Below are 57671 nucleotides of genomic sequence, written 5' to 3'. Positions count from 1 at the left end.
AAAGGCCGGGGCCGTTTTACGAATGACCGAAGTCGTATTGAGGATTATCGGTCCTAAACCTTAATACAAGGGGTAGTCACGATTATCACGACGATGATATTATGGGTCATTCTTGTGTAATATTAATATTGGGAAAATGGAGAGGCGTGAAAAGCTTCTCTTTTTTATGCGTTAAATAAAATATATTTTCATTTTCATATTGGTGTAAGAACTAAAATAGTGTATGATGCATAGTATAAGGTATGGTGTATGTCACATAGTATAGAGAAGAGGTGATTGGATGAGCACTTTACTGAATTCATTAACCACTGAGCTGCGCAGAGGCACTCTGACGTTAGCTGTTCTAAGTCAGCTCAAAACCCCTCAGTATGGGTACTCGCTTGTCCAGCGTTTAGAGAAGTCGGGAATTACCATTGATCAAAGTACTTTATATCCTTTGCTTCGCCGCCTGGAAAAACAAGAATTGGTCACAAGCAGCTGGGATACTTCTGAAAGTAGACCGCGCAAGTACTATTCTTTAAGCGATTATGGGGGAGAAATATTCATTCAGTTAAAGGAAGAATGGGAAAAAACTTCTCAAGAGCTTTATATATTATTAAAAGGAGAGGGAGAAGATGGAGCTGATTGAACTTTATATTCAGGAAGTGACTCGCAGGCTGCCAGAAAAAAACCGGGGGGATATTGCGCTTGAGCTTCAATCTACAATCGAAGATATGCTTCCGGTGGATCATACGGAGCAAGACGTGAAAGCCGCCCTTTTAAAATTAGGAGATCCGGTTATACTGGCAAGTCGTTATCGCGATCGGCCGATGCATTTGATTGGACCGCGTTATTTTGATGTTTATATCTGTCTGTTGAAGATGATTTTACCAATAGCTGCAGTCATTTCACTGATCGGATTAGTGGGGGATAATCCTTTTCGGGATATGGGGAATACGGTTGTGGACGCAATTTTAATAATAATCGGGAAAGGGATTACCGGTATCATCAGTACAGGTATCCAAGTGTTTTTCTGGTTAACGCTTTCATTTGCCATTTTAGAACGCATGGATACTTCAAAAGACCAGTCGCCTTTAACAAAAGACTGGAAACCATGGACACCGGAAAACCTAAAAGTTATGCCGAACATTTCAAAGAAAAAAGCGGTTCCTATGATCGAGATTTTTGCGAGTTTGTTAGGTCTTTCTGTCTTCGCGGCCCTTTATTTCAATGCAGCAAACCTCTTAGGAGTCTATGAAAAAAGAAATGGCAGTCTCATTTTCGTGACACCTTCTTTCAATCAAGATGTATTGAATTCCTATTGGCTGCTGGTATCATGCGTCATTATCATTGGGGTGCTCTTAGCTATATATAAATTATTTTTAGGTCGATGGACCCTGAAATTAGCTTTATTTCATGCCATTTACCAGCTGTTGTACACTCTGGCTTTCATCATCATCATCAGTAATCCTGATTTATTGAACCCGGAATTCCTTGCATACCAAAGAACACTATTCTCAATCGATGAATGGAAAAGCTCGATATACTGGGGTCTCATACTCATCTTCATCATTTTTGCCGCCTACGATACCTATCAAGGCTTCCGTAAGGCAAAAATCCGTTAATGCACAGCATCTAGCTGTGTTTTTTGTTTGAAAGTTCCCTTAAGTGAAAAGTGAGCTGTTACAAGTCTGAAATATTATTTCTCAACCGATACAAGGGACAACAAAAAAACACCTCATATGACATATAGTTTTTAACTAACTATACAGCATATGAGGCGTTACATTTAAACCAATGTTTTATTGAACTGCATCGAACTGATTGACTTTCCAAGCGGAACCGGACTTATAAAAGGTAACCGTTCTTTTTACTGACTCACCGTCGACTGTAGGTACAGTTAAATTGTATGACCTAACGTTTTGTTTTTGATAGACCAATTTAATTTTGGCTTTTTTCCACTCTAACATGCTAAAGCCATCTCCGATTGGACGTGCTAATTTCCCTTTATAGGTAATGTAATTATATTTAGTCAGTCCTTTTTCAACTGCATTATTAGTAAATGTCTCTGCCAGGTAGGCAGTCAATTTATCTTTTGTATTAAACTCTTGGCAAATGTATGAATACTCTGTCCCTTTATAATTGAAAGTTTTTTGTGAACATGATTGGGTTTTGTACCCATGTAAAGCATTCCAAAAATGTTTGCTGGCATTATCGGCTATCTTTAATGCATTTGCATCAGATAAATTCTGTGATGACGTTTTGGCGGTAACCTGACCACTTAATGTGAAAAATAAAATGATAATGGATAATAGCACACCTGAAAATTTTTTCATATTTTATCTCCCCAATCCCTAATAGGATACTTATGTAACGAAAGTTTAATTAATATTACAATTGTTACATTTATATTACAACATGATCGGCGAAAGTAAAAGAGAAATCTTGTTAATTTTTAAATATCATTATAGATTTTATTAAATATACATAGTTTGTTCACTTTATTCTTTTTGAAAGGAGCGTTCACCGAGTTGTAAATAGAAGGACACTAGCTGTTACATACTTCATATTCCACCAACTGGCCTATTTAAAACCTAGCAGTTAATTCTTTTGCAATTACAGGACAAGTTAATTCATTATATTTTTATTATTACCAATATATGTACAAAGAATTCGAATTACCCAGGCAGAACCCGAAAAAAATAAAATATAAAGGTTTGACAAACTTTCTAATCTTAACGTATGATAAATAATATACTTGAATACTTTCTCCTAAGGGGAGTAGCTTTTACAACAATGTCGTCATTACGGAGCTCTTTGCTCTCGGTGTTGTTGGCAGCATATTGTTGTTAGCCAGACCTTACCTATTGGTAAAGGTCTATTTTCTAATATAAACCTTTACCAAAATGGTAAAGGTTTTTTTGTAGTCCGGATGATGCAGCCCTAAAGGAAATGTATAAATATGTGGTTTAATAGAAAAACAAATAAATATAAATGGAGTGTATTCTTTGATACTTAGAAAATCTTTGTTACTTTTAGGGATAGGTTCTGCACAAATAGATTTAATCCTTCCAAAAAATACGTATAAATCAGGTGAATTAATAAACGGCTATTTCTTGATTAAGGGTGGTACCCAGGAGCAAAGAATAAGGAGGATCGAATGTGATTTAATTATGGATACTCATTCTACGGGAATGGAAAATACCCTTAAGACGAGCACCATTTTAGCTTCAAGTGAGATTGAGTCAGGGGAAAGCAATGAAATTCCTTTTAACTTTAGTCTTCCTATATTGAAGGAGCCTTATAAGCGAGGGGTTTCCTATCGCCTTAAAACAAGACTTATATTGGATGAAGGGATAATAGGAAAGGATGATGATTGGATCTTAATCGATTCTGAATAAAGTTGAAATAGAGGTGTGAACATGGAAATCTTGAATTTTACTGAGCGTGCTTTGGATTATTTGAAGGAATTCTTATTAATGAGGCTGTTTATATTAACTTTACTGTTATTGGCGGTATATTATATTTTGAATAAAATGGTCGAATGGTTCTTTAAAAGATCTGATTTTTTTGAGGAAGAAGTGGAAAAAACGATACAGGGGGTAACTCGTTCCAGTCTCAGGTACGGCATAGTTTTGATTTTCCTCATTTATCTGATTGGGCAGTTCATTGATATAAAAGGAATTTTAGCAGGAGCGGGGATCGTGGGAATCGTTATCGGGTTTGCCGCTCAGCAAATGCTTAAGGATATTTTATTGGGATTTGTAAGGCTTTCAGATAATGAATTTCGTGTAGGGAATTTTGTGACATTCAATGGGACAAGTTCCGGAACCGTAGAGGAAATCGGTATCAGGTTCATGCAGATCAGAGAATGGTCAGGAAAATTGCTGACCATCCCACACAGTGAAATCAGGACGATTCAAAATTTCAATAAAGGTAGAATGCGAATCATTGAACGCATTACAGTAAGTTACCAAGAAAATCCTGAAAAGGTAAAACGGCTGTTGGAGGATATATGTATTATCTGTAATGATAAGTATGGTGAAAATCTTCTAAGGCTAGAGGATGGTACACCCGAAGAGGATTTTAGATACATAGGCATTACGGATTTAAATCCGAATCTTAAATATGTGGGATATGAACTATGCATAGTGGGGCTTGTAAAACCTGAACATTACTTTGAAACAGCAAGAAATGTCAGGTTTGAGATGATGGCTGCTTTACATGAGCATCAAATTCTTATGCCATCTTCCCATTTACTTGTACAGGCGAATCCGAATCATGAACGTATGCTAGAGAACTGATAAGAAGCATACACTTGCATGAGCTATTCCGGGAAAAGGTCATGAAAAAAATTGTGGCAAAGTGGAACAAAGTGCAGAAGCACCAATCAGCAATAACCCTGAAAACTTACGATATAAAAGGGTGTTCTTTTAAAGGAAGTTCTTTTTGAATAAGAAAATGAACAAGTCTGATCCAAAAAAGGATTATCATTGAATTTTTATCTTGATTTTTCAGATTAAATGGATTATTATGATTTTAGCATAAAATGGAAGGGGAACGGTTAAACAATGATCATTTAATCCTATTCTTTAAGAAAAAATGCGTTTTAAATACGATCTTTTTTTCTGGATAGGATTAGTCTGTACATTAAAATACAAACAAAGATCATTGTGTTCCTTCAATTAGGGATATTATGCCTTTTTAAATTTGTATTGTACTGCCTCCTGTCCAGATATTTCACAGGAGGTTTTTATATTGGGAAAAAACTCATCTGTAACATTGAGTAATAAGGAACCTAACTTATTTACAAATCGTGTATTTCGGGCCATCATCTTTTCAGGCTTGTTTTTACAAATAGGGATATGGGTGCGGAATTTTGCAGTTTTGTTATTCGTCATGGAAAAGACAAATGGGGATGCCTTTGCCATTTCAATGATTTCAGTAGCGGAATTCGCACCCATTTTTATTTTTTCATTTATTGGAGGGACGTTCGCTGACCGCTGGAGTCCGAAAAGAACGATGGTTTGGTGTGATATTTTAAGTGCAATATCCGTATTTGCTGTGCTTATCACGCTTATCTTCGGAAGTTGGAAAATGGTGTTTTTTGCAACTTTGATTTCGGCGATACTTTCTCAATTTTCTCAGCCATCAGGCATGAAGCTATTTAAAATGCATTTGCCAGAAAGTCAAATTCAGACAGGGATGTCAGTTTATCAGACAGTTTTCGCAGTATTTATGGTTTTAGGTCCGATTCTCGGTACATTTGCCTTCCAATCATTCGGGATCAATATCTCGATTGCTATAACTGGCCTCGCGTTTTTATTTTCAGCTGGTGCACTAGCTTTCCTTCCAAAAGATCGCAAACTTGATGAACAAAAGGCCAAAACAACATTGTGGCAGGAAATGAAAAGCGGAGTGAGCTACGTGTTGCGAAAAAAAGAACTGAGTCTGCTTGGTTTATGTTTTCTGGCAGCCGGGCTCGGACTGGGTTTCATTCAGCCGCTCTCGATATTCCTTGTTACCGAACAACTGGGTCTGCCTAAGGAAAATCTTCAATGGTTATTTATGTTGAATGGGATTGGTATGATTTTAGGCGGAGCAGGAGTGATGATTTTTGCCAAAAAGGTGGCACCTCAGAGATTATTAGCATTTGGAATGCTTGTGAATGCCATTGGAATAGCGGTAATGGGGCTGTCAACAAACCTTTGGATTACACTTACTGCCGAGTTCTTTAATGGACTGATGCTGCCTTGTATTCAAATTGGGATTAATACATTGATATTACAGAGGACCGAAGGCGATTTCATCGGAAGAGTCAATGGAATCTTAAGCCCATTGTTCACTGGCTCCATGGTTTTGACCATGAGTGCTGCCGGCGTTTTGAAAGAGCAATTTTCACTCGTTCCCATATTTGAAACCGCGGCTTTCTTTTTTATACTAGGGATGTTTTTCATTTTGCCATTGTACAATCAAAAGGACGAAACAAAACCCTTGGAAATTCAATCGTAAGTATAGGTAATGGGAAAAGAATAGTAAATTTAGTGATTGACTTGGGTGGGGAAAACGAGGAGAAAATCTCAATTTAACATGAAGATATACCAGTTATATCCATATTGATTTTAAAGAAAAGCAGCCAATTCATGCTGCTTTTTTTTATTCATAATGTACGGGCTTTTAGTAATGGCTTTAATCTATTTTGGCGGACTCAACCTGAAAAAAATTTTTACCAACAAACAAATTATATATTAACAATTATTTTTAGGGTACTTGTTAATACTAATAATGGCATGTTGTTAATTATGATTTATACAAAATATAGGGTGAATAGCTTATTGAAAAAGGAGAAAAGTTAATGATCCTTAAAGACGTAATATATGAAGCAATAAACTGGGGTTTGCCGAAGGACGTTGAAGATATATCCATTACAGGTGTCGCCGATAACTCAAAAGAAATAAAAAATGGATACCTTTTTGTTGCCGTTAACGGATATAAGGAGGATGACCATAATTACATTAAAGATGCAATTCGTCAGGGCGCTTCGGTTGTGATTGGCGATCGCGACATAAAGGGATTGGATGTTCCTTATCTACGAGTGGAGAACAGCAGAAAGGCATTAGAGGTAATCGCGAAAAGGTTTTATGGAGATCCCGGCAATCAAAAAATACAAAATAAAGACCAAGTGGATATTATCAGTTATTTTGATCAATAGTTTGATCCTAACGAATGCTTTAATGGAATAAAGGGATAATAGGGCGTCCATTCCAAGATAAAGCCAATTTGATTGGTTATTCGTATGGATATCATTACCATTGTAAGATATAAGGAATTCAGGTAATATAACAATACAAGCTGTACTGTTCGTTATGATATTTAAGTTTTAACCTTTAAGCTGTAATAGGGAGTTTTATATTGAAACAGGAATGTTATGCCTCGTCACTGACTTGGACAACAGGATTTTTTCTGCAAACACCCACTTTGAGGAGTGGTGGTTTAAAACTTTCTTACTGAATACGGCAATGACGGCTTCTATCTTTAAACGTTAAAACCGGTCTCGTCTGAGGCCGGTTTTTTTGCGTTATTCAGAGCAACGTACGAGAGGAATATATGTACAACTTTTAGCTTGAAAAAAAGAACAGGAAATTTCCAACCTATATTGTTCTAATATAATTTATTATCATCCATCTTACCTACTTTGCAAAAAGCTCCATTGCTCACAGTTTAGGCTTCTTGCATGTTTTGGAGGCATTTACTCTTGCTTTGTATACCGGTTGGCATAGCTTGAAGCAACGAAAGCATTGGGTTTAATTTTAGGTTCCACTCCCATGGATTCCATCCTGGCTACCATTTCTTTAACAAACTCACTGGTTTTGTTCCGCTTTCCAATCCCGATATCAATATGCCCTTCCATGATGAACGTTGCCCCTTGATATACAGCAGGCAGGACAATATCGATTAACTGATTTTTTCTTTCTTCCGTAAACATGGATACGATCTCCTCAGTTAACGACAATTCATGGGAAATACGTTCATGTAATTGCATCATCCTTCTAGGAATCATCACTTTTCTAATACAACCCCATACACCATTCCCGACCTGACGTATCACGATGCCTGTAATGAACACTGTATGTTTCTTATGTACTTGCGAATCTGTACCGACCATTAATCGATAGTCACCGGAAGGATTTAATTTCATGAATTCTACAATATGAACGAATACCTCTTCAAAAGACATGTCTTTTTCCTGAAGATTTTGAAATGGATTATTATGAATTGGATATTGCCTCATATTATTGCACCCAACCTTTCCCCGGCTATAATCTGATTATTAAATTACTACATGCCGCTCATAACACATCTTATGAAGGAGGTCCTTGTTTCGTGCTATGTTAAGAACCTGCCCTATAATGAAGATGAAGCCATCATTAATAAAAGAAATATTTTCGGTGCCCAGCTTATTGATTCCTAGTATACATGTTATTTAAGCTATAAATTTAAAAATGTAGAGTTTGTAGCGAAGAGAAGCCTAAGTATTACGCTTCTCTTTCAGTTTGTAGATAAAAAGGTTTCGAAATGCTCTCATACCGAAACCTTGTTTTTTATTGGGTTTGAAGCAGTTATAGACAATAATAACTGGATCTATACTTGGGCGTCCTACCTCTGAATACAAATCTTCACCAAGTCATACACGAAAGAGAAACCAATGGTTCGATGGCACCAGTTGATCTAGAGTAATCATTTCAAGTCACTCAATTTATATAAGAAAAACGAAATGAAATTATTAAATTTTGACCAATAGCTCCTTTAAAGTATTCACATTTAATAACTTACAAAAAAAGTGTGTGATGTTTTCTTACATAAACAAAGAAATCTTGCTTTTACAAGAGTAAAATAAACGAATATTCAATTAATAAAGTATTGGAGAGATGAAAAATGAAAATATCTGAATTGAAAAAAAGCGGTCATGCTCCGTCATTATTAGCTTCATTCCTTTATTTTGATATCAGTTTTATGATTTGGGTATTATTAGGTGCACTCGGTGTCTATATTACAAAGGATTTCGGACTTTCTCCAGCCGAAAAAGGCTTGATTGTAGCTATTCCGATTTTGGGAGGCTCGGTTTTTCGAATCGTCCTTGGTTATTTGACCGATCGCATCGGCCCGCGGAAAACAGCGATCGGCGGGATGCTTGTTACGATGATTCCGCTCTTTTGGGGATGGTTATTTGGAGAAAGTTTAGCCGAGCTTTATTTAATTGGGATTTTGCTCGGAGTGGCAGGTGCAAGTTTTGCTGCAGCACTTCCTATGGCTAGTCGCTGGTATCCCCCGCATTTGCAGGGTCTTGCTATGGGAATTGCGGGAGCGGGTAACAGCGGAACTCTTTTTGCGACATTGTTTGGGCCGCGTATTGCAGAGTCTATTGGCTGGCATAATGTTATGGGACTAGCTTTGATTCCTTTAACCATCGTGTTTGTCATTTATATTTTAATCGCAAAAGACGCACCATCTCAACCGCCTGCTAAACCGCTCAAGGAATATTTCAATGTATTTAAAATAACGGACACTTGGTATTTCTGTATTCTTTACAGTGTGACTTTTGGGGGCTTTGTCGGGTTTACTAGCTTTTTAAGCATCTTTTTTGTTGATGAGTATGGGTTAACACGAATAAGGGCAGGGGAATTTGTTACATTATGTGTCATTGCCGGAAGTTTCTTTCGTCCCGTCGGAGGATTTATTGCCGATAAAATAGGTGGAGTTAAACTGCTTATGTTTTTATTTATTGGACTCACAATATGTATGTTTGGGATTAGTTTTCTTTTTTCTCTTACTTTCGTTACGATCCTCCTATTCATCGGAATGCTATTTCTCGGTATGGGCAACGGGGCTGTCTTTCAGTTAGTTCCACAGCGATTTTCTATAGAAATTGGTTTTATCACAGGGATTGTAGGAGCTGCCGGAGGTGTTGGCGGATTCTTGGTTCCAAACATACTAGGCACGTTGAAACAGATTACTGGCACATATGCTACTGGATTTTTAGTATTTTCCGCAGTTGGAATCGTAGCGTTGCTTATCCTGGGCCTAGCTCAGCTTTCATGGAAAAAAACGTGGGTACTCGGAAAGAATTCAGTTAAAATTTAGAACTTTGTTTACTAGTTATATTGGCTTGTTACAGTACTTGTTTGGGGGGAGAAAATGTATAAACAAAAACTGGTTTTAGTAGGGAACGGAATGGCGGGATTACGCTGCGTTGAGTCAATTATAAGTAAGGATCCGACTGCATTTGAAATTACTATTTTCGGTAGTGAACCACACGTTAACTATAACAGAATCTTATTGTCGACTGTGCTTCAAGGCAACACTTCGTTTGAAGATATTACGATAAATGATAGGGACTGGTATACAAAGAATAATATCCAATTGTTTACAGGGGAAACGGTTGTGAAAATCGATAAAGAGACTCGGAAGATAAAAACAGACAAAGAACGGGAAGTTTACTACGATAAGCTGATAATTGCCACAGGTTCTATCCCATTTATTCTTCCTGTTACCGGTGTTGATAAGGAAGGAGTCATTGCATTTCGGACGATTGAAGATTGCCAAAAGATGATTGAAACTTCGCGCAAGCATAAAAAAGCAGTCGTCATCGGAGGCGGTTTATTAGGTTTAGAAGCAGCGAGAGGGTTGTTAAACCTTGGTATGGAAGTGAATGTCGTTCATATTGCTGACCATTTAATGGAAAGGCAGCTTGATTCAACGGCATCACTTTTGCTGCAAAAAGAGTTGGAAAACCAGGGAATGAACTTTCTTTTAAAAAAGGAAACTCAGGAGATAATCGGTAACGAGCGTGTAGAGCGTGTCCGTTTTAAAGATAGAACGGAGGTGGAAGCAGATTTAGTCGTTATGGCTGCGGGAGTTAGACCGAATATTCAGTTGGCCAAAGAAAGCGGAATTGATACAAATCGTGCCATTATTGTAAACGACTATTTAGAAACCAGCATCCCAAATATTTATGCGGTTGGTGAATGTGTTGAACATCACGGAATTGTTTATGGACTGGTGAAACCCCTATATGAACAGGGTGAAGTGCTGGCAAAGCATATTTGTGAGATGAAATGCACCGGATACCAAGGTTCGGTCCTTTCCACCCAGTTGAAAATATCAGGAGTTGAGTTATTCTCTGTTGGAGATTTCCTTGGTGATGAAACAACGAAATCAATCACAACTTTTGATGAATTAGATGGTGTCTATAAAAAGGTGGTTATTCAAGGAAGAAAAATCATAGGTGCTGTGCTGTATGGAGATACAAAGGTCAGTTCACGAATACTCGATATGATTTTAAAGCGGCAAGAAGTATCGTCAGTGGAAAAGCATGCTCTGTTCCAATCACCTAGTATGGCTGAGGGATTAATCGCTTCTATGGCAAATCATGAAATCATTTGTAATTGTAATGCTGTTTCAAAGGGGGCAATCATTGGAGCGGTTCAAAATAAGGGATTAACAACAGTGGAACAAGTTAAACAATGCACAAAGGCTTCAGATTCATGCGGAGGATGTAAGCCTGCAGTGACCGAGCTTTTGGCATATATTCAAGGTGATCTTTTTGATCAGGCTAATGAACAAACTGCATTGTGTTCATGCACGACATTAACGGAAGATGAAGTCGTGTACAAAATGCAGCTCCAAGATTTAACATCCGTCCGAGAGGCGATGGATGTTCTTGGATGGGAAAATACAGGAGGTTGTTCAACATGCCGGCCAGCCCTGAGTTATTATTTAGGGATGATTCATCCAGAGTACGAGATCAGACAGCAAACTCTTTTCATAAACGAACAAAAGAATGCAACAGTTCAAAGTGATAGCCGATACTCTGTTATCCCGCAAATGTACGGCGGGATGACGAATGCGAAAGACTTGCGAAAAATTGCAAATGTTGCAGTTAAATATGATATATCCCAGGTGGTGGTAACAAGTGAACAAAGGATTCATTTAATGGGTGTGAAAAAAGAAGATCTCCCAGGTGTGTGGGCTGATTTAGACATGCCGTTAAGTTCGAAATATGGTAACACCGTTCAAAACGTCAAAACATGTATCGGTGAACATGTTTGTTCTTGTGATAAAAAGCAATCCCTTTTACTTGCAGTAGATTTGGAAAAAAGATTGGAGCATGTATCAACACCTTACCGGATAAAGATGGGCATATCTGCTTGTATGCATAACGGTGCAGGATCAACAACGAAAGATATAGGTGTTATGGGCATTGAAAGGGGCTGGGAAATATATGTGGGCGGAAGCAGCGGGCGGAATGTTCGTGCCGGTGAACTGTTATGTGTAGTTGGGACAAATGAAGAAGCAATTGAAATCATCATCGGCTTTATTCAATATTATCGGGAAACAGCCAATTATTTAGAACGGACTTGGCAATGGATTGAACGGGTGGGTTTAATTCATGTTAGAGAAGTATTGTTTGATAATGAACTTAGTCAGCAACTATCTCAACGATTGGAAATGGCTTAAATCAGAGAAGGAACAAAGTGGAAAGTACCTTTTGAGGCACGTCTAAAACTAACGGGTTGTTATCTAAAGAAATCCATGAGTAAAGGGTGAGGAGCCTTGACCGAATTATTGTTAAAGTATTTCCGCACGAAGCAACAAGAGGTCCAATCAGAGAAACGCTATGATACACAATGTCCATATTGCAGCATGCAATGTAAGATGCAGCTGTTGGAACAAAAAATAGTGACAAGAAAAAAGTATATGACGATTGGAAAAGACAATCCAACCTCAGAGGGGCGCTTATGCATTAAAGGAATGAATGCACACCAACATGCTCTGCATAAAGATCGAATTAAATACCCATTATTTAAAAAAAATGGTGAATTTATTCGCATATCTTGGGAGGAAGCATTAAATCACATTAAGGAGAATTTCACTAAGATCCAAGCAGAAGATGGTGTAAATGCATTATCTGTTTATGGGAGTGCATCCATTTCAAATGAAGAAGCATATTTGCTTGGGAAATTTGCTAGAGTAGCATTAAAAACAAAGTATATAGATTATAATGGCCGATTGTGCATGTCCGCAGCTGCTTCGGCAGCAAGCCAAACGTTTGGTATGGACAGAGGCCTAACCAACAGCTTATCAGAGATTCCGAACACAAAGTGCATTATCTTGGCAGGCACGAATATTGCGGAATGTCAGCCGACAATCATGCCGTACTTTGAGAAAGCGAAACAAAATGGTGCATATATTATTGCTGTAGATCCACGAGAAACAACAACAACGAAAATGGCTGACTTACATCTAAAAGTAAAACCAGGGATGGATGCCGCCTTGGCAAACGGATTATTGAAAGTGATCATAGAAGAGGATTTGATTGATGAAGCATTTATCCGGGAACGTGCAAATGGCTACAACGAAGTTAAAGAGTATGTTACATCTTTAAAGTTGGAGGAAATTGGAGAAATGACAGGGGTTCCTAGCGACCAAATTCAAAAAGCGGCTGCAATGTTCGGGAAAGAAGAATCAGGAATGATTTTTACAGCAAGGGGCGTTGAGCAGCAAACAGATGGTTCAGCTACCGTTCGTAATTTTCTTAATATTCTTATTGTTACAGGGAAAATTGGAAAAGTGAATTCGGGATATGGAGCTATTACTGGACAGGGGAATGGGCAGGGAGCAAGAGAGCATGGCCAAAAGGCAGACCAGCTTCCGGGGTATCGTATGATTGAAAATGAGGAGCACAGATTACATATTGCAAGAATATGGGGAATCGATGAGGCTGATTTGCCTCGTAAAGGTGTCTCAGCATACGAAATGATAGAGAAGATTAATGAAGGGGAAATTACCGGCATGTTTTTAATGTGTTCCAACCCAATTGTTTCAAATCCCAATGCTAACTTTGTCAAAAAGGCTTTGAAAAAATTAAAGTTTCTTGTCGCAGTGGATATGTTCGTTTCTGAAACTGCTAGATTGGCTGATTTAATTTTACCTACTTCGTCTTATTTAGAGGATGAGGGAACGATGACAAATTTAGAAGGACGGGTAACGTTGCGGGAAGCAAGTTTTTCATCACCTGGGGAAGTGAAGCATGATTGGCAAATCATTTGTGATATAGCAAAAGTTCTAGGAGAAGAGGAGCATTTTCCCTTTCAATCAGCAAATGAGATTTTCGAAGAGTTAAGAGTGGCAAGCAGCGGGGGAAACGCTGATTATTATGGTATAACGTATGATCGATTAAGAAAAGAAGGAGGCATTTTGTGGCCATGCACATCCATTGACCATAAAGGGACAAAAAGGTTATTCGAAATGTCTTTTGCCCACCCAGATGGAAAGGCGGCCATGGTTGTGGTTAATAATGTGCCTCTTGTTCCAAAAGAACAGCCATGTACGGATTTTCCACTTTATTTAACGACAGGAAGAATCATGTCACATTATTTAACAGGAGTACAAACGGGAAAAAGCTCATCATTAGCAGCAAGAAATTTTGAATCATATATGGAAATCCATCCGGAAACAGCCAAGAAATATCATATTCCAGACAATATTTTGGTGAAAATCGAATCAAGGCGGGGAAGTATTGTTGTAAGAAGCAAATGGTCAGCAACCATTCGCCATGATACCATATTCGTTCCTTTTCATTGGGCAGACTCACAAAATGTCAATCGACTCGTTTCACAGGCTTTAGACCCGACATGCAAAATGCCTGGCTTTAAAGTAAGTGCTGTAAAAGTACATCCTATATTAGAGTTAACGTCTCATTAAGGGGAGGCTTTCTTCCCATTCATGACAATTTTTTTGGTTCGATCATAATCGAATAGTTGAGCCTAATCACATAGGCTTACATGACTAAACAACAAAAGGGGATAAAGGATGGAAAAAGGTAAGGTCTATATAGTTGGTGCCGGACCTGGTGATCCGGACTTAATTACTGTCAAGGCAATCAAATGCATCGCGGAAGCGGATGTCATCTTGTATGATCGATTGGTAAATCGTGAATTGCTTTTATACGGTAAACCTGGAGCTGAATACATTTATTGCGGTAAAGCGCCTGGGATACATTGTGTCCCTCAGGAGGGCATTCATCAATTGTTAATAAGTAAATCAATGGAGAGAAAAACGATTGTTCGTCTAAAAGGGGGGGATCCTTTCATTTTTGGTCGAGGCGGTGAGGAAGCAGAAGTGCTAGCAAAGCATGGAATTCAATTTGAAATAGTCCCTGGAATCACATCTGGAATCGCTGCGCCAGCTTATGCTGGAATTCCCCTGACTCACAGGGAATGGGGGAGTTCCTTCGCAATTGTCACAGGACACTGCGTGACCGGCAAACCTGATAACATCAACTGGCATCACTTGACACATGGTGTTGACACCATTGTTATTTATATGGGTATGAAAAACCTTCCATATATCTGTAAACAATTACGCTCCTGCGGAATGAAGCCTGAAACTGCCATTGCAGTCATCGAACAAGGAACGACAGGTTTTCAACGAACTATTACAGGAACAATCGATTCAATAGTGGCGATCGTTACAAGAGAGCAGGTTGCCAATCCCGCTATGATTGTAATAGGAGAAGTGGTGAATTTATCCGAGAAATTATCATGGTTTTCCGAGAAAACAAAAGATAGGGAGTTCGCTTAGAAAAGGAATGATTACCTAGAAAACTTTTACTGTAATGAAAATGGAAAACTGGACATGAAGGTCATCATGTCCAGTTTAACAATGTTAACTGCTATTTTTTAAAAAAGCCAAGGGTTTATGGACAGTTAAAGTACTTATTGAATCGGTTAATTATAACGGTTGCTTAGAAAATCAATTACGCATGCCAAAGTGTGCATTTATTTGGCCCTGCAGCATTTTTTTTCGCATTTTTTCCTGTTCAATTTTTCTTTTCTCTTTTAATTTTTCCTGTCTAATTTCATGGGTTTGCACTCCATCCTCTATTTTATCGGCGATTTCCACTAATGCCTTGACGTCGGAAAAAGAGTATTTACGGTTACCACCCTTAGACCTTTCGGGGAAAACGAGTTTTCTTTCTTCATAATACCGGATTTGTCTATCGGATAGTCCGGTTAATTCTCTGACCACTCCTATGGAAATTACCTTTCTATCTATATAAGATTCTTTTTGCTGAACGATGAAAATCACCTCATTTTTGATTTATGCTAGATCAATAAGGATATTATATCCTAATTTTCTGAATATTTGTAATAAAAACTAACATTAATTATTATTTTTTTAAAAACCATGTAAGAATTTATAACACACTGGTGGATATAAAAAGTGACGTCACCTATAATCAATCATATCATCCTTTCAAAAAAACCTTATTGGAGGACAAAACATGGCTAAGCAGAAATTGGCACTCATTGGGAATGGTATGGCTGGAGTAAGATGTATAGAAGAAATTTTGAAAATTCAACCGGAAAGGTTTGAGGTGACTGTCTTCGGAAGTGAGCCGCATCCGAATTATGATCGAATCCAACTATCGAATGTATTGCAAGGGGCTACGACGATAGATGATATTACAATAAATGATTGGAACTGGTACAAAGAGAATAATATTACACTTTTTTCAGGTGAAACAGTCACGAACATCGACACCACTAAGCAAATCATATATTCAGATGCTAATCGCGAAGTCACATATGATCGATTAATTTTAGCTACCGGATCAATCCCATTCATTCTGCCGATAAAGGGGGCTGATAAAAAAGGAGTGACAGCCTTTAGAAATATTGAAGACTGCGAAAAGATGATTGAATATTCAAAAAATAACAAAAAGGCTGCTGTCATTGGTGGAGGATTGCTGGGTCTTGAAGCAGCAAGGGGGCTTTTGAATCTAGGTATGCAGGTAGATGTTATTCACCTTTCGGAATATTTGATGGATAGGCAGTTAGATCCAGCAGCAGGAAAAATGCTGCAAAGGGAACTTGAAAGCCAGGGAATGGATTTTTATCTTGGGAAACAGACTCAGGAGGTTTTAGGTGAAATTGATGTCAAAGGATTACGCTTTAGTGATGGCGAGGAAATTAGCGCCGACTTAGTGGTCATGGCAGTTGGGATTAAACCAAATGTTGCAATGGCCAAAAATTCCGGCATCCCTGTCAATCGGGGAATTATCGTGAATGATTATATGGAGACAAAGATTCCGAATATTTTTGCGGTTGGTGAATGTGCGGAACACCGTGAGATGGTGTATGGTTTGGTCGCTCCCCTATATGAACAGGGCAAAGTATTAGCCAAAAGGATTTGCGGACTGGAAAGCAAAGCTTACGAGGGGTCCGTGCTTTCTACTAAGTTAAAAATATCTGGTGTTGATGTATTTTCGGCTGGAGAAATTTTTGAGGATGAACAAGCCAAATCAATCAAGGAATTTAATGAATGGAATGGTACTTACAAAAAAGTAATGATTCGAAATGGGAAAATTTCTGGTGCGGTATTATTCGGGGATACAAAGGAAAGCAATACCCTATTGAGCATGATCAATAAAAATGCCGACGTTTCTGAGTATTTAAATGTTGGAACAAGTGAACCAAGTGTCAGACTTGTCACTTCGATGTCAAATGAAGAAATCATCTGTGGTTGTAATGGTGTAACGAAAGGTGATATTGTGACGGCTATCGAATCTAACGGTTTAACAAGCATTGAGGAAGTAAAAGGCTGCACAAGTGCTTCGAGATCATGCGGTGGCTGTAAGCCGTTAGTCGGTGATATTCTCGAGCTGACATTAGGCACTGATTTCAGTAAGTCAAACCAGAAGGAATCCATATGTACGTGCACCACTTTATCAAGAGATGAGGTTTGTGCCGAAATACGCGAAAAAAATCTGACACATACTCGTGAAGTCATGAATGTTCTCGGCTGGAATACAAGTGATGGATGCTCTAAATGTAAACCGGCACTGAACTATTACTTAGGCATGATCCATCCTGTTGACTATGAAGATGAAAAAGAATCCCGCTATGTCAATGAAAGGCTACATGCAAATATTCAAAAGGATGGTACATTTTCCGTTGTGCCAAGAATGTATGGCGGCGTCACAAATCCCGATCAATTACGGAAAATAGCAAATGTTGCCGATAAGTATAATGTTAAGTTACTTAAGGTAACAGGCGGTCAAAGAATAGATTTGTTCGGCGTTGAAAAAGAAGACCTTCCAAGCGTATGGGCCGACCTGGATATGCCTTCTGGATATGCGTATGGAAAAACGCTTCGAACTGTGAAAACATGTGTCGGTGAAAACTTTTGCCGTTTTGGCACCCAAGATTCAATCGGTATGGGCATTGCCATGGAGAAGAAATTTGAACGTGTAGGCACACCGCATAAGGTTAAGATGGCTGTGTCGGCATGTCCTCGTAATTGTGCTGAATCCGGTATCAAAGATCTTGGTGTTGTTGGTGTTGACGGTGCATGGGAAATTTATATTGGCGGCAATGGCGGTACCCATTTACGAGCTGCTGAATTATTATGTAAAGTGAAAACAAGTGATGAGGTAATTGAAATTACGGGTGCGTACATCCAACATTATCGAGAGACTGCCAATTATTTAGAAAGAACGTCGGTTTGGGTTGAGCGTGTTGGGTTCGATACCATTAAGGAGATTATTGGTGATAAGCAAAATAGGATGGAGCTTAACCAACGCTTGGGTGAGGCCTTATCCGTATTGCAAGAACCGTGGAAAGAAATCATTGAGAGCAATGCGATCCAAACCGGTTTATTTCAAAAAGTGAAAATTCCGGCTATATTAAATAAATGAATATGGGGGCAGCCTAAATGAGGAAAACACTTCAAAAGATAAAGGTCTCAACCGTAAATGAAATGCCAAAAAACCTGGGGAAAACAGTAACGATAGGATCTCATGAAATTGCTCTTTTTCATTTAGCAAATGGTGAATTCCGGGCTATTGAAAATCGTTGCCCACACAAAGGTGGGGTTCTGGTGGAAGGCATTGTGAGTGGTGATCATGTATTTTGCCCGATGCATGACTGGAAAATCAGTGTCAAGAATGGAGAAGTCCAAAAACCTGATAATGGTTGTGTAAAGACATTCCATGTTGAAATAGAAGATGGTAATGTTTATATAGTTTTATAACCAGCTGCTCTGGATAGTCTCTTAGACTATCCATTTTTTCTTTGTCGATTTTTGAACTAAATTCCTCCGATGAAATAATTGATAAATTTTTCCATAACAAATATAATTCTAGTAAAGGAATGACTAAAAAACAAAAAAATGTAAACGATTTCGGTGGTGAACCGAAATTTAAACAAATAAAGTTATAGGGGAAAGGTTGGCGTTTCATGAACAAATTATCTGTTGGCGTTTTTACCTTTATGCTGTATTTTGTTCCTTTAAGTACTTCACCTGGATTAGCAGAAGTAAAACCAGATTACAAACTTTATGTAATGGCCCCATTGGGTGAAATAACAGATTGGAAGGCATTTGAAGCACAGTTAACTCAGTTGAAGGAAAATGGAGTATATGCAATAACGACAGATATCTGGTGGGGGTTAGTCGAGAGTAAAAAAGATAATCAGTTTGATTGGTCCTATTATAAAAAATATGCGGAAACAGTGAAAGCATCCGGTTTAAAATGGGTGCCCATTTTGTCTACACATCAATGCGGCGGTAATGTGGGGGATGATTGTAACTATCCTATCCCGAGTTGGCTCTGGAATAAAGACACTCTAGATAACATGGCATTCAAGAGTGAAAGTGGTTTCTGGAATAAAGAAGTACTTGCTCCTTGGTGGGAAGGTACAGCCGATCAGTACAACGAATTGTATAAATCCTTTGCAGAGAACTTTGCTGATAAGAAGGACCTAATAGCTAAAATATATCTAAGTGCAGGACCAGCTGGGGAACTAAGATATCCCTCCTATCAAAATGCTGATGGCTGGGATTATCCTGAAAGGGGACAGCTTCAAGTTTATACAGAAGGAGCGAAACGGGATTTCAGGCTTACCTTGAGAGAAAAATATTCAACGATAAAAAAATTAAATGCTGCCTGGGGTGAAACGTATAAAAACTGGAATGAGATTCAGCCACCTGGAAACGGGGATGAATTTTTCACCAAGGGCGGAGCAATCGATACACAATTTGGATACGACTTTATGCAATGGTATCAAGGAGCACTCGAAAAACATCTTGCAAAAATCTCTAAATTTGCCCATAAACATTTTGATAAAGTCTTTGGCGTGCCAATTGGAGCTAAAATCTCAGGGGTCCATTGGAAAATGAATGATCCAGTACTACCGCATTCAGCAGAGTATAGTGCGGGGTACTATAACTACTCCCAATTATTGAATCAATTTAAGAAATCGAATATGGCCCTCACGTTCACCTGTTTGGAAATGGGAGACCAAGACGCACATACTGCACCATCATATAGCGCGCCTAAAACGTTGGTGACACATATTGCCTCTTTAGCTAATGAAAAAGGAATTTCTTTAAACGGAGAAAACGCACTCCCGCTGATCAATAATGAATGGGGCTTTGAAAATATAGCAGAAATGGTTTTTAACCATGGTTTTGAGGGATTTACCTTGCTGAGGCTGTCCTATTTATTCGACGATGAAGGAAATCCCACAAATGAGTTCAGGATGATGAAGGATAAATTGGAAGGCAAGTCGATTCCAGTTACATTCACAGTTGAAAATGTACCTGTCACACAGGGAGTTTACTTAATAGGGGATAGAGGGGAAATCGGCAGATGGAATGTTGAAGATTACGAATATAAACTCACGCAAAACACAGAAGGGAGCTGGAGTGGAACATTCCGTTTAGCAGCAGATCGACTCTATGAATTCAAGTTCGTCATGAAAGATGAAAATGGCAATATTATTTGGCAAAAAGGGGAAAATAATAATTATAAAACACCTTTAAATGGAAAAGGAAACTATAAAACTTCATGGTAGATGGATATATAGGGCTATAGGTTAAATCAGTATGATTAACTGAGCAAGTCTTTTGGAAATAATATTATTGAAAGTTCATCACAAATTAAGGTCAAAATACAATCCTGAAGCCAAGTACTTTTAATATACGTACTGACCGCAATATTGGGGAAATATTATTTTAAGACTTAAATGACCTGTACTTACATTAAATAGACATGTGGCCTATTTAGAACAAAACATCAAGAAAGGGAGGAATTGAATTAAATGAAGTCAAGGATTACATGGACAGGGGAAATGGCCTTTTCTGGCACAACTCCGTCGGGACATGAAATAAAGATGGATGCTGCCGAAGACGTAGGAGGAAAAAATAGTGGAGCAAGACCCACAGAGTTACTTTTGCATTCTCTTGCCGGGTGCACAGGTATTGATATTGTAATGATTTTAAAAAAAATGCGATTTGAAACAAAGGCCTTTCAAATAGAGATAGAAGGGGAACGATCAGAAAACCACCCTAAGCGGTTTACCGATTTTCATATCCACTATTTATTGGAGGGTGATCTGCCTGAAGATAAAGTGATCCGTGCGATTCAACTATCGAAAAATACGTACTGTTCAGTATATCACTCATTAAATGCCAACATAAAAATGAGCTATTCGATAAATGGCGTTAAAGGAAACCAAGAATTATAATGTTAATTTAAGGGCTATCATTTACCAGAAAATCGTTTTTACATTTATCATTTAAGAAAAACAGCCTTCATTTCCTTAAAGAAATGGAGGCTGTTTTTGAGGCTGGAATGAACATCCTGATTAACAGAATGAATCTTGGTGCCAGATTTTCGTAAAGAGGTCAAAAAATATAAATAAAATGTTGCATAAATTCATCTAAAATTTGTGCCCCGCTTGAAAACCGTAGGAAGTATTTCCTCTGAATATTTATGAAAGACGTATTTCTCCAGGCCATTAAATATCTACACAAGTGAAAAAATTCATTCCTAATTTGTATTTCAAAAAAGCTCACCTGCCATTGTCTTGTACCGTTTATTGGTATGGATGGGTTTATTTAGACAGCAAGTAATCAAAATGTAATCGTTTGTCATTGGAATGCCCTTGATGTTAAGAGTTTATCGAGATAAACTTTAAATACGATTGAGGAGTGGTTAAGTTGAAAGAGATAACAATAGACAAATTGGCATTTAAAGATCATTTATCGATGATTGAACAATTTTCATTGAAAGATTTCATGTTTAAGTGGCTCGGTAGCCCCGAAGAAGGATTAGATGATTTACTACCGCTTAAATACACAGATCATGTCTTTGCAAAAATGGAAACAACATTGGAAACAAAAATAAAGATCCACGGTGATGAGACCTTTAGATATGTCACCATTACCGAAGATAATCAAATTGTAATAGGCGGGTTAGACACGAATCAAGAGTTAAAGTTTAGAATTGTGTCCCTGGAGGAGCGTTTGAAAAGCTATTAAAAACTTTTAACATTTCAGACTGAATCATATTTTCAAATAAATAATTAAGGCCGTTCCTGTTTATTTAAGGAATGGTCTTTTTAAGGTATTTTTATTTTTTTTACGTTAAGAGCAGCGTCAATACTATATAAGGTTGTTAACTGTACTCGAAAGTTAAGGAAACCCTTACCTTATGCCAAGTGATCGAGTAATTCTTTAAACTCCCAATATTTTTTGGATTAATTTAACAAAAAATAAACGATTATTGATTTTTCTTAGTGTATTATAAAGTAATGAAGTCGATTAAAACATTTGGGAGGAATTGAAATGAGCCAGACGTTGGCAAGTTCGATAAAAACGCTTTTGAAAGAAACGTTTGAGGGACCTGGAAATGAAGGAAGCTATTATACTGATTCAAAACCGAATACAGGGGTTTTCGGGACACTTGATGGTTTAACAGCAGAAGACGCTTCACGGTTCATAAACGGATCAACCATTGCTGCTCATTCTGACCACATACGGTATTATTTATGGGTGATCCGAACAATGATCAGTGGCACAGACTTTGAAAAAGATTGGGACGCAAGTTGGACCATTACTCATGTTGATGAGGTGAAATGGGCGGAAATCAGGGAGGGATTACAAAAAGAATATGTAACTCTTTTCGCTGAAATCGAAACAATCGATTTAGTAAAATGGCTGACAAATGTAAACGCGACCATTGCCCACTCGGCTTATCATCTTGGAGCGTTAAGGCAAATGTTAAAAAGCCTTGAAATAAAAAAATAATTTAAGATATTGAGGGTTTGTAAAATGATTTCCTCTTCAGGCATTCGCTTGCCGCGGACGGTCCGCCCGCGGCGCTTTTTGCGCCTGTGGGCGGGGTTCTCGTTTTTCCCGCACGAGTCTCGTACCTTTCGTAACCCACAGTCGCTTGCTTTGATGAGGCTTGGCAGCCAGTCGGAGGAAAGGGAGCGGATTCCTGAAAATAAGCTGGAACTTTTTTAGGGTTTGTAAAATCTGATCGTTGATTCCATTATCATATACTTGAATGAAGTCATTATTAATTTCATACTTACGTCGTCCAAAATCTCACGCCGTTATTCTTTTCCACTTCAATTCCTTCAGCCTATCGTTTGCTTATTTTTTCTACGTTCTTGCTCAGCCACATATGAAAGCAGAGTTTTTATAATTGGGCTTCTATTAATTTTCCAGTATCACCCATACCTCTGGATTTCCTACTATCAAATCGCGAATGATCAAGAGCATCCCCTGATATAGAGGCTGGTTAAAATCTTTTGCACTTTGCTTATCAATGAAGATATATCGTTCTTCAATTCCAAGATCACGAAATTTTTTAAACTGCCGTTCTGAATTTTGATCTTTTGCTGAAACACGGGCTTATCCAATTTTCGAAAAAAGCAACCAACAATATTGGTTATTTGTGTAAAAATGTTAATTTAACTAACAGGGAAGTTTAGTTGTAAAAGAATTTAATAAGTTTAAAGCTTAATCTATTGAACAAATAATAAAGAAGGAACCTATAGACTTGATGATAGGAGAATAAAACGAATACCGTGATGGCAATAATAAAATTGACGGGACACCAATTGGTGTCATATAATAAAGACACCAATTGGTGTCCAATTAAAGGGGGGGTGATTTTGAACGAGAAAAATCAAGAGCGTGATATTTATGTAGGCATCGCTGATCCAACAAGACGCAAATTGTTACGTTTGTTGGCGGACGTGGAAGAATTGCCACTCAATGAGTTAACCGTTCATTTTGAAATGGGTCGTACTGCGGTTTCAAAGCATTTGGCAATCCTTAAAGAGGCTGGTCTCGTAATCAGCAGAAAGGTCGGCAGGGAAACGCGTTATCGGCTGAATGCTGCCCCATTGAGAGAAATTGAGGATTGGGTATCGTTTTACAAAAAATTCTGGAGTGAAAGAATATTACTTTTAAACCAAATATTAGAGGAGGAACAAAATATGAGTTTAACAGTATCACAAGATTTTAATTTTAAGAGCCCGATCGAGAAGGTATGGCTCGCCTTAACGGATGCAAATACGCTTGCGAAATGGGTAATGGCTAATGATTTAAAACCTGTCGTCGGACATAAATTTCAGTTTCGGAATGAACAGTGGAATTTAATTATCGATTCCGAAGTTCTTGAAGTGGAGGAGCCTTATAAGTTATCTTACACTTGGGTAGGTGGTGGAATAAACACTACAGTCACATGGACATTAAAGAACGAGGATGGAACAACCTATTTAAATCTTGAACAAACAGGATTCGAAAAAGAAGATCAAGCGTTCAATGGTGCGAAATATGGTTGGGCGAAAATGGGCGAACAACTTAAAAAATTGTTAGAGGCAATGTAGAACCGAACCTCTGAACCTGTTTTTTAGTATTTAGCTAACGTATTGGAAAAAGCAAACTGCTCGGAAAGAGAAGTGTTCCGTGATGACAAATAGTAGAATGAATCCTAAGGTTGATGAATTTTTAAGTAAAGCTAAAAAGTGGCAGGTAGAATATGAGATGTTGAGGAATATCGTTCTTGACTGTGAGCTGACCGAAGAATTTAAATGGATGCATCCTTGTTACACGTTTGAGAAAAAAAACATAGTTTTAATACATGGATTTAAAGAATATTGTGCGCTTTTGTTTCACAAAGGTGCCCTGTTAAAGGATACCCATGGGATTCTAATCCAACAAACGGAGAATGTACAGGGGGCGCGCCAGATTCGGTTCACCAATGTTCAAGAAATAGTTGCAATGGAAACCATCTTGAAAGCCTATATTCATGATGCCATTGAAGTTGAAAAAGCCGGTTTGGAAGTGAATTTTAAAAGTAGTACAGAATTTATGATTCCTGAAGAACTTCAAAATAAATTCGATGAAATCCCTGCCTTGAAAACTGCTTTTGAAGCATTAACCCCGGGACGGCAAAGAGCATACATTCTTTATTTTTCACAACCCAAACAATCCAAAACTCGAGTGTCAAGGGTTGAAAAATATATGCAGCAAATTCTCGATGGAAAGGGATTAAAGGATTAGTATATTCGATGAGAAAATAAATTAATCAAGTCCTAAGATATTACCTTACTTTGCGTTAATTCGAACTCCTTTTTGGTTCGCAGGTAACCACTCAATCATATAAGGGAAAAAACAAAAAGTGATCCGTAGAGTGAAAGCAAACTACCGTGTAACAGTTTTTACGCATTCCACCTAAGAAAAGAAAAATACTGCGCACAAAAGTGTATCCTTTGGCTTTTGCTGAAAAGTACGCTTTTCTTGAACTAACGGGTGCTTATCTTGAATAAGGTTTAAGTAATGATCTTCAACAAAACCACCTAATAAAAATAATGTGTTATTCCATTATAGGGCGCTTATATGGAGTAACAAAAAAGCCCAATTTCTCAATTTTAATACTGAGAAATTGGGCTTTTAATTCTGAAATTTCTATTTAGGAGAATGGCTGACAAATGTAAATGTGATATTGCCCACTTGGCTTATCATCTTGGAGCATTACGGCAAATGTTAATAAGTCGTTAAATTGAAAATACTTTAACATAATTTTGTCAATGTCTGGATGCTTCGAAGGGTCTAATTACAAACCATGATTTTAAAGTAAACTTGGTTATCCTTGATGTTTTTAAGATGAAACCCTCATTAGATTGAAGAAATATGCGACACTCCTGCCGAATAACTGGCTAGAAGAGACCCCACAGACGCTTGCTTTGATGAGGCTTGGCAGACAGTCGGCGGAAAGGGAGCGGATTTCTGAAATTATCTGGATCTTTTTAGCAAACTGGCTCTTCTTCTACTTTAATTTTGCTAAACACCTTAGCTAGGTTAGGACAGGATAAAATTCAGAAACACACCATTTTGTAGGTAATTGTTGGATTGTGTCAGATTATACTAAGAATCTTTTACATTTTAAAGGGTTCAAGTCCTAATTGGAGAAGTATTATTATCAGGATGTTTTTTAGCCGAGGATTAGTGACTGCATGAATATCGACATAAAAGGAGGGTTCTTAATTAAAAAGCGGCTGTTTAAACTATGTATATTTTGTTTTGTATTCTTTGTTCAAACATTATGGTCTCCCGCTATTTTTGCTGAACAAAGAACTTTTAAAATTGCTGGAGAAAGTGCCCTTCCTCCATTTTCATTTGAAAATGAAGCTGGTGGGCTGACAGGGATCAATATTGATTTAATGGAGGAAATAGCAAAATATAATGGGGTTGATTTCGAATATATTCCGATGGGGATGCAAGAAGCGGAAAAAGCCTTAATGAACGGAACAATTGATGCAATTGTTGGAAGTACCTATAATACTAAAAAAGATAATCAACTTGATTTCACTCAATCTTATTTTACCATGTCCCAATCAATTATCATCCCTAGTAAAAAGAAACAGGATATTCATACGTTAACGGATTTACGTGATTCACATGTTGTCCTTGACTATAACACACCTGTAATCAGTACATTTCTCAATATGAGGAATACAAACTTAACGACCGTTTCAAATCAATACTCGGGCATTTTAACATTATTGAACAATCGTGCAGATGTGTTCATTGGAAACAAATGGACTGCAGACTTCTATTTGAAAAAGTTCCGCCAGGAAAAAAATTACATCATTCTCGATGAAGTCATTGAACCCGCGGATTATACGATTGCAGTAAAAAAAGGGAATCAAACGCTTCTTTTCATGATGGACAATACACTCACAGAACTTAAAGCGAACCGAAATATCAACGGGATAATTGATAAATGGATCATGCCACAGTCCAATCAAAAAATTGCCAGGTTGGAGCAATTCATATTTTGGCTAATCATAATCTTAACTGTAGTAGCACTTTCCCTTCTAGTTATATACATATGGAATCAAAAGCTGAAAAAATCCGTTCATAACCAGACGTTGAAATTACATTTATTAAATAAGGATTTAGAGAAACAACGGCAAAACATCGCTAATGGTAAAGCGTTCAAAGAACAAATCTTAAACAATATCAATACTGGCATCATAACATTCGATCTCGATTTCATGATTACCAGCTGCAATGCAAAGGCATCGGACATTCTAAACATTTCCAAGGAAATGATTCTGAATTTTTCGAATCATTCGCAATTAATGGGAAATTTCGAAGCTTCCCATCAAGAACAAAATAAGAAAAATCGTACGGGTTCTTTTCGGATCTTGGTAATAAACGAAGAAAATGAACAGAAGGTCATTTCATATTCGATGCATAAGATGTTCAATTCTGAAGAAATACAAACTGGATACTTACTTTCCATGAATGATGAGACGGAAAAGAAAACATTGGAGAAAAAATTGGTCACACAAGAAAAACTGCACGCTCTTGGCCAACTAGTTGCAGGTGTCGCACATGAAATCAGGAATCCTTTAACATCGATTAAAGCATTCATTGATTTACTACCGAGTAAATATGATAATCCTCAATTCCGACAAGTTCTAATGGAACACTTGCCTACTGAAGTAAACCGGCTGAATGCGATTGTTACCGATTTAATTGAATATGCTCGTCCGCGACCGCCAAATATTACCAATTGCCACGCTAATGACCTTATATCATTACTTGCTTTTCATAAGGTGACAATGGAAAAAAAACAAATAAATTTCGAGCAAACGATTGAGGAGGACCTTATTTTTTATATAGATTTACAACAAATTCAACAGGTACTTCTTAACTTGGTGTTGAATTCGATTCATGCCGTTGAAGAAACAAAGGAAAAGACCATTAAAATCACCATTGATAAAGAAAACGAAAAAACAGGGCGGATTGCCATATCCGATACAGGAAAGGGGATGAAACAGGAGGAACTGAACCATATTTTCGAGCCTTTTTTCACAAATAAAGAAAAGGGTGTCGGTTTGGGACTTACGTTATCGTATAGGTTAATTAAAGAAAATAACGGAGATATCCATGTGAAAAGTTATCCTAATTCAGGAACGAAATTCACGATTTTACTACCTTTATATATCGAATAAAAGCCTGGAATGAGGAGGAGTAATATGAAAATGCATGTATTGGTGATTGACGATGAACCTGCTATTTGCACCGCTCTTAGCTTTGCATTGGAAGATTCTTATCAAGTCGTGACAACTACGGACCCGGATGAGGGTCTTCGGAAGATCGACAATCAGCCTTTTGATATTGTGTTACTTGATTTGAGAATAGGAAATAAAAGTGGACTTGATGTCCTACAGAAAATTAAACAAATAGCACCTAATGTAACAGTCATCATGATGACTGCCTATTCATCTATTGAAACTTCCATCGATGCCATAAAAAAAGGGGCCTACTACTATATTGAAAAGCCCATTAATATAGAAGAACTTTCTTTGCTCTTGATGAGGGCAGCCGAATTCAAACAGATGTCCAATCAATTGGAGACATTACACGAAGAATTAGAGATGCAAAAGGGATTTGGGAACTTCCTTGGTAATAGCAAAGCGATGCAGCGTATTTTTTCAATGATCGAAAGAGTGAAAGATATTGATTCAAGTGTTCTTATCACAGGTGAAAGTGGAACTGGAAAAGAGCTTGTAGCCCGAAACATCCATACTCTGGGAAGAAGGAAAAACAAACCCATGCAGATTGTCAATTGTGCTGCAATTCCTGAGATGCTGCTGGAATCTGAATTGTTCGGTTATGAAAAAGGCGCTTTTTCCGGTGCAACTCAGAGGAAGGAAGGGAAATTCGTTGCTGCTAATGAAGGCATCCTTTTTCTGGATGAGATTAGTGAAATGCCCCTTCCTCTTCAAGTCAAATTATTACGGGTGTTGCAGGAACGAGAGGTGACGCCTCTAGGTTCCAATACAAAAATATCCCTGGATGTCCGTATTATAAGTGCAGCCAATAAAAACCTGGAGCAAATGGTAATGGAAGGTAAATTTAGGGAGGATTTGTATTTCAGGTTAAATGTCATTCCCATTTCGATGCCGCCGTTAAGGGATAGAAAAGAAGATTTACCCATCCTTATGGATTATTTTATAAAAAAGCACTCTACCGATATGAACCGGGAAGACAAGGCTTTCTCGGCAACCGCACGTCGGATTTTGCTGGATTATCATTACCCAGGGAATGTCCGTGAGCTTGGTAATATTATAGAATATGCTGTTGCCCTATCAAACTCGAAAAGAATGGAAGATACCGACTTGCCACAATATGTTCAAGAACAGAAGTTCATTCTCCAGCCGAATGGCATTGACGATGATTTTAACAGTTTCAGAATCCCGATTGGCATATCCATGAAAGAAATAGAGGAAAAAGTCATAACGGCCACTCTTCAATATTGTAAAAACCATCGACAAAAAACAGCCCAAATCCTAAAGATTTCTGAAAGAAGCCTTCGTGATAAAATCAAGCTCATTTCAAAAGAAGAATAAAAGGCTAATAGTCTAAACCGGCATTTTTTTCTGGGTACCCGGCAAAAAATGCCGGTTTATGATGGTGAATCATGCTCTAAATCGGCAAATTTTGCGTTTTAGAGCAATTAATCGACTTGGCATAGTACTTGCATCTATATTCATTAAGAAAGGAGGGCCACTATGAAAAATGGAGCACTCTTTATAAAAGTCGCTGTGTTATTTTGTTTCATGGCAGGATGTTCTTTTATGAATGAGCAGCAGGAAATTTCAAAACCTGCTACCTTGATCCAGAGGCAATTAGTTTCTGAAGGACAGGATTTAAAAAATAGGCTCCTAATCATTGCAACCGGAGATATGTCAGGGGTTTATTATTCATTAGGACAAAGATTGTCAAACATGTTTGAAAAATATAATGGAGCTGTGTCAGGAACCCAGGTAACCCATGCTTCCATCGAAAATACTGAATTGGTTAGCCGTCATCGCGCAGAAATTGGTTTTACCTCAGTAGATGTACTTGATTTGCCTGAAACGGATAAATCCAAGTTAAGAGCTTTAACGGCCCTATATTCCAACTATGTTCAAATTGTTACAACGAAACAAAATGATATTGATTCCTTGGAAGATTTAGTTGGTAAACGCATTAGTGTTGGTACGACCGGAAGCGGTACAAGGCTTATGGCAGAACGAATCCTATTAGAAACGGATTTACCGCTTGATCAATTGAATTTATCCTATCTATCTTTTTCTCAATCTGCGGAAGCCTTGCAAAATGGTACCATTGATGCCGCTTTCTTTTCTTCGGGAATTCCGAATAATGAAATCGCTTTCATATCCAGGCAAACGGAACTCTCCTTCATTCCAATTCCGGAAGATATTATTGAACACCTTCAGGAACAATATGGTGTTTATACTGCCAATGAAATTCCTAGTGATACATATAAGGGAATGAAAAAAAGTGTCCAAACGATTTCTATTAAAAATGTTTTGGTAACCTATGATGAAATGTCTGACCAGCATGCTTACAATCTGGTGAAAACACTATATGAACATCTGCCTGAGCTGCAGCATACACATCCGGCCGCTTCTGATATTTCAATAGAGGAAGCAACCAAACAAGTTCCACTCGATTTTCATTCAGGAGCCATGAAATATTTTAGCGAACAAGGAATTATTGAAAATCAATGAAAAATGGGAGGTAATGAATATGAAGAAAATATTAAGTCTTTTATTGATAATCGCATTGATCGCTCTTGCAGGGTGTGGTAATCCAACTCCGCAAAAGCCAGGAGAATCGGTACAAACGGGTGCAGGTAAAAATGGAGAGAAAAAAATAACGATAGCAGGGAATGGCGGAGTCATCGAAAGTGCCATCCGAGATGTGATCGCTCCAAAGTTCAAAGAAAAAACGGGAATCACCGTAAATTACATTTCCGGTTTATCTGGTGAAATCCTTTCTAAAGTGGAATTACAGAAGAACGCTCCGCAAATAGATGTTGCCCTGTTTGTACCGGTTGATGTAATTCGCGCTAAGGAGAAGGAACTGATCGTACCAATTAATGAGTCCAATGTTCCCAATATGAAATCGGTGGATCCACGTTTCATTCCGGTTGAAAAGGCGGCCGCGCCAGCATTCGGTTTAGTCATTGCACCAGCTTATAATACGGAAACCTTTAAAAAGAAAGGGTTAAAATCAATTGAATCATGGAATGATCTTGTCTCACCTGATTACGAGGGTAAAACGGCATTTTCAGATATTACGAATGACTGGGGTTTCAATACACTTAATGGACTGGCGATGTCAAACGGCGGCAGTACGGAAGACATGGAACCAGGTCTTGAAAAGGCAAAAGATCTTGCAGCGTATTCCAATACATTTTATAAAAACTCAACGCAAATGATGCCAGCCATACAACAGGGAGCTGCTGACGTAACGGTCATGGGAAGTTATTCCATAGGTGAACTAGCCGTTTCAGGTATTCCCATCAAGATGGCCGTGCCTAAAGAAGGTGTACCGCTTCAAGCTTTCAGCGCTGGTCTAGTGAAAAATACGCCTAATAGCAAAGAAGCCCTTGAATTCATCAACTATGTAATCAGTGAAGAAGCGCAAGCATTAATTTCCGAAAAAGGATTTTATCCGACGGTAGAAGGCATGAAAATTCCAGAGAAGTTCGAAGAGTCAATCGGACTTAAAGAAAGTGATAAAACATTCAAACCAGATTTCGCCAAGTTTGCCGAAATCCGTGCCGAGGTGTCAGATAGATGGGCGAAAGAGGTTACTCCTGAATTAGGCAAAAAACTCAAATAAAAAGGAGCGTGTTGATTACATGGAAGTATTAAAAAACGATATGGAAATCAATGGGCAGCACCTGAAGGCAGTTCTGGGGGTTGGGTCAAATAAAAATGATGTAGAGATAAAAGGCGCTTTTAAACAATTTGGAGCGAATGTTGTCCTTAATGGTATCGATCTGGAGGTGAAACAAGGAGAGTTACTCACTCTTCTTGGGCCTTCGGGGTGCGGAAAATCCACGACCTTGAACCTCATTGCGGGGTTCCTTGATGCAGATCGGGGTGAGGTCCATATTAAGGGCAATAATGTTACGAAGGTTCCGCCTTATAAACGAGATTTAGGAATGGTTTTTCAAACTTATTCGCTTTTTCCTCATATGACAGTCTATGAAAATCTCAGTTTTGGCTTGAAATTACGCAAGGTCGGTAAAGCTGAGCAAAAAAAGAAGATAAGTAAAGCGCTTGAATTAGTGAAAATGTCAGGATTGGAAAATCGTTATCCAAGGGAATTATCAGGAGGTCAGCGTCAGCGTGTTGCGATTTCCAGGGCACTTGTAGTGGAACCGGAGCTCCTTTTGCTTGACGAACCGCTTTCAAACCTTGATGCAAAGTTGCGCCATGAACTAAGGGCCGAAATAAAGCGTTTACAAAAGGAAATTGGCGTAACGACCATTTTTGTGACCCATGATCAAGAAGAAGCTCTTTCCATGTCAGATCGAGTCGTGGTCATGAATGCAGGGAAAATTGAACAAATCAGTACCCCAACTGAGATTTACAATCATCCCAAGACAGAATTCGTCTTTCAATTCATCGGAAAATCGAATTGTTTTGAAGGGAAAGTGTCTGCCGTGGACAAGCGGAAAGTATCAGTCAAGATCGGTTCTGATATTACTCATGTCGACGCAGATAATATCATGGGAAATGATAGTGATTTGAAAACCGGAGATGAGGTGAAGATTTATATTAGACCAGAAAAACTGCGCATCCTTTCTATTGATGAAACTTCCTTATCTCCTTTGGATTACCATCGTGCCAGGATTAGCCAAATTAACTATCTTGGTACCTCATGGGAAATCAATGTTCTATTACAGGGGAAAAGTATTCAAGTATTGACTTCTGCTTTCGATTCATCATGGCAAAATGGAAGTGAGGTGTTGATTGGATGGAGCCCATCAGAAGTTATGCTAGTCAAGAAATAGAACAGGAAACGAATCCTATTGAGCCGCAAAAGGAACCTAAATTCAAGAAAAGGAAAGTCTGGCTGCCTGGATTACTCCTTTTAACGCCGATTCTGCTATTCATATTTGGTTTCTTCGTCATACCGATGTTATACATTTTATATTTAAGCTTCATATCCACTGATAATCTTGGAGCTGCTGATGCAGTATATAGCCTAAAAAACTATACACAAATCTTTTCCGATAGCTATTATTTATCTTCTTTATGGCTGACTGTCAAAATCAGTTTATATTCGGTCCTGGTTGCTTTATTTCTTGGATATCCTGTAGCTTTGACGATGGCCAAAAGCTCGGCGCGGATCAGAGGGTATATCACGCTCTTGATCGTATCACCGCTTTTGGTAAGTATAGTCGTCCGTAATTTTGGCTGGTACCTCTTGCTATTGCCTAACGGAACGATTAATCAAACCTTGATGGCCCTTGGCATAATAGATGCACCATTGAAACTATTGTTTTCGGAAATCGGAGTTGTGATTGGCCTTTCCAATGCTTATCTTCCTTTCATGATCTTATCCATAGTTGCAAGTCTTTATAATATTGATCCTTCTCTGGATAAGGCAGGAGCGATACTTGGGGCAAGCCCATTCAGAAGGTTCTTTTCCATTACATTGCCGTTAAGTATTCCTGGTATCGTATCTGGCTGCATTCTCGTATTCAGTTTGTCAATGAGTGCTTATGTTACGCCTGCATTAATGGGGGGAGCCAATGTGCCCGTGATGCCTGTTGTCATCTATGATCAAATAAATAATTTGCTACATTGGACATTCGGATCTGCTCTTTCTTATATTCTATTAGCAACCACTGTCATATCAGTAACTGTCTTTACCAGAGCGTTTGAAAAAGGGAAATTCAAGGAGGTATTCCGATGATGAAAACGATTGGAGGCCTTCGGATTGCCGTAGCCGTGTTGGCTATTATCTATATCTTGATACCGCTCATTGTCGTTATTCCCGCTTCTTTTACAAGTGCCAATTATCCAAGTTTTCCGGCTGAAGGCTTCTCGCTGAAATGGTATGCCAAGATCTTGGAGCGACCTGAATTTTTGGAAGCATTTTTGAATAGTGCGAAGTTCGCAGCATTAGCTGCCCTTTTCTCCGTCATATTCGGAACTTTGGGAGCCCTTGGCATCGCAAAGTATGATATACCAGGAAAATCGTATATTACGGCCCTTTTAACTTCTCCATTAAGTGTGCCGCAATTAGTCTTAGGGATTGCACTTTTAATGTACTTTACACCAATGATGCTTGCCGGTACATCTACAGGATTTTTAATTGCCCATATCGTCATTTGCATACCATATGTTATGCGGCTCGTATTAACCGGTTTAAGTGGATTTGATTATAATCTCGAACGGGCCGCGGCCATACTTGGAGCGAATCCACTAACAGTATTCATGAAAGTGACACTGCCGCTAATTGGATCCGCGGCCATCTCAGGAGGATTATTCGCATTTTTGACATCATTTGATAATGTAACGGTCTCGCTCTTTATGGTATCACCTGAGATGAGAACGCTGCCGATCGAGATTTTCTCGCAAATGCAGGATGCCTACAATCCAATCGTTGCATCCGTGTCAAGCGTGGTTATTTTCATATCAGTCCTTCTAATCGTCATACTTGAAAAAATTCAGGGTGTTGGAAAAGTTTTTGGTGGTTTCCATCATACAAACGGTTAATAAGGATTTTAGTGATGTGACAATCGATCCTGCTGACCAAGTTCGGATTTTATCCAGAAAAAAATCAGCTAAACGTTCCATTCAAATGATCCAAGCACCTTTTAGCAGCCAAAAGTGGTGCCGTTAGGATAGGGACAGAAGGGTTAACTTGCTTTGCGACATGCTCCATACTATATTGTGAAAGCAAAATCACTTCTGTCTTTCCATCCAATTGTTCCACCATCTTTTTTACTCGATCGTCATGTTCCTTTCTTTTTCCTTGAGATAATAAATGGATGACCCCTGAATCTACCAATGATTCGATCAAACAGTCCGGATTCTTATTCAATAAATAATTTTGAAGGGCGACGGGCGTTTCTTTTACGGTTGAAACCAGGCCGATGCTAGTATATCGAAGTGCTTCATCAAGCATGGCCTCATCTGAACGAAATAACTTTACAGAATAAAGAGGTTGTAAAATTGAAGTGATGTCATTAAAAGCAGAGCAAGTAAGTTGGATGCATGAAACGCCAGAATCATAGGCTAAACTCACTAATGATGAAAAGCGGCGGATGATTTCCGGAGTTAACTTGCCGCTCTTTTCCATCAAGGCGAGAAGGCCCGTGTCCATGAAATGAAGGAGTTCAATGTTCGGAGCAACTGTCTGAAATGCCATTTCAATTGGCTTTAGTGCAGTGGTGGTTGCGTGAATAAGTGCTATTTTCAATAAAAACCCTCCTTTTTTATTTCATTATATCTAGCAGGATAATAGAATACCATTATATTACACAAAAGAAAGGAAGTGAGAATTATGGAGAAAGAAGCCCTGGACGATCTTAGTCAGGTAATTCCAAGTGATAGAATGTACCTTGATTTGGCAGAAAGGTATTGTTATAGCTATGACGCTTCTTTTGGGGAATATTTACCTGAAATCGTTATACAGCCAAAAAACGCGGAGGAAATCAGTGAGGTGGTTAAATTGGCTAATACTCACAAAATACCTGTTTACCCTAGAGGATCCGGAACTTCGCTAAGTGGCGGCCCTTTACCTGTTAAAGGGGGGATGGTTCTTGATATGACCCTTTTACGGGATAAATTGATCATTGATCGGGAAAATATGCTTGCCATTGTCTCTCCAGGTGTGATAACGGCAAATATCCATAAAAAAGCTGAAGAAGCCGGCTTGTTCTATCCGCCTGATCCAAGCAGTTCCAATGTTGCCACAATTGGCGGAAATCTATTGGAAAACTCCAGCGGGCCAAAGGGATTGAAATACGGAACGACAAAAGAATATGTGATAGGTCTGGAGGTGGTCACACCTACGGGAGAAATCATCCGCACTGGCGGAAAGACTGTAAAGAATGTAACAGGGTATGATTTGACACGATTGATCGTAGGATCGGAAGGTACCTTGGGCATCGTTACAGAGGCAATCATTCGCTTAATTCCAAAACCGCAATCAAAACATACATTTGTCGCCCACTTCAATCATTTGATCGACTCCGGTCATGCCATTACCAGCATTTTATCGTCAGGAATCCTACCATCAGCCATGGAGTTAATGGATAATGCGTGTATCCGTGCTGTTGAAAGTTATCGTCCTTCTGGATTGCCTCTTCAAGCAGAGGCCATTCTGATCATTGAAATAGATGGGCACCCTTTGGCGATTGAGGAGGAAATCAATAAGTGCGCCGATTTATGCCGGGCTGAGGGTGCTTCCTACGTCAAGATTGCGGAGACAGAGGAAGAACGCCAAACGATTTGGAGTGCGCGTAAATCGGTTTCCCCGGCCATTACACAAATGGGACCTACAAAGATTTCTGAAGACGCAACTGTTCCGCGCAGTCAAATTCCGGCGATGATGGAGAGATTAAACCAAATCCGGGAAAAATACGGATTGAACTTGGTTGTATTTGGTCATGCCGGCGATGGCAATTTACATCCGAACATCATTACTGATAAACGAAATATAACGGAAATGAAAAAAGTGGAGCTTGCAGTCAGTGAAATTTTTGAAGCGGCAATAGAACTAGGGGGAACTCTTTCCGGAGAACATGGAATCGGTACATTAAAGTCACCATATATGGAAATGGAATTAGGTATAACAGGGGTGAATATGATGAAAAAAATTAAAAAAGCATGGGATCCCAATAATATCATGAATCCAGGAAAGGTTTTTCCTGATAAGGGCCAGACAAGGGTCGTGTTGGTTACATGAATCTACCTGTTAAATCCAACGAGACAAATGAAGCGGTCCAAAATTTATATTCAGATGCCTATGATTGGACAAACCAATGCGTAAAATGCGGTTATTGTTTACCAGCATGTCCTACATATGAATCAATGGGTGTAGAGTCCGCTTCTCCACGCGGCCGAATCAATCTAGTGAAACTGGCAGCCGAAGGGAAAATAGATTTCCAAAAAGATTTAGCTGAACCGATCGACCTATGCTTGGGCTGTCGTGCTTGTGAAACCGCATGTCCAGTCGGTGTGCCATACGGACATATACTGGAAGCGGCAAAAGAAGCGATTGAAGCCTCCCCACCAGCGAACAAAAAAAATAAAATGACGAAAATCAAAAAACTGGCATTGGTTCATCTTTTTCCATATCCAAAACGAATGAATAGGATTGGGAGTGCAGTCCACCTTTATCAAAAAACGGGGCTATCCAAACTTATCCGTTCATCGAATGTACTGCAAAAGGTTTCCCCTGCCCTTGCACATTTAGAACAAGCACTTCCTCCTATCGAGTCGTCCTCCAAACGAATCCGGACAGGAACGATAATACCGGCAAAAGGGGAAACGAAATTAAGAGTGGCATTTTTTGCTGGGTGCATCATGGAATCCATGATGTCTCGAATCAACCGTCTTTCCATCGAGCTGCTCACCATTGTGGGCTGTGAGGTCATTCTCCCTGAAAATCAGAATTGCTGTGGTGCACTGCATTCCCATCAAGGCGAAATAAAACAAGCAAAAGCATTGGCGAAGAGGAATATCCAAGCCTTCATGCAATCAGATGCTGATGTAATTGTAAATAACGCAGGAGGCTGCGGTGCTTCGCTTCTTGAATATGGACACCTATTGGCTGATGATCACGAATGGGCTGGGGCGGCAAGGGCATTCTCGGAAAAATCAAAAGATATCAGTCAAATTCTTCATCAATTGGAGCCACTTCCCTTTACTGAAGAATGGCAAGGCATCGTTTCCTATCAAGATTCATGTCATTTACGCAATGTTCAAAAGGTCCAAAAGGAACCTCGTTTATTATTGCAATCCATACCAGGTGTTTCTTATGTGGAAATGGAAGGGTTTGACCGTTGCTGTGCATCTGGAGGCGTTTACAATCTTCTTCACTTTAATGAATCCATGAAGATACTGGATGAAAAAATGAAGAACCTAAAAGATACAAAAGCCACTGCAGTAGTGACCGTTAACCCTGGCTGCCAAATGCAAATGAGCATTGGCATTCAAAGGGAGGGAGCAGCAAACCAAATCAAAAGTATGCATCTTGTTGAAATACTTGCCAAGGCTTGCGGCTTGGATTGACCAAAGAGAAACTGAAACTTTATAGAATATTAAACGTCAGTATTTCCTGATTCATTGGGAATTACTGATGTTTTAATTTTTCTCCATTAACGATGAAGGCGAAAATATCTTTGTAGATTAATGATACAGAGGATAATCTGCGGATGAAAATAGCGATTTATGTTAATTAAATTGAAAATACAGCGGATCGGTAAGAAATTTAACTATATTAAGATATGGAAAAGGGTATAATAAGTAATGTAATAAACCATTCTTGGTAATGGATTATTGTAGTATCGGATTTACATTTTTCTATATCCCGATATTTACATAAAGACAGAAGGAGAAATGATTCATTTGAATAACAAAGAAATAAAAGGTATCGAGTTACCTGCCAACTATGAGGAATTAAAAAAATCTGCCAATCGCAAATCTAATTGGAGAGAACGTTTAGATGCGATCGAAGAGTTAGGTCAGTCAAAAAATAATCAAGTAATCGATATTCTCAAACATATCATGAATAGTGATTCTGTATATAAAGTTCAAGAGTCCGCATACCGTCAACTGAAAAGATTAGGCGAAAATGTTCAATTGCCACCAAGGAAAAAGGGCGAATTGGTTAAAGGATTAACCAAAATCTTAGTTAGGATCAAGAAGAGTTTACCAGAAAATCACTCATATGCTGAATTCAAAGAGAAACTTCAGAAAATGAGAATGGATATATATGACACCTATGAGGGTGAAAAAGGGGCAGACTTTGATAAGTGGCTTGAAAATACTTGGTCTGCTTTATCGAAAAGATAAAATTTATTCAAAAGGAAAACAAATAAGATTGGATGAAGGAGCAAAATTTTTGCTCCTTTTTGTTTACCAATAAAATAGGTATACACTTATATCCCTCCCCTTTAATTTAAACATCGAATGATACACTCTCTACATACAAAGATTAAATGACTGTGAGTCTTTAAAGCATAAATCAGGAAAAACCACATTTCCCATGTGCTCAGCCCGCGCTAGAATAATTCTATTCTATTTATTCCCTATATAAACACATTTTTTTTATAAATCAACATAATGTTATTAATAGAATGAAGGAACTCATAGGAGACCAGGAGGAAGACAATTGAATCAAATGTATACGATCCTTGAAGAAGTTCAATCGACCTCTATGGAGTGTGTATTGGCTACCATCATTCATGTGGAAGGTTCAGCATACTTGCGTGAAGGTACCTCCATGCTTATAAAAAAAGATGGTTCATCTCTAGGCATAATTAGTGTTGGGTGTATCGAGGAAGACCTTATTCTTCATTCTTGCAGAGTGTTCGAAAGGAAAAATACAGAGACCTTTGTATATCACATGGAAAGTGATGAAGATCTAGAATGGGGTATTGGAACAGGTTGTAACGGCACTATATATATATTACTGGAGTATGTGGACCATAAATTAAAAGAACATCTTTCATATGTCTTGGCTTCCATTAAAGAAGCTAAGGTAATCGTTCATCAAATTGAGCTAGATGATGATTGGAACTTATTGGGGTATTCTTTCCGACCAGAGAATGAGAATCACAATGCACCCAAAGATAATGATGTTAGCTTTATTTATATGCAAAAGATTTTACCTAAACCCCGTTTAATCATTTTTGGAGCTGGATGTGATGTATATCCAGTTGTCACAATGGCTACCTCAATAGGGTTTTTAGTTACTGTTTGCGATTGGAGGTCCGAGCTTTGTAACGAAAATAATATACCCGACGCAGTTAGCCATATTGTAGGATTCCCAACTGAAATTATGGAACAATTATCTTTTAAAAAAGATGATTATGTTATCATCATGACTCATAACTTTCAGAGAGATAAAGAAATACTTTCACTAATGATGAATCAGTCATTATCCTATTTAGGCATTTTAGGTTCCAAAAAACGTACAGCCAGTTTATTTGACAAGAAAATCCCTAATAATATACACTCACCTATCGGTTTATCAATTGGAGCTAACGGCCCATTCGAGATTGCTGTTAGCATTATAGCTGAATTAATTCAGCATAAAATTATGAAGGAACATCCGGAATGAAAATAACTGGGGTATACTTGGCCGCTGGAAATAGTTATCGAATGGGTACAAATAAATTAACATTGCCATTAGGAAATAAAGAAATGGGAAGATGGGGATTAGAAAAAGCGGTTCTATCTGAACTTAACGATATTATCATAATTTCAAATCATTTAAACCACCTGGATTTATCAGGTTTTTGTTCTGAAAAAATAATTACGGTCGAAACTAAAGAACCTGGAGCAGGTCAATCCCATTCACTCCAAACAGGTATACGATCAGCAAACAACATACATTCGGACGCCGTAATAATTTTACTTGCTGATCAGCCCTTTATAACAACAAATATGATAAACAAACTCATCGAAATATACAAAGGAAACCCTAATTACTCCTTTGTTGCCTCTAGTTTTCATGGTTGTATACGACCTCCCATACTTATTGACAAAGACCTCTTTTCCGACATTCACCTTTTACGAGGAGACCGAGGAGCCAGACAGATTCTAATGGCGAAGAAAGAACAGGGGGTACTTGTTCCTTTTTATGAGGAAAAATGGTTTGTTGATATTGATAATATGAAAGAATACCTTTTTTGGAAAAGCAAAATAGATAACAATTAAATAAGAATAATAATGAAAATGAGGAGACTATATGGATATTATCGGAAAAGGGGTAACTCGAAAAGATGCCTGGGAAAAGGTGACTGGGCAGGCGATTTACACAGGAGACCGCGAAGAAGTAAAAACACTTCATGTTAAAAAGGTAATTAGTCCTTATGCACATGCCCTTATTAAAAATATTAATCTAACCAAAGCTGAAAAAGTTCCAGGCGTTCGCGCAATCATAACAGGTGGGAATTTACCACTAACAGGAGAAGAAATCAGGGATCGGTACCCCATAGCTCTAGATAAAGTCCGCTATCATGGAGAAGTAGTAGCACTTGTTGTTGCTGATACAATGAAACAAGCAAAGATTGCAGCTGACAATATTCAAGTTATCTATGAACCTTTAGCCGTTGTCAATTCACCAGCAGAAGCCTTAAATCCCAATTCCCCTCTACTCCACCCAGATTTAGATACCTATAAAAAAATATCCGAGGTATTTCCCGAGCCAGGCACAAATATAGCAAACCGAACTAAAATCAGAAAAGGTGATAGAAAAACAGGTTGGCAAGAGAGCGAAATCATTATTGAGGAAAAGTTTTCTTTTTCGCCCTCCGACCATGTAGCCATGGAAACAAGATGTTCTTTAGCGGAAATTCACTCAGATGATAAGGTCATTATCACTTCTTCTTCTCAAGCTCCCTTCATGATCAAGCGTTTGATAAGTGATTACTTTGATGTTGAAATTGGAAACGTCATAGTAAACACTCCACTTGTTGGAGGGGCATTCGGTGGTAAAGCCTCGGTCCAACTTGAACTATTAGCTTATATCGCGTCAAAGGCCGTTAATGGCAGGCTAGTAAAAGTTGAAAATAGTCGTGAAGAGGATATTTTGACATCACCATGTCATATTGGATTAGATGCTACAATTAAATTAGGTTGTACAAAATCTGGTTTGCTAAAGATCGCAGAGCTGACGTATTTATGGGACGGGGGAGCATATGCCGACAAAGCTACAGATCTAAGCCGTGCTGGAGCTGTAGATTGTACCGGACCTTACAATATAGAAAATATTTGGTGCGACTCTCTCTGTATGTATACAAATCATCCATATGCCTCGCCTTATCGAGGTTTCGCCCATACAGAAGTTCTGTTTGCTTTTGAGCGGGCCATGGATTCTCTTTCAAAAAAGCTTGGAATGGATCCACTTGAACTTCGTGAAATGAATGCGATACTCCCAGGGAACTCCACCCCAACACAAGTTAAATTGAATTCGAGCACGGTAGGTAATCTTCCTAAATGCATACAGGTGCTTAAGAAAAAAATGAATTGGGAAGAGGGCCAGTTAGTAAAAATAAACGACAAGATAATAAGGGCAAAAGGGATCGCTTGTTTATGGAAAACTTCAACGATCGATACCAACGCTGGATCTGGTGTCATATTAACCTTTAACCCTGATGGCAGTGTAAACCTTATTTCAGGAGTAGTAGAAATCGGTACAGGAACGAAAACGATATTAGCACAGATTGTATCAGATAAATTAAAGGTCTCCATTGATCGCGTAAACGTTCAGATGAAGGTAAACACACAAAATACTCCAGAACATTGGAAAACGGTAGCAAGCCGTGGAACATTAATGGCAGGAAGGGCTGCGATTCAAGCTGCGGAAGATGCTCTTTTGCAAATAAAGAAACTTGCTTCTTGTGTATTACGAGCTCCAATTGAAGATATCGTCCTTGGCAAGGAAAGGGTCTTTATGAGAGGGGAACCGAATATAGAAATTCCTTTCAAACGGCTAGTGTATGGGTATACATATCCTGACGGAAGTACGATTGGAGGACAAATCATCGGTAGAGGACAATATACCATTCCACATATAACAAATTTAGATCCCGATACAGGTGCTGGCAGACCAGGTCCTGAATGGACTGTTGGCGCACAAGGGGTAGAAGTAGAGTATGACATAAATGAATATACTTACAGGATAGTAAGGGCAATATCTGTCATTGATGCAGGAAAGGTTTTGAATCAAAAAACTGCAGAAGGACAAATAATGGGTGCAATGAGCATGGGCATAGCATTCGGCGGGCGTGAAACATTCTATTTCGATCACCTTGGCAGAGTATTAAACCCTCAACTCAGAACCTATAGACCCTTAAGATATGGAGAAAACCCTGAATATATTTGTGAATTTGTAGAAACACCACATTTAGAAGCCCCATATGGCGCAAGGGGCCTTGGAGAACATGGGCTTCTAGGTATGCCAGCTGCTTTAGGTAATAGTTTATCTTTGGCTGCGGGGATTCCTTTGAACCAGTTGCCATTACTTCCTGAACTCATTTGGAGGGGGAAGAGAGGGAGAAGAGATTAATGTTACCTTATAATTTTGATTATTATAAAGTTCAATCGATAAAAGAAGCGATTGAACTTTATCAACTATTAAAATTACAAGAAAAAAAACCTATGTATTATGGTGGAGGGACTGAAATTTTAACATTAGGACGTTTAAATTTTATATACACCGATGCGATTATTGATTTGAAAGGGATTCCCGAATGCAATGCATTCGGGTTTCAACACCAAGAACTGATCATTGGCTCAACATTGAGTTTACGTGCAATCGAAGAAAATAAGCTATTTCCGCTATTATCGGATACTTCAAAAGAAGTTGCTGATTATACATCAAGAAATAAAATCACTATAGGTGGAAACATATGTGGTCAAATTTTTTATAGAGAGTCAGTTCTTCCATTTTTATTATCAGATAGTACTGTCATTATTGCCGGACCAAAAGGAACGAGGAAAGAATTTATTAATGAAGTTTTCCATAAAGAGCTACGACTTGACGAAGGGGAATTTCTCGTTCAAATTGTAACAGAAAAAGAATATCTGAAAGCTAAACACATTAGTGTAAAGAAGAGGCAGCAATGGAAAACGGGATATCCGCTTTTAACAGTTGCCTCATTAAAAAAAGAAGGATTTATTCGATTTGCATTCAGCGGGGTTTGTCCATATCCTTTTCGGTCAATTCAAATGGAAAACAAACTAAATGATAAGAGTTTATCTTTTAAAGATCGAATTTTAACCTCCTTTGAGTATTTACCAACTCCGGTTTTAAACGATATAGAAGGATCCAATGAATATAGATTATTTGTTTTAGAAAATACCCTTTCATACATTTTGTCATATATAGGTGGTGAGGAACATGAATAGCCATTCGGCGGATCGTAAAGTTACCATTCAATTAGAAATAAATAAAGAACAGTATGAGAGGGATATATTGGCATCGGATATATTGCTAGATGTTCTCCGAGATAAAATTGGACTTACAGGAGCTAAACCTGGATGTTTAAATGGAGATTGCGGCGCTTGTACGGTGATAATGAATAAACAGCCAATGAAATCCTGTTTAATGTTAGCCATTGAAGCAATCGATTCAGAAATCCTTACAATTGAAGGCCTCAAGAATACCCCGATTCAGAGAGCCTTTGTGGAACATTTTGCTTTTCAATGTGGGTATTGTACATCAGGCTTTATAATGATTTGCCAGGCTTTACTCCTTAATGACAGGAACCCAAGTCCTGAAAAGATTGAAACATGGCTTTCTTCGAATATTTGTCGGTGTACCGGATATAAAGAAATTGAAAAAGCAATATATTCAGTAATAGAACTTTTAAATATAAAAAATCAAACAAATCAGTGACGTTTGCCCGTTTATATGAATAAAATGCCTACATGGGGAGTGGTGATATTGATTGAAACCTGTGTAGTTAATTCAGAAAAAAAAGTAATTCACTCCTTTCAGCGTAATCTCGAAATTACAACAGCCATCCTATTATTAACTGGACAAATCACAATCATTGGCGTTTTTGTAAGACCAGGCAGATTTAGTCTCTCATTAGGTGGGCCTCTTTTTGGAGGGCATCGTTTAGAAGGGAGGGACCACTCGCAAGCGGGAAATCTTTTTATCGATATATTGGACATCATTATTGCTATATTATTAATCAATGATGCCATACATGTGACAGGAATCTTTATTTCGTCTGGTGATTTCACAATTAATGTTTCCGGTCCTATTTTTGGTTATCCTGAAGTTGTTCCGGCATTGCCAATTGAAGATTATAATTTTTTTAATACCATTGTAAAGAAGCATTATAATGTTCCATCAGAGTTATTAACTACATTAAAAGGGAATGAGTAAAAAATGTCACTAACAGATATTCCTACAATTAAAAGTTCGAGAAACAATGCTTTTCTAATAGCCATTCCCATTATCATCTTCATATTTTTCTTCACTCAGCAAAAGTCCACAGATGTCTAAAAACTTTGATACTTTTAGAGTAATAAAGGTTTTTATCATTTCAGAGGTGAGGCCTTTTTATAGCTTTACCTTTTTTTGTTGTGCTTTTTGATGTTATATAGGGTAGAGATGGAAGCAAATAAATTTCGGACAAAGAATTGAAGGAGTCCATATCCACGAAAAATCCATTTTGAATAAACTTTGGATAAAAACCTAAAAACACAAGCATTAAATAGCGAACTAACATAGAAATGAGAGAGGGAATTTGATAGTAATTCCATATAAACTCTCTATTAGTTTTATTTTAACAATCGTCTATTCCCGAAGAAATCCCCTTTCAAGCCAGGAACTATGACCTGGCTGAATGCAAAAAGGTTTCAAAATACTTTATTCAGGAGGTAGATAAAAGTGGAAAAGAAAAAAATGATAATAAATGGAAAGATCGTATCTTATATTGAGAAAGGCAACGTTAATGATCCCCCAGTTCTTTTATTGCATGGGGTACCTGAGTCCAGCCTTTTGTGGAGGGAAATGATTCCATGCATTGTGTCTTGTGGATTTAGAACCATTGCACCTGATCTCCCAGGATTCGGCCAAAGTGAACCGTTTGATGAATCCTCAACATGGGAAAGATATGAACAGTTTGTATCGGATTTTACAAAAGAACTTAATCTAGATAAATTCCACCTTATTGTACATGACTGGGGCGGACTTATTGGACTGAAATGGGCATGTGATCATCCAGAGAGAATACTAAGTCTCTTTGTTTCAAATACAACCATATCAGTAGATTATAAGTGGCACTCACTTGCTCAGATTTGGAGAACACCAAATGTCGGAGAGAAAATAATGAAGCGCATGTCAGATGATCCCCAAGCTCAAACTGAATTGAAGAAAACGATTCCGAACATAGTTGACGAAATTCTGGAAGATTTCTTTCATGTCTTTAGAACACCCGAATCTTGTAAAGTCATCTTAGATCTATACCGTTCTGGAAATATAGAAAAGGTAAAATCGTACAATCAAAAACTAAATCAGATCAAAATACCTGTCACAATAATTTGGGGAGAGATGGATCCTTATATACCGTTTGAATTTGCCTACAAGCTCCAGAAAGAAGGTTTACCACATGCACAGGTTCACATCATTCAAAATGCCGGGCATTTTATCCAAATCGAAGTGCCTGATAAAGTGAATTCTTATATAAAACAGCATTTTAAAAACGTGTAAACCTTTTATAAGGGGGAGAAGCGGATGAAACGTCAGCATTCCCCTTTTCGAACGTAACAATACTTTATGGATAATCTTATTATAAAATAGAGAAATAAAGTAGTGAGTCTTTCACATTAACGCTACGAGAAGTTAAGTATGGCCAATGCTAATATGTTGAGAGATAATAATAGAAAAAGGCTTTGTGCATTATCAGGAGCTGATTTGCAGCTCTTTTTCTTTTGCAACTATGGGGTAGAATGGTTTAAGAAAATTATTATACATAAATTATATAATTTGAGGAGAGAACAGATGAAGACTAATAATCTTGATTATATTGAACTTTGGAGACAATCCATGGTAGATCATTATGGTAAAGTCCCGAATCGACTTAAAGATGATGCAGCAGAAGAAGCTTTTTGGTCATCCATGGTTGAAAGGAAAAAACAACATAAAGCGGACCCTTATACTAAACAAGTGCACCAAGAGTTACTGCCATTATTAAATCGCGAAGACCATGTATTGGAAATCGGTCCTGGCTGGGGCAATTACACCTTTGATATTGCACAAGAGGTCAGGAAGCTAACTTGTATTGATAGTTCTAAAAGCATTATCAGTTTTTTGGCATCTCTGGCGAATGAAAAAGGTACCGAGAACATGGATTTGATTCATGATAAGTGGGAAAGTGAGACGAAAAGGGATAAATATGATGTAGTATTTGGTTTTAATTGTTATTACCGTATGATCGATATCGGTCACACCTTATTAAAAATGAATGAGTCAGCAACCCGTTTAGTGATAGTCGGTATGACGACAGGACCAGAAAAACCTCATTATATGGAATTGGAGAAACGAGGATATACAATCAATTTAAGAAAACGGGATTACATACACATCTTGAATGTATTGTATCAACTAGGAATACTGGCGGACTGCAAGATCGTGAAATTGAAAAGTAAAAAAATCTATTCCACATATGAAGAAATGATTCGTGATAATACGACAAAAATTCTCGATGAACAATTTTCCTATGATGAAGTAAAAACAATCCTTAATAAATATGTTGTGGAAAAAGAAGGAGTTTTTGAATACGAATATCCGTTTCATGCAGCTTTGATGTATTGGAATCCTAAGGAATTTTGAGTAATCCAGTATTATTGTTTTTTTCTCTTTTTGGGGACCTTCAGGAAAAAAGGTATTTTTTTGTTAATATTCGCAAAATATACTGAACATGCCCCAAAAAAAACCAAAGAAATTCGGAGAGTGATTGATAAATGAAAGAAATATCCGAAAAGAGATTTTGTGAAACATGTAAAAAGGAGACAGTGCACACAGTAAGGGAAGATGCATTAGAAATAGAATATTCATGTAATGAATGCAATCGGCACCAGGAGATTTACAAAACATTTTTTTAATACCATTCAATTAATTTGAAGGGAGTTTGAATCACTCATTGATCCAATAGGTTCTAAGACTTTGGAAACAAAACAAATTTAGAGGCATTCATTCCATATTACCGATATAAACGAAAAGCTTAGTTTATACAGGGAATCGTTGTAAAGCACAAGGTTTCAACGATTGATGGAAAAAGTGGAATAACATCCATAGAAAAGGAATGGATTTTCTATGGATGGGGTCACTTTATCATGCGAAATAAGCTTTGTGTATGTTTTATCTAAGGACCCAGTTTGATAATTACATTTAGACAATCTTTTTAAAAACTGTACATAAGTAAATTTTCTAAAATTCATTCCAACGGCATGCAATATGTGATATATTGCATACTACATATTAGTATTTTGAGGAGGAAATAGCCGTTGGTACATTCAGATTCAACTCAAAAAATTAAACGTACTTCTGTACGTGAAGAAGCGTACATAATCTTGCGGGATTGGATTGTCCAGGGAACACTTACGCCAGGTCAACAATTACGTGACAAAGAATTAGCCGAAAAATTAGGAGTAAGCCGTACTCCTATAAGAGAAGCACTATTAAGGCTCGAGGATGAGGGGTTTGTGGAGACCAAGCCGAGCCGTTCAACTATTGTTTCCCCTATTCGGTTCGATGGAGTATTAAATATATATTCTATTGTTTGGACACTGGAAAAGTTAGCTATGGAACAGGCTTTTGATATCTTAGAAGAAAAACACTTAATTGAGATGGAAGTCATCAATCAGGAAGTGAAAAAAGCAATTGTCGAAGGAAATCAATTAGCTGCCGTCCAGAAGGATAATGACTTTCACTCCATTTACATCAATCTTCCAGTAAATGATGAATTGAAGCGGATTCTATCTGGACTAAAACAAAAACTTATACGAATAGAACTGTATTATTTCAATCAGGTAATTGGTGTACATCTTTCCGGTAATGAGCATGATCGGATCATACAGGCATTAAGACAAAGAAATCTCTCGATGGCCCTTGAAATGATAGAAAAAAATTGGAAAGAAAGTTATTTTAGGATTCAAGCCCATATGGATCGTGTAAAAGGTGGGGAAGAAAAAAATGAGTAATGATACTTTAGTCGATGTATCACCTTCAAGAAATAAAGGGATCGCTCTAGTACTTACCGGCGCTGCATTATGGGGAGTATCAGGAACGGCAGCCCAATATCTATTTCAACGGCAAGGTTTCAGTCCTGAGTGGCTCACGGTGGTACGCTTATTGCTTTCAGGCGTAATCTTATTGGGGATTGCTTTTAAAAATGAAAGAAAACAGGTTTTTGGCATTTGGAAAACTAAAAAAGATGCGCTTCAAATTATCCTTTTTGCCATTCTGGGAATGCTCGCCGTTCAATACACATATTTTGCAGCAATTGAACATGGCAACGCAGCCACTGCCACTGTCCTTCAATACTTAGCGCCGGCCCTGATCACTTGTTATTTAGCCATTCGTTCCAAACGTTTTCCGACTATTACTGTGAGTGTAGCTGTGATCATAGCGATTTTAGGCACTTTTTTGCTTGTAACGGGGGGAAGCATACGTACACTTTCCATATCCGGGTGGGCAGTATTTTGGGGAGTAACATCAGCCTTTGCATTGGCTTTTTATACTTTGCAACCTTATGAACTCCTTTCAAGATGGGGTTCAATGATTGTTGTGGGATGGGGCATGTTGATTGGAGGCATTTGTTTTAGTATGGTCCATCCTCCTTGGGCATTTGAAGGCAATTGGACTTTACCTTCTTTTTCAGCGGTTTTGTTCATCATCATTTTCGGTACGATCATTGCCTTTTATTTTTATTTGGAAAGTACGAAATACATCACAGCCTCGGAGGTAAGTTTATTTGCTTCGGTTGAGCCATTATCCGCAACCTTTATATCCGTTATCTGGCTGAATGTAACATTCGGTTTTGCCGAGTGGCTTGGAACACTTTGCATTATAAGCACCATTACGATTTTATCGATAGCAAAAAGCAAGTAGTTCCAATTATCCACAACTAGAGTATAAATAAAATTAAACAATAAAACTAATAAACTACCATGTAATGTTCCCGGATACTAAAGTTGTGTGATAAATAATAAAGTCGCTAAAAAAACATAATGCTTGTTTAAAAATCGGGGTTTTATGCCCTCTTTTCCATATCATGTATAATAAACCATGGAATATTTCATACACATGCAGTATGGAGGAAGAAAAATGAAGATAATAGAGCTACCAATCGAATTTGAATTTAATAAACAACAAAATCACATTTATCCTAACTTAATTATAATGAATAATGCACTGACTTTGGTCGATACAGGGTATTCAAATTCCTTACCTTTAATTGAAAATGAAATTTTAAAAAATGGATATGAAGTGAAGAATTTAAAGAATATAATCATTACTCACTATGATGGTGATCATATAGACTCCCTATATGATTTTAAAGAAAAGTATACTTGGATTAACATTATAGCTAGTGAAAGTGAATCAAAATACATTAGTGGTGAAATGAAGTCAGAGAGATTGGTTCAAGCAGAAGAAATGCTAGAAAACATGCCAAATAAAGAAATTGAATTTGGTAAATGGTTTATACAGCAATTAAAGAATTTGAAGCATGTTTCGATTGATGAAAAGGTAAATGATGGTGATATGATTTTAGATAATAATTGTAGTGTAGTAGCAACACCAGGGCATATTTCATTGTATTTTCCAAGTTTAAAAAGTGTAATTACAGGTGATGCAGCTGTTAATGAAGGTCAAGAATTGATCATTGCTAATCAAAACTTTTGTTTAAATGTCGAGAAAGCCCAACAATCTTTGAGAAAGGTTATAAATCTTAAAGCTGAAACTTACTATTGTTATCATGGAGGGAAATTCACTTTATAAATTTGGGGGTTAATGTCGATTTGAAGCAAAGTTTAACCGTTTATTAAAAGATGGACCGGTATTATTTGCACTCCAATTTTTCATTATTAACTATCAGGAAAGTTGAAGTAGGGGTCCAAAAAAAGCGATATTTATTTAACATAAAAAGCGGGCGACAAAATAATATTAACAGTTCAATTAAAGGGCGCGATTCTTGAATAAAGTTATTTTCTTAATGAACGGGTGCAATAGTTGCCATGGCTTTTGATGATTTACCAATCTCCAATTTAGAAATTTTAAAAATGTGTTTCACTAAACAGAAGACCAGTCTGATGAACCGGACTGTTTTTTTTATAACAATACTTTTTATTTATATATGGAGTATCTTTTGAATAGGCTTTGTTAAACATTATTGTAGATTTTTAAATAGAATATACCACTAATTGTGGTCTTTATTGGGACTTAGGATTTACTCATACTTCACTTCTGTATTTTAGGATATCTTCCAGATTGACAGTCCAACCCCTTACATATTGCCTCTAAAGTCGAACATCTAATAGCGTTTGCCTTTCCATTTTTCAATATAGAAAGATTAGCCATTGTTATTCCAACCCTCTTCAAAACTTCTGTCACTTTTTTGTACTTTTAAACCAAACCCTTTATTTGATTAGCAGCTTCTTTATTTTTGTTAAAACTTAATCTACCTTTTATATTCAACTTTATGAAAACTAAAAATGAATTTTTTCGTGCATTTAACCAAAACATAAAATAGCTTAAACATACATTTTGCATATATTTCTTTAAAAGTTTCTTCTTCTTTTTTTATTATTTAAATACTGCTGATTATAAATGATCAGAAATGATTGTTTGAAATCACCTAAAAGGTGGAGTGAAAAAGGTGGAAAATCATATTACTTACCTTCTAGAACATTATGGGTACTTCGGAATAATATTTGCTTTAATCGGAGGTATTGTAGGACTTCCTATACCCGACGAGGTGCTTCTTACATATATTGGTTACACTGTGTATCAGAGTAAATTATCTTACTTAATTTCGATAGTAAGTGCCTTTGTAGGAGCAACAGGGGGGATTTCGCTTAGCTACTTCATTGGTAATAAATTTGGGTTGCCTTTGTTAGAAAAGTTTGGACCAAAAATTCACATTACCGAACAAAAAATTAATGCAACAAAGAAATTATTCAAGAAATACGGACCCTATTTTTTATTTTTTGGTTATTTTATTCCTGGGGTACGGCACCTTACAGCGTATATAGCAGCTGTCAATCGCTTCCCATTTAGAAAATTTGTTATTTACGCCTATACTGGTGCATTAATTTGGTGTTTTACTTTTATCACTCTAGGAAGAATATTAGGGGAAAATTGGACCAATGTTGAAAAATATTTATCAACATACAGGATTTATTTAATTACAAGTTTATTGGTCCTTTCAATATTAAGTTATTTTTTATGGAAGAGAAGAAATCGATTATGAAGGGGTATTTCATAAAAGTCGCTTCTTTTTTTAAAAAAATTCCGTTAAAAAATTTAACTTGTTTTTTATTACGAATCTTAAGGCAAGTGTGTTACTTGATGGCTTTTGTATTTACCAGGATAGTTTTTCCTCTAATATTTATGAATAGCGGAAGAATATATAGAAAATGCTACATAAATGCGGAGATTATTCGACGTCAGGGGGGACTTCCTTGTTCAATCAGATAGTTAAAGCTGTACCCAATTTATTTACGATTGGAAATTTATTGTGCGGTGTACTCTCAATTACTTATATGATGAGTGGCTTTTTGCAAGTAGCCTCCGTTTTTATTTTCTTTTCGGCTTTTTTAGATCTTCTTGATGGAAGGATTGCAAGAAAATTAAAAGTGAACAGTGAATTTGGCGTGGAATTGGATTCCTTGGCTGATATTATTAGTTTCGGAGTTGCTCCTGCAATTCTATTTCATTCGATAGCAGCACCATCAATTTTAACGTCTTTGGCATTTATCCTTTTCCCAACTATGGGAGCATTAAGATTAGCTAAGTTTAGTGTTAATCCAACCATTGGGTATTTTAAAGGATTGCCTATTCCAGCAGCTGGATTACCATTGGCTGGCATGGGATTCTTTTTATATAGCAATGCGTGGATTACCTTAATACTCGCGTTCTTAATGGTAAGTCCAATTAGGATTAAAAAACTATAATTTCGTTATCCTTTGTAAAAAAGCTAGTAACCTTTTTAGAAAAGGGTACAGCTTTTTTATTTTATCCATAAACCTTTTTGTTCCCTTAAAACAAGATTAGGATTTCATTAACATAGAAAATGATTTCATTTATTGTGCAATTTTTGTAATTAGATCTAAAGTTGAAGAAAAAATTCACTCAAAAGTTTCTTTTTAAAAAAATGGAGGCATTTATATGTCATACTTAATAACTGTATATGAACAGCACAGTTATCTAATATTATTCATTGGGGTTTTTCTAGAACTCATGGCTCTACCAATTTCAGGTGAATTTTTAATGAGCTACGCTGGGTATTTTGTTTTTCAGGGAACAATGAATTACCCTTTGGCACTCCTGACTGTCTTTGTTGCAGGAGGTGGGGGAATAACTGCAACCTATTGGATTGGTAGGGCAGGTGGGTATAAACTAATCGAAAAATATGGAAGGTATATCCATATGGGACCGGAAAGATATAAAAAAACCTCCGCTTGGTTTGAGCGTTCAGGCAGAAAATTATTGGTCTTTGCTTATTTCATTCCAGGAATTAGACATTTCAGTGGTTACATTTCAGGGATTTCTAGAATGCCGTTTCGAAAATTTATTATTCCAGCTTATATAGGTTCATTTTTATGGGGATTTTGTTTTATAACTCTAGGAAAAGTATTGGGACCCCGCTGGGAGGCCTTCCATCATTCAGCAAGTAAATATTTCATTATTTTTATTATTATTTTCGGGGTATTGTTAGTTGGGTATTTCACTTATCGGTTTTATAAAGTTCAAATTAAAAACTTATTTATTCATGTAATTAAATGGTTAACAAATCGACTAAAAACCATAAGAAAAACAGAGATCTTTCTTATTTTTCTCACTTTAGTTTTAATCGGTATGGTGACCTTGATGCTGGGGATGGCTCAAGACTATTTATATAATGAGTTTACTCAGTTTAATGAAATTGCTGTATATATAGTGGATTCTTCAATATATATGAGTTGGATGAAAGGGTTGTTAGTATTTCAATCCCCTTATGTACTTGGAGTAATTATTGGTGTAACGGTCATCCGCATTTGGAGGAAGAGAAGGAATAGGCTGCTTGAGTATCTTTTACTTATCGTTTCGATTTTAGGAGCTAGGCTGTTTCATGAATCAATTATGCAGACTTTTTCCTATCTCCAATCATTACGGTTCGTGGGGAAGTATCATTCCTCAAATTTTCCTGATATAAATGCCACTATTACAATAATCATTTATGGAACATGCTTATTTTTACTTATTCGTCATTCGAAAAAAAAATATACGTCCATATTCGTTCCATTAATTGGATTATTATTATTAGTGTGGTTAACAATTGCAAATATTGCATCGACCGAATTACTTCCAAGTGATATTTTGGGTGGATATGTATATGGCGGTGTCTGGATATCATTTATCTTCTTGTTGTTTGAAATGTTAAGACTTGTAATAGAAAAGTATTGAATTGAAAATACATATTCCTGTATTCGAGGATGAAATTCAGTATGAGGGTAATAAAGTCATAGTAGAACATAACGGTAAATCAGGAATAGAAACCTCATTGTAATCTGGAATCGACTTGATTTTAGACTTGATTTTATTGGATGTTATGCTGCCTGGGTTAAGTGGAATGTAGGTACTAAGGAAAGCGGGTAGACCAGCTCTTTCTAAATTCTCTTTAAATATTTTGTGCAATCCACGATGATTTAAAGGCTTAGTTTTTTGATTATAAAAGATCGGTTTACTATTATGTGTGTTACATGTGTGTTACTCAAAAAGAATTTCTTAATAGTCTTTAAATATCGTTAAGGAACTGGGATTAAGGGAGAGGGGTGTTTTTTTCCCCTTTTTCCTCGAACTAAACGTATTTCCCCCATGTTAAATCCACTAATTCTTGACTTCTCATTCCTCTTGGTGCAGTCAGTGAATAGAAACTGGAATAAAGAAGAACTGTATAGATTAAACTCCCAAAACTATTAGTCCATAGAGGGCTTAAAAGGGGCCTATATATTACATGATGAAGTCTGACTTCGCAGCATGTATTCAAGTACTTAAAGCAGATTAAATCATCTGAGTATAGCCCTTACAGAAGCTCACAAATTATTTACCCATTAGACATGATCCACGATCCCAATGAATTAGAAATGAATTAGTGTTTATCCCTCTTATTCCATGTTGTTAATAGTATAATTTCCAACATAGAGATCCAGCAAGATATCAAAAAAATGGGCGTGAAACAATCCATTTTAGCTTTTAATTTGCTCAATGCTATTCTGCAAAGATTGAATCATGGCATTTTGTGTAGTTTCTAAGTTACAGATTAGGGATATCAAAAGTACTTATTGGACCATAAACACTAATATGACTGAGCCTTTTTAAGCCTTTATAGCTGATTCCCCCAAACCCAGTGTTTAGAACATAAATTAACAGGGAGGGGCTAATTTGAAGAATTTCCAAATATTCAAAGGTATTCAACTGATTCTATCCTGAAATAATAAGAAAAATTGCAGGAGAAACCAAATGAAAAACAATAAATTGTATCAAGTAATTATCGCTATTTTTATAATTGTCTCAATGGTCGATCACTCGGTCTATGCAATGGAATGGGAAGATGAAGAAGTACCAATAAGCTTTAAAATTGAGATGTTACCTTGGGAGATTGTAAACAACATTATTCCTAATAAAACAAATTTCACCATTATTGATATTGAAACTGGTTTATCATTTAAGGTACAACGAAGAGCAGGTAGCCATCATGCCGATGTACAGCCACTAACCAAGGAAGATACTCAAATCATGAAGAAAATTTATAATAATAAATGGAGTTGGAATAGAAGAGCCATTATTGTATTAATCAATAATCAAATGATTGCTGCATCTATGCACGGAATGCCACATGGTGCTGGAGCTCTACAAAATGGTTTTTCAGGTCATTTCTGTGTTCATTTCTCTGGAAGCATTACCCATCGTTTGAAAAACGAAGATCTTTCTCATAAATTAATGGTATTGAAAGCGGCTGGTAAGCTTGATGATTATCTACAAACGGTAAGTCCCTATGAACTTATACGTATTTTTACCATTGCCATTAATCAAGAAAATCAGAAATTATTAGCAATGACCTTATCAAATCCGAGTCATCCTAATCGTGTCAATAAACTTGTCAAAGATATTACATATTTTGGAGTAGTTGACCCTTTAAGACAACCGCCTGAACAACTAAATGGGCTTTTTCTCGTGGATGTACCCGTTCAAGCAGCTATTTATAAGAAGAGAGAAGGCAAAGAAATAAAGGTTATGCATTTTATGATCCGAAGGGAAAGTTTGACTGATCGTTGGATTATTGATCAAGACTTGCTCTATGAAGACTTAAAATAGGATTTGTGAAGTAAGGTGCAGTAATATAATGGGGGTGCGTTTAATTGAGATTAACATGGATTGCCGGAATTTTACTATTCGTTCAACAAGTGAATATTTCTGAAAGCTTATCGGTAACCCATGAAGGACGAACGATTGCCAGTGTCAACCATACTGATATTACTATGCCCTTACTAGATGTTCCTATCATGGACGTGGATAAATACAATCAATTTGTCAAAAAAATAGACCAACAAGTGTACCAAAAACCTGTAAATGCCACAATAGACAAACAAGGCAATATTCTTCCTGGGCGGGTAGGTTACAAGCTATACCATCAAGCATTTAATGAGCAATTTTATTCCTTTTTGTACAGAAGTAGAGCATACAAACTAGAAGTACCTTTGCTTGCTATTCATCCAAAAGTTGACAGCGAATTACTTGCGGAGATTCGTGAAAAAAAGATAGGTGAATATAGAACCTATTTTAATGTGAACAACAAAAATCGTTCAAATAATATCTCACTTGCTACAGAAGCCATAAATAATTATGTCGTGTTTCCAGGAGAGGCGTTTTCTTTTAACCAAGCCGTTGGCAAGAGATCAGAAGATAAAGGATATCTGCTCGCTCGAGTTATCGTTAAAGGAGAGTTTTCTGAAGGGATTGGTGGAGGGATTTGTCAGGTGTCATCCACCCTGTTTAATGCTATCGACAATGCAGGGTTGCAAACAACTCAACGCTATTCCCATACTAGGAGCGTTCCGTATGTTCCACCTGGCCGCGATGCTACAGTAAGCTGGTATGGTCCTGATTTTAGTTTTAAAAACAAGTACAATCAACCTATTCTAATCCGAGCTACAACGCAAGGAGGAATGGTAAGTATCATGGTTTACTCTTCAGAAATGATTAATCATAAGACACGAAAAGTACCCGCCGCTTCAAATCAGATATCAAAAGAACAAATTTACCGTTCGTAAAAATACACTTTTACGAACGGGTTACTTTTTTATAAAATTCCCTATTTTTAACGTCCGTATTATATAAACAATTTTCACGAATTTGTTTATATAATAGTGAGTACCATAGAAGAAACTCGTAAAAAACAGCCTTTGCTCATGGAATCAAGGGCTTGTTTAGGGATAAAGGGGACACAGCTTTTTCTTAATGCAACGCAACTATCGTGGCAGTGTAGTGTAGGTTAATTTTATATATAACAAGAAATATCAAAAGAAAGAAATTGATACCTCTATAAGTATTAGACGCTATATTCTTCTTAGAAGATTGACGGAAGATTAAGCAAATAACAGGAAGATAATTGACGTTGCCTTTGATTACGATTATTCTTCGCAAGAAGCATATAGCAGAGCCTTTAAAACTGTTTTTGGTATCAATCCTAGAGAATATCAACTTAACAAGTTGCCTGTCCAGTCAATTGTTAAACTCACTATTAATAAGACCGGGGAATGGTGTAGAATGAATGTTTCTAGAACATTACGCCTTAAATGATGAAGAGAAAACCGGTAAGCGGGTAAGCCAGCCAGTTCTAGAATCTCCTTAAATATTTTGCAATCCACGAAAATTTAAAGGCTTATTTTTTTTGAAAGACTCTTTTCGTAAAGATTGTTGTTTTTAAAACGAAACTATTTAAGGTTGATTGGAGCGGAAGTGCGAGACTCCTGCGG

Annotated in this window: 48 protein-coding genes, 1 other RNA gene and 4 pseudogenes (1 of these 53 running past the window's edge); 48 read left to right on the top strand and 5 right to left on the bottom strand. The window is 37.4% G+C overall.

Annotated features, from left to right (window positions below):
- The 3 genes and pseudogenes from ACFX4X_RS10325 to ACFX4X_RS10315 form a co-directional block, all read left to right on the top strand.
- A pseudogene (locus ACFX4X_RS10325) lies at positions 1-58 on the top strand (GntT/GntP/DsdX family permease); its annotated part reaches 229 nt to the left of the window's first position; the annotation flags it as partial.
- 222 nt (positions 59-280) lie between these two features.
- Positions 281-628 (top strand): PadR family transcriptional regulator, encoded by a 348-nt coding sequence (locus tag ACFX4X_RS10320; protein ID WP_061463248.1) that lies wholly within the window; start codon positions 281-283, stop codon positions 626-628.
- Entirely contained in the window at positions 615-1604 is a 990-nt protein-coding gene (locus tag ACFX4X_RS10315) for a hypothetical protein (protein WP_377383238.1), read from the top strand. The genes ACFX4X_RS10320 and ACFX4X_RS10315 overlap by 14 nt, the downstream gene beginning before the upstream one ends.
- Positions 1605-1781: 177 nt before the next feature.
- Here ACFX4X_RS10315 and ACFX4X_RS10310 read toward each other — a convergent pair whose 3' ends face one another.
- Positions 1782-2315, bottom strand: a complete 534-nt coding sequence (locus ACFX4X_RS10310; protein ID WP_284470734.1) for an IseA DL-endopeptidase inhibitor family protein — start codon at positions 2313-2315, stop codon at positions 1782-1784.
- Positions 2316-2987: 672 nt separating this feature from the next.
- Here ACFX4X_RS10310 and ACFX4X_RS10305 point away from each other — a divergent pair.
- The 5 genes from ACFX4X_RS10305 (at position 2988) to ssrS (ending at position 7012) form a co-directional block, all read left to right on the top strand.
- A complete protein-coding gene (locus ACFX4X_RS10305; RefSeq protein WP_250211803.1) occupies positions 2988-3380 on the top strand; it encodes a sporulation protein in 393 nt (130 codons plus the stop codon).
- 21 nt (positions 3381-3401) lie between these two features.
- Positions 3402-4283, top strand: a complete 882-nt coding sequence (locus ACFX4X_RS10300) for a mechanosensitive ion channel family protein (RefSeq protein WP_377383236.1) — start codon at positions 3402-3404, stop codon at positions 4281-4283.
- Between the two features lie 454 nt (positions 4284-4737).
- Positions 4738-5991: an MFS transporter gene (locus tag ACFX4X_RS10295; protein ID WP_284470736.1), complete on the top strand. Its 1254-nt coding sequence runs from the start codon at positions 4738-4740 to the stop codon at positions 5989-5991.
- Positions 5992-6334: 343 nt separating this feature from the next.
- On the top strand, positions 6335-6691 hold the full coding sequence (locus ACFX4X_RS10290) for a Mur ligase domain-containing protein (RefSeq protein ID WP_377383234.1): 357 nt from the start codon (positions 6335-6337) through the stop codon (positions 6689-6691).
- Positions 6692-6825: 134 nt separating this feature from the next.
- Positions 6826-7012: non-coding RNA, 6S RNA (gene ssrS, locus ACFX4X_RS10285), on the top strand.
- Between the two features lie 216 nt (positions 7013-7228).
- Here ssrS and ACFX4X_RS10280 read toward each other — a convergent pair.
- Positions 7229-7771, bottom strand: a complete 543-nt coding sequence (locus ACFX4X_RS10280; RefSeq protein ID WP_089362260.1) for a ribonuclease H-like YkuK family protein — start codon at positions 7769-7771, stop codon at positions 7229-7231.
- A 644-nt stretch (positions 7772-8415) separates the two neighbouring features.
- On the opposite strand from ACFX4X_RS10280, the gene ACFX4X_RS10275 reads away from it, so the two are divergent.
- From ACFX4X_RS10275 to cobA, 4 genes are all read left to right on the top strand, one after another.
- On the top strand, positions 8416-9621 hold the full coding sequence (locus ACFX4X_RS10275; RefSeq protein ID WP_377383232.1) for a nitrate/nitrite transporter: 1206 nt from the start codon (positions 8416-8418) through the stop codon (positions 9619-9621).
- A gap of 54 nt (positions 9622-9675) precedes the next feature.
- The gene (gene nirB, locus ACFX4X_RS10270) at positions 9676-11997 is read left to right on the top strand and encodes a nitrite reductase large subunit NirB (protein ID WP_377383230.1); all 2322 of its coding nucleotides are present in this window, start codon (positions 9676-9678) and stop codon (positions 11995-11997) included.
- A 96-nt stretch (positions 11998-12093) separates the two neighbouring features.
- The gene (nasC, locus tag ACFX4X_RS10265; protein WP_377383228.1) at positions 12094-14244 is read left to right on the top strand and encodes an assimilatory nitrate reductase catalytic subunit NasC; all 2151 of its coding nucleotides are present in this window, start codon (positions 12094-12096) and stop codon (positions 14242-14244) included.
- Positions 14245-14352: 108 nt separating this feature from the next.
- Complete coding sequence (gene cobA, locus ACFX4X_RS10260) at positions 14353-15123, top strand: uroporphyrinogen-III C-methyltransferase (protein ID WP_377383226.1); 771 nt, start codon at positions 14353-14355, stop codon at positions 15121-15123.
- Between the two features lie 171 nt (positions 15124-15294).
- On the opposite strand, the gene ACFX4X_RS10255 is transcribed toward cobA, so the two are convergent.
- Positions 15295-15621: a MerR family transcriptional regulator gene (locus ACFX4X_RS10255; protein WP_483878233.1), complete on the bottom strand. Its 327-nt coding sequence runs from the start codon at positions 15619-15621 to the stop codon at positions 15295-15297.
- A 205-nt stretch (positions 15622-15826) separates the two neighbouring features.
- Between ACFX4X_RS10255 and nirB (ACFX4X_RS10250) the strand changes: the two genes are divergently transcribed.
- The 16 genes and pseudogenes from nirB (ACFX4X_RS10250) to ACFX4X_RS10175 all read left to right on the top strand — a co-directional run bounded on the left by nirB (ACFX4X_RS10250) (position 15827) and on the right by ACFX4X_RS10175 (position 34451).
- Positions 15827-18241, top strand: coding sequence for a nitrite reductase large subunit NirB (gene nirB, locus ACFX4X_RS10250; protein ID WP_377383224.1), 2415 nt, complete (start codon positions 15827-15829; stop codon positions 18239-18241).
- Between the two features lie 17 nt (positions 18242-18258).
- On the top strand, positions 18259-18576 hold the full coding sequence (gene nirD / locus ACFX4X_RS10245; protein ID WP_284470743.1) for a nitrite reductase small subunit NirD: 318 nt from the start codon (positions 18259-18261) through the stop codon (positions 18574-18576).
- Between the two features lie 206 nt (positions 18577-18782).
- Complete coding sequence (locus tag ACFX4X_RS10240; RefSeq protein WP_284470744.1) at positions 18783-20399, top strand: family 14 glycosylhydrolase; 1617 nt, start codon at positions 18783-18785, stop codon at positions 20397-20399.
- Between the two features lie 246 nt (positions 20400-20645).
- On the top strand, positions 20646-21071 hold the full coding sequence (locus ACFX4X_RS10235) for an OsmC family protein (protein ID WP_377383222.1): 426 nt from the start codon (positions 20646-20648) through the stop codon (positions 21069-21071).
- A 475-nt stretch (positions 21072-21546) separates the two neighbouring features.
- Positions 21547-21867, top strand: coding sequence for a hypothetical protein (locus tag ACFX4X_RS10230; RefSeq protein ID WP_125160794.1), 321 nt, complete (start codon positions 21547-21549; stop codon positions 21865-21867).
- A 306-nt stretch (positions 21868-22173) separates the two neighbouring features.
- Complete coding sequence (locus ACFX4X_RS10225; protein ID WP_284470746.1) at positions 22174-22635, top strand: hypothetical protein; 462 nt, start codon at positions 22174-22176, stop codon at positions 22633-22635.
- A gap of 791 nt (positions 22636-23426) precedes the next feature.
- Positions 23427-23744: pseudogene (locus ACFX4X_RS10220) on the top strand (ArsR/SmtB family transcription factor); the annotation flags it as partial.
- 93 nt (positions 23745-23837) lie between these two features.
- On the top strand, positions 23838-24230 hold the full coding sequence (locus tag ACFX4X_RS10215) for an SRPBCC family protein (protein WP_377383294.1): 393 nt from the start codon (positions 23838-23840) through the stop codon (positions 24228-24230).
- A gap of 82 nt (positions 24231-24312) precedes the next feature.
- Positions 24313-24906, top strand: coding sequence for a YdeI/OmpD-associated family protein (locus tag ACFX4X_RS10210; RefSeq protein WP_377383219.1), 594 nt, complete (start codon positions 24313-24315; stop codon positions 24904-24906).
- A gap of 953 nt (positions 24907-25859) precedes the next feature.
- Entirely contained in the window at positions 25860-27869 is a 2010-nt protein-coding gene (locus tag ACFX4X_RS10205; protein ID WP_377383217.1) for a transporter substrate-binding domain-containing protein, read from the top strand.
- A gap of 24 nt (positions 27870-27893) precedes the next feature.
- Positions 27894-29270 carry a sigma-54-dependent transcriptional regulator gene (locus ACFX4X_RS10200; RefSeq protein WP_377383215.1) on the top strand — a complete coding sequence of 459 codons (1377 nt, stop codon included), beginning with the start codon at positions 27894-27896 and terminating at the stop codon, positions 29268-29270.
- A gap of 162 nt (positions 29271-29432) precedes the next feature.
- The gene (locus tag ACFX4X_RS10195) at positions 29433-30437 is read left to right on the top strand and encodes a TAXI family TRAP transporter solute-binding subunit (protein ID WP_284470750.1); all 1005 of its coding nucleotides are present in this window, start codon (positions 29433-29435) and stop codon (positions 30435-30437) included.
- A gap of 19 nt (positions 30438-30456) precedes the next feature.
- Entirely contained in the window at positions 30457-31557 is a 1101-nt protein-coding gene (locus ACFX4X_RS10190; RefSeq protein ID WP_377383213.1) for an ABC transporter substrate-binding protein, read from the top strand.
- A 40-nt stretch (positions 31558-31597) separates the two neighbouring features.
- Entirely contained in the window at positions 31598-32737 is a 1140-nt protein-coding gene (locus ACFX4X_RS10185; RefSeq protein ID WP_375166295.1) for an ABC transporter ATP-binding protein, read from the top strand.
- Positions 32701-33645, top strand: coding sequence for an ABC transporter permease (locus ACFX4X_RS10180; RefSeq protein WP_284470753.1), 945 nt, complete (start codon positions 32701-32703; stop codon positions 33643-33645). The genes ACFX4X_RS10185 and ACFX4X_RS10180 overlap by 37 nt, the downstream gene beginning before the upstream one ends.
- Positions 33645-34451: an ABC transporter permease gene (locus ACFX4X_RS10175; protein ID WP_377383291.1), complete on the top strand. Its 807-nt coding sequence runs from the start codon at positions 33645-33647 to the stop codon at positions 34449-34451. Before ACFX4X_RS10180 ends, ACFX4X_RS10175 begins: the two co-directional genes overlap by 1 nt.
- A 64-nt stretch (positions 34452-34515) precedes the next feature.
- On the opposite strand, the gene ACFX4X_RS10170 is transcribed toward ACFX4X_RS10175, so the two are convergent.
- The gene (locus tag ACFX4X_RS10170) at positions 34516-35157 is read right to left on the bottom strand and encodes a hypothetical protein (protein WP_377383211.1); all 642 of its coding nucleotides are present in this window, start codon (positions 35155-35157) and stop codon (positions 34516-34518) included.
- Positions 35158-35241: 84 nt separating this feature from the next.
- Here ACFX4X_RS10170 and ACFX4X_RS10165 point away from each other — a divergent pair, with 84 nt between their 5' ends.
- The 14 genes from ACFX4X_RS10165 (at position 35242) to ACFX4X_RS10100 (ending at position 50433) form a co-directional block, all read left to right on the top strand.
- The gene (locus tag ACFX4X_RS10165; protein ID WP_377383210.1) at positions 35242-36648 is read left to right on the top strand and encodes an FAD-binding oxidoreductase; all 1407 of its coding nucleotides are present in this window, start codon (positions 35242-35244) and stop codon (positions 36646-36648) included.
- A complete protein-coding gene (locus tag ACFX4X_RS10160) occupies positions 36645-37976 on the top strand; it encodes a (Fe-S)-binding protein (RefSeq protein WP_377383208.1) in 1332 nt (443 codons plus the stop codon). Before ACFX4X_RS10165 ends, ACFX4X_RS10160 begins: the two co-directional genes overlap by 4 nt.
- Before the next feature lie 336 nt (positions 37977-38312).
- Positions 38313-38759: a HEAT repeat domain-containing protein gene (locus ACFX4X_RS10155; RefSeq protein WP_377383206.1), complete on the top strand. Its 447-nt coding sequence runs from the start codon at positions 38313-38315 to the stop codon at positions 38757-38759.
- Positions 38760-39087: 328 nt separating this feature from the next.
- A complete protein-coding gene (locus tag ACFX4X_RS10150; protein WP_377383289.1) occupies positions 39088-40029 on the top strand; it encodes an XdhC family protein in 942 nt (313 codons plus the stop codon).
- The gene (locus ACFX4X_RS10145; RefSeq protein ID WP_377383204.1) at positions 40026-40628 is read left to right on the top strand and encodes a nucleotidyltransferase family protein; all 603 of its coding nucleotides are present in this window, start codon (positions 40026-40028) and stop codon (positions 40626-40628) included. The genes ACFX4X_RS10150 and ACFX4X_RS10145 overlap by 4 nt, the downstream gene beginning before the upstream one ends.
- A 31-nt stretch (positions 40629-40659) precedes the next feature.
- Complete coding sequence (locus ACFX4X_RS10140; protein ID WP_377383203.1) at positions 40660-42981, top strand: xanthine dehydrogenase family protein molybdopterin-binding subunit; 2322 nt, start codon at positions 40660-40662, stop codon at positions 42979-42981.
- On the top strand, positions 42981-43823 hold the full coding sequence (locus ACFX4X_RS10135) for an FAD binding domain-containing protein (protein WP_377383201.1): 843 nt from the start codon (positions 42981-42983) through the stop codon (positions 43821-43823). Before ACFX4X_RS10140 ends, ACFX4X_RS10135 begins: the two co-directional genes overlap by 1 nt.
- Positions 43816-44313, top strand: a complete 498-nt coding sequence (locus ACFX4X_RS10130; protein ID WP_061463220.1) for a (2Fe-2S)-binding protein — start codon at positions 43816-43818, stop codon at positions 44311-44313. Before ACFX4X_RS10135 ends, ACFX4X_RS10130 begins: the two co-directional genes overlap by 8 nt.
- Positions 44314-44355: 42 nt before the next feature.
- A complete protein-coding gene (locus tag ACFX4X_RS10125; RefSeq protein ID WP_375166230.1) occupies positions 44356-44811 on the top strand; it encodes a hypothetical protein in 456 nt (151 codons plus the stop codon).
- Between the two features lie 507 nt (positions 44812-45318).
- Positions 45319-46140, top strand: coding sequence for an alpha/beta fold hydrolase (locus tag ACFX4X_RS10120; protein ID WP_377383199.1), 822 nt, complete (start codon positions 45319-45321; stop codon positions 46138-46140).
- Positions 46141-46431: 291 nt separating this feature from the next.
- Complete coding sequence (locus ACFX4X_RS10115) at positions 46432-47262, top strand: methyltransferase domain-containing protein (RefSeq protein WP_377383197.1); 831 nt, start codon at positions 46432-46434, stop codon at positions 47260-47262.
- Between the two features lie 674 nt (positions 47263-47936).
- Positions 47937-48632, top strand: a complete 696-nt coding sequence (locus tag ACFX4X_RS10110; protein ID WP_377383195.1) for a GntR family transcriptional regulator — start codon at positions 47937-47939, stop codon at positions 48630-48632.
- On the top strand, positions 48625-49542 hold the full coding sequence (locus tag ACFX4X_RS10105; RefSeq protein ID WP_125160814.1) for a DMT family transporter: 918 nt from the start codon (positions 48625-48627) through the stop codon (positions 49540-49542). Before ACFX4X_RS10110 ends, ACFX4X_RS10105 begins: the two co-directional genes overlap by 8 nt.
- Before the next feature lie 216 nt (positions 49543-49758).
- Positions 49759-50433: an MBL fold metallo-hydrolase gene (locus ACFX4X_RS10100; protein ID WP_377383193.1), complete on the top strand. Its 675-nt coding sequence runs from the start codon at positions 49759-49761 to the stop codon at positions 50431-50433.
- A gap of 452 nt (positions 50434-50885) precedes the next feature.
- Here the strand turns inward: ACFX4X_RS10100 and ACFX4X_RS10095 are convergent.
- A pseudogene (locus tag ACFX4X_RS10095) lies at positions 50886-51045 on the bottom strand (helix-turn-helix domain-containing protein).
- Between the two features lie 265 nt (positions 51046-51310).
- Here ACFX4X_RS10095 and ACFX4X_RS10090 point away from each other — a divergent pair.
- The 6 genes and pseudogenes from ACFX4X_RS10090 to ACFX4X_RS10065 form a co-directional block, all read left to right on the top strand.
- Positions 51311-51904, top strand: coding sequence for a DedA family protein (locus ACFX4X_RS10090; RefSeq protein WP_377383191.1), 594 nt, complete (start codon positions 51311-51313; stop codon positions 51902-51904).
- Between the two features lie 211 nt (positions 51905-52115).
- Positions 52116-52607, top strand: coding sequence for a CDP-diacylglycerol--serine O-phosphatidyltransferase (pssA, locus tag ACFX4X_RS10085; protein ID WP_377383189.1), 492 nt, complete (start codon positions 52116-52118; stop codon positions 52605-52607).
- 214 nt (positions 52608-52821) lie between these two features.
- Positions 52822-54099 carry a VTT domain-containing protein gene (locus tag ACFX4X_RS10080; RefSeq protein WP_377383188.1) on the top strand — a complete coding sequence of 426 codons (1278 nt, stop codon included), beginning with the start codon at positions 52822-52824 and terminating at the stop codon, positions 54097-54099.
- A gap of 1056 nt (positions 54100-55155) precedes the next feature.
- Complete coding sequence (locus tag ACFX4X_RS10075; protein ID WP_377383186.1) at positions 55156-56010, top strand: hypothetical protein; 855 nt, start codon at positions 55156-55158, stop codon at positions 56008-56010.
- Between the two features lie 44 nt (positions 56011-56054).
- Positions 56055-56966: a VanW family protein gene (locus ACFX4X_RS10070; protein WP_284470767.1), complete on the top strand. Its 912-nt coding sequence runs from the start codon at positions 56055-56057 to the stop codon at positions 56964-56966.
- Positions 56967-57231: 265 nt separating this feature from the next.
- Positions 57232-57489, top strand: a pseudogene (locus ACFX4X_RS10065) (helix-turn-helix domain-containing protein); the annotation flags it as partial.
- Positions 57490-57671 lie beyond the last annotated feature (182 nt).

The sequence above is a fragment of the Peribacillus sp. YIM B13481 genome, assembly GCF_042787985.1.
Taxonomy (GTDB): Bacteria; Bacillota; Bacilli; order Bacillales; family DSM-1321; genus Peribacillus; species Peribacillus simplex_A.
The sequence above is the reverse complement of the archived record's forward strand: the minus strand, read 5'-3'. Positions and strand labels throughout refer to the sequence as shown.

What these genes read in the sequence shown, in the direction of transcription:
- ACFX4X_RS10240 (WP_284470744.1), top strand. Translation starts at nt 18,783, where the DNA reads ATGAACAAATTATCTGTTGGCGTTTTTACCTTTATGCTGTATTTTGTT.
- ACFX4X_RS10275 (WP_377383232.1), top strand. Translation starts at nt 8,416, where the DNA reads ATGAAAATATCTGAATTGAAAAAAAGCGGTCATGCTCCGTCATTATTA.
- cobA (WP_377383226.1), top strand. Translation starts at nt 14,353, where the DNA reads ATGGAAAAAGGTAAGGTCTATATAGTTGGTGCCGGACCTGGTGATCCG.
- ACFX4X_RS10310 (WP_284470734.1), bottom strand. Translation starts at nt 2,315, where the DNA reads ATGAAAAAATTTTCAGGTGTGCTATTATCCATTATCATTTTATTTTTC.
- ACFX4X_RS10300 (WP_377383236.1), top strand. Translation starts at nt 3,402, where the DNA reads ATGGAAATCTTGAATTTTACTGAGCGTGCTTTGGATTATTTGAAGGAA.
- ACFX4X_RS10180 (WP_284470753.1), top strand. Translation starts at nt 32,701, where the DNA reads ATGGAGCCCATCAGAAGTTATGCTAGTCAAGAAATAGAACAGGAAACG.
- nirB (WP_377383224.1), top strand. Translation starts at nt 15,827, where the DNA reads ATGGCTAAGCAGAAATTGGCACTCATTGGGAATGGTATGGCTGGAGTA.
- ACFX4X_RS10145 (WP_377383204.1), top strand. Translation starts at nt 40,026, where the DNA reads ATGAAAATAACTGGGGTATACTTGGCCGCTGGAAATAGTTATCGAATG.
- nirB (WP_377383230.1), top strand. Translation starts at nt 9,676, where the DNA reads ATGTATAAACAAAAACTGGTTTTAGTAGGGAACGGAATGGCGGGATTA.
- ACFX4X_RS10280 (WP_089362260.1), bottom strand. Translation starts at nt 7,771, where the DNA reads ATGAGGCAATATCCAATTCATAATAATCCATTTCAAAATCTTCAGGAA.
- ACFX4X_RS10165 (WP_377383210.1), top strand. Translation starts at nt 35,242, where the DNA reads ATGGAGAAAGAAGCCCTGGACGATCTTAGTCAGGTAATTCCAAGTGAT.
- ACFX4X_RS10195 (WP_284470750.1), top strand. Translation starts at nt 29,433, where the DNA reads ATGAAAAATGGAGCACTCTTTATAAAAGTCGCTGTGTTATTTTGTTTC.
- ACFX4X_RS10105 (WP_125160814.1), top strand. Translation starts at nt 48,625, where the DNA reads ATGAGTAATGATACTTTAGTCGATGTATCACCTTCAAGAAATAAAGGG.
- ACFX4X_RS10235 (WP_377383222.1), top strand. Translation starts at nt 20,646, where the DNA reads ATGAAGTCAAGGATTACATGGACAGGGGAAATGGCCTTTTCTGGCACA.
- ACFX4X_RS10190 (WP_377383213.1), top strand. Translation starts at nt 30,457, where the DNA reads ATGAAGAAAATATTAAGTCTTTTATTGATAATCGCATTGATCGCTCTT.
- ACFX4X_RS10320 (WP_061463248.1), top strand. Translation starts at nt 281, where the DNA reads ATGAGCACTTTACTGAATTCATTAACCACTGAGCTGCGCAGAGGCACT.
- ACFX4X_RS10205 (WP_377383217.1), top strand. Translation starts at nt 25,860, where the DNA reads ATGAATATCGACATAAAAGGAGGGTTCTTAATTAAAAAGCGGCTGTTT.
- nirD (WP_284470743.1), top strand. Translation starts at nt 18,259, where the DNA reads ATGAGGAAAACACTTCAAAAGATAAAGGTCTCAACCGTAAATGAAATG.
- ACFX4X_RS10200 (WP_377383215.1), top strand. Translation starts at nt 27,894, where the DNA reads ATGAAAATGCATGTATTGGTGATTGACGATGAACCTGCTATTTGCACC.
- ACFX4X_RS10100 (WP_377383193.1), top strand. Translation starts at nt 49,759, where the DNA reads ATGAAGATAATAGAGCTACCAATCGAATTTGAATTTAATAAACAACAA.
- ACFX4X_RS10290 (WP_377383234.1), top strand. Translation starts at nt 6,335, where the DNA reads ATGATCCTTAAAGACGTAATATATGAAGCAATAAACTGGGGTTTGCCG.
- ACFX4X_RS10115 (WP_377383197.1), top strand. Translation starts at nt 46,432, where the DNA reads ATGAAGACTAATAATCTTGATTATATTGAACTTTGGAGACAATCCATG.
- ACFX4X_RS10215 (WP_377383294.1), top strand. Translation starts at nt 23,838, where the DNA reads ATGAGTTTAACAGTATCACAAGATTTTAATTTTAAGAGCCCGATCGAG.
- ACFX4X_RS10315 (WP_377383238.1), top strand. Translation starts at nt 615, where the DNA reads ATGGAGCTGATTGAACTTTATATTCAGGAAGTGACTCGCAGGCTGCCA.
- ACFX4X_RS10185 (WP_375166295.1), top strand. Translation starts at nt 31,598, where the DNA reads ATGGAAATCAATGGGCAGCACCTGAAGGCAGTTCTGGGGGTTGGGTCA.
- ACFX4X_RS10075 (WP_377383186.1), top strand. Translation starts at nt 55,156, where the DNA reads ATGAAAAACAATAAATTGTATCAAGTAATTATCGCTATTTTTATAATT.
- ACFX4X_RS10130 (WP_061463220.1), top strand. Translation starts at nt 43,816, where the DNA reads ATGAATAGCCATTCGGCGGATCGTAAAGTTACCATTCAATTAGAAATA.
- ACFX4X_RS10135 (WP_377383201.1), top strand. Translation starts at nt 42,981, where the DNA reads ATGTTACCTTATAATTTTGATTATTATAAAGTTCAATCGATAAAAGAA.
- ACFX4X_RS10140 (WP_377383203.1), top strand. Translation starts at nt 40,660, where the DNA reads ATGGATATTATCGGAAAAGGGGTAACTCGAAAAGATGCCTGGGAAAAG.
- ACFX4X_RS10160 (WP_377383208.1), top strand. Translation starts at nt 36,645, where the DNA reads ATGAATCTACCTGTTAAATCCAACGAGACAAATGAAGCGGTCCAAAAT.
- ACFX4X_RS10225 (WP_284470746.1), top strand. Translation starts at nt 22,174, where the DNA reads ATGAGCCAGACGTTGGCAAGTTCGATAAAAACGCTTTTGAAAGAAACG.
- ACFX4X_RS10175 (WP_377383291.1), top strand. Translation starts at nt 33,645, where the DNA reads ATGAAAACGATTGGAGGCCTTCGGATTGCCGTAGCCGTGTTGGCTATT.
- ACFX4X_RS10150 (WP_377383289.1), top strand. Translation starts at nt 39,088, where the DNA reads ATGTATACGATCCTTGAAGAAGTTCAATCGACCTCTATGGAGTGTGTA.
- ACFX4X_RS10210 (WP_377383219.1), top strand. Translation starts at nt 24,313, where the DNA reads ATGACAAATAGTAGAATGAATCCTAAGGTTGATGAATTTTTAAGTAAA.
- ACFX4X_RS10080 (WP_377383188.1), top strand. Translation starts at nt 52,822, where the DNA reads ATGTCATACTTAATAACTGTATATGAACAGCACAGTTATCTAATATTA.